Origin of the sequence: Pedobacter psychrodurus, from assembly GCF_004331735.1 — a bacterium.
Classification (GTDB): Bacteria; Bacteroidota; Bacteroidia; order Sphingobacteriales; family Sphingobacteriaceae; genus Pedobacter; species Pedobacter psychrodurus.
The window spans coordinates 1-57,671 of record NZ_SJSO01000023.1; the positions used below are offsets into that span (position 1 = coordinate 1).

Annotated in this window: 49 protein-coding genes and 1 tRNA gene (1 of these 50 running past the window's edge); 24 read left to right on the top strand and 26 right to left on the bottom strand. The window is 38.3% G+C overall.

The window, feature by feature from the left end; all coding sequences use genetic code 11:
* Window positions 1-213 (top strand): IS3 family transposase (locus tag EZ456_RS20790; protein WP_165501389.1); only part of this gene is annotated, 213 nt, incomplete at its 5' end.
* Between the two features lie 118 nt (window positions 214-331).
* Here EZ456_RS20790 and EZ456_RS20795 read toward each other — a convergent pair.
* Window positions 332-1,585 carry a sensor histidine kinase gene (locus tag EZ456_RS20795; protein WP_131533476.1) on the bottom strand — a complete coding sequence of 418 codons (1,254 nt, stop codon included), beginning with the start codon at window positions 1,583-1,585 and terminating at the stop codon, window positions 332-334.
* On the bottom strand, window positions 1,582-2,259 hold the full coding sequence (locus EZ456_RS20800; RefSeq protein ID WP_131533478.1) for a response regulator transcription factor: 678 nt from the start codon (window positions 2,257-2,259) through the stop codon (window positions 1,582-1,584). Before EZ456_RS20800 ends, EZ456_RS20795 begins: the two co-directional genes overlap by 4 nt.
* A gap of 401 nt (window positions 2,260-2,660) precedes the next feature.
* Between EZ456_RS20800 and EZ456_RS20805 the strand changes: the two genes are divergently transcribed.
* Both EZ456_RS20805 and EZ456_RS20810 read left to right on the top strand, forming a co-directional pair.
* Window positions 2,661-4,601 (top strand): LTA synthase family protein, encoded by a 1,941-nt coding sequence (locus EZ456_RS20805; RefSeq protein ID WP_131533480.1) that lies wholly within the window; start codon window positions 2,661-2,663, stop codon window positions 4,599-4,601.
* A gap of 22 nt (window positions 4,602-4,623) precedes the next feature.
* On the top strand, window positions 4,624-4,989 hold the full coding sequence (locus EZ456_RS20810; RefSeq protein WP_131533482.1) for a helix-turn-helix domain-containing protein: 366 nt from the start codon (window positions 4,624-4,626) through the stop codon (window positions 4,987-4,989).
* A 9-nt stretch (window positions 4,990-4,998) separates the two neighbouring features.
* Here the strand turns inward: EZ456_RS20810 and EZ456_RS20815 are convergent, their stop codons facing one another.
* Entirely contained in the window at window positions 4,999-5,493 is a 495-nt protein-coding gene (locus tag EZ456_RS20815) for a DUF416 family protein (RefSeq protein ID WP_131533484.1), read from the bottom strand.
* A gap of 151 nt (window positions 5,494-5,644) precedes the next feature.
* Between EZ456_RS20815 and EZ456_RS20820 the strand changes: the two genes are divergently transcribed.
* Window positions 5,645-6,343 carry an outer membrane beta-barrel protein gene (locus tag EZ456_RS20820; protein ID WP_131533486.1) on the top strand — a complete coding sequence of 233 codons (699 nt, stop codon included), beginning with the start codon at window positions 5,645-5,647 and terminating at the stop codon, window positions 6,341-6,343.
* A gap of 98 nt (window positions 6,344-6,441) precedes the next feature.
* On the opposite strand, the gene EZ456_RS20825 is transcribed toward EZ456_RS20820, so the two are convergent.
* Window positions 6,442-6,933 carry an SRPBCC family protein gene (locus EZ456_RS20825; RefSeq protein WP_131533488.1) on the bottom strand — a complete coding sequence of 164 codons (492 nt, stop codon included), beginning with the start codon at window positions 6,931-6,933 and terminating at the stop codon, window positions 6,442-6,444.
* A 140-nt stretch (window positions 6,934-7,073) separates the two neighbouring features.
* On the opposite strand from EZ456_RS20825, the gene EZ456_RS20830 reads away from it, so the two are divergent.
* The 4 genes from EZ456_RS20830 (at window position 7,074) to EZ456_RS20845 (ending at window position 11,793) form a co-directional block, all read left to right on the top strand.
* Complete coding sequence (locus tag EZ456_RS20830) at window positions 7,074-7,883, top strand: helix-turn-helix transcriptional regulator (RefSeq protein WP_131533490.1); 810 nt, start codon at window positions 7,074-7,076, stop codon at window positions 7,881-7,883.
* Window positions 7,884-7,961: 78 nt separating this feature from the next.
* Entirely contained in the window at window positions 7,962-8,924 is a 963-nt protein-coding gene (locus EZ456_RS20835; RefSeq protein WP_131533492.1) for a nitrilase family protein, read from the top strand.
* A gap of 1,126 nt (window positions 8,925-10,050) precedes the next feature.
* Complete coding sequence (locus EZ456_RS20840) at window positions 10,051-11,574, top strand: hypothetical protein (RefSeq protein ID WP_131533494.1); 1,524 nt, start codon at window positions 10,051-10,053, stop codon at window positions 11,572-11,574.
* 18 nt (window positions 11,575-11,592) lie between these two features.
* The gene (locus tag EZ456_RS20845) at window positions 11,593-11,793 is read left to right on the top strand and encodes a hypothetical protein (RefSeq protein WP_131533496.1); all 201 of its coding nucleotides are present in this window, start codon (window positions 11,593-11,595) and stop codon (window positions 11,791-11,793) included.
* A 173-nt stretch (window positions 11,794-11,966) separates the two neighbouring features.
* On the opposite strand, the gene EZ456_RS20850 is transcribed toward EZ456_RS20845, so the two are convergent.
* The 5 genes from EZ456_RS20850 to EZ456_RS20870 form a co-directional block, all read right to left on the bottom strand.
* A complete protein-coding gene (locus EZ456_RS20850; RefSeq protein ID WP_131533498.1) occupies window positions 11,967-12,554 on the bottom strand; it encodes a hypothetical protein in 588 nt (195 codons plus the stop codon).
* A 4-nt stretch (window positions 12,555-12,558) separates the two neighbouring features.
* Window positions 12,559-13,752 carry a hypothetical protein gene (locus EZ456_RS20855; protein ID WP_131533500.1) on the bottom strand — a complete coding sequence of 398 codons (1,194 nt, stop codon included), beginning with the start codon at window positions 13,750-13,752 and terminating at the stop codon, window positions 12,559-12,561.
* 45 nt (window positions 13,753-13,797) lie between these two features.
* Window positions 13,798-17,706: a hypothetical protein gene (locus EZ456_RS20860; RefSeq protein ID WP_131533502.1), complete on the bottom strand. Its 3,909-nt coding sequence runs from the start codon at window positions 17,704-17,706 to the stop codon at window positions 13,798-13,800.
* 172 nt (window positions 17,707-17,878) lie between these two features.
* Complete coding sequence (locus EZ456_RS20865) at window positions 17,879-18,649, bottom strand: hypothetical protein (RefSeq protein WP_131533504.1); 771 nt, start codon at window positions 18,647-18,649, stop codon at window positions 17,879-17,881.
* Window positions 18,650-18,667: 18 nt separating this feature from the next.
* Window positions 18,668-22,840 (bottom strand): NACHT domain-containing protein, encoded by a 4,173-nt coding sequence (locus EZ456_RS20870; RefSeq protein WP_131533506.1) that lies wholly within the window; start codon window positions 22,838-22,840, stop codon window positions 18,668-18,670.
* Between the two features lie 346 nt (window positions 22,841-23,186).
* Between EZ456_RS20870 and EZ456_RS20875 the strand changes: the two genes are divergently transcribed.
* From EZ456_RS20875 to EZ456_RS20925, 11 genes are all read left to right on the top strand, one after another.
* On the top strand, window positions 23,187-23,975 hold the full coding sequence (locus tag EZ456_RS20875; RefSeq protein ID WP_131533508.1) for a serine protease family protein: 789 nt from the start codon (window positions 23,187-23,189) through the stop codon (window positions 23,973-23,975).
* A 97-nt stretch (window positions 23,976-24,072) separates the two neighbouring features.
* The gene (locus EZ456_RS20880; protein WP_131533510.1) at window positions 24,073-24,540 is read left to right on the top strand and encodes a DUF4263 domain-containing protein; all 468 of its coding nucleotides are present in this window, start codon (window positions 24,073-24,075) and stop codon (window positions 24,538-24,540) included.
* 241 nt (window positions 24,541-24,781) lie between these two features.
* Complete coding sequence (locus tag EZ456_RS20885; RefSeq protein ID WP_131533512.1) at window positions 24,782-25,660, top strand: hypothetical protein; 879 nt, start codon at window positions 24,782-24,784, stop codon at window positions 25,658-25,660.
* A 532-nt stretch (window positions 25,661-26,192) separates the two neighbouring features.
* Window positions 26,193-27,206, top strand: coding sequence for a hypothetical protein (locus EZ456_RS20890; RefSeq protein WP_131533514.1), 1,014 nt, complete (start codon window positions 26,193-26,195; stop codon window positions 27,204-27,206).
* Window positions 27,207-27,295: 89 nt separating this feature from the next.
* Window positions 27,296-27,625, top strand: coding sequence for a helix-turn-helix domain-containing protein (locus EZ456_RS20895; protein ID WP_131533516.1), 330 nt, complete (start codon window positions 27,296-27,298; stop codon window positions 27,623-27,625).
* A 440-nt stretch (window positions 27,626-28,065) separates the two neighbouring features.
* Window positions 28,066-28,323, top strand: a complete 258-nt coding sequence (locus EZ456_RS20900; RefSeq protein WP_317130010.1) for a helix-turn-helix domain-containing protein — start codon at window positions 28,066-28,068, stop codon at window positions 28,321-28,323.
* 1 nt (window position 28,324) lies between these two features.
* Window positions 28,325-28,642 carry a MarR family transcriptional regulator gene (locus tag EZ456_RS20905; protein WP_131533518.1) on the top strand — a complete coding sequence of 106 codons (318 nt, stop codon included), beginning with the start codon at window positions 28,325-28,327 and terminating at the stop codon, window positions 28,640-28,642.
* Window positions 28,643-28,653: 11 nt separating this feature from the next.
* Complete coding sequence (locus EZ456_RS20910; RefSeq protein WP_131533520.1) at window positions 28,654-29,202, top strand: BfmA/BtgA family mobilization protein; 549 nt, start codon at window positions 28,654-28,656, stop codon at window positions 29,200-29,202.
* 3 nt (window positions 29,203-29,205) lie between these two features.
* Window positions 29,206-30,192, top strand: coding sequence for a DUF5712 family protein (locus EZ456_RS20915; RefSeq protein ID WP_131533522.1), 987 nt, complete (start codon window positions 29,206-29,208; stop codon window positions 30,190-30,192).
* An 85-nt stretch (window positions 30,193-30,277) separates the two neighbouring features.
* A complete protein-coding gene (locus tag EZ456_RS20920; RefSeq protein WP_131533524.1) occupies window positions 30,278-30,766 on the top strand; it encodes a hypothetical protein in 489 nt (162 codons plus the stop codon).
* A gap of 3 nt (window positions 30,767-30,769) precedes the next feature.
* A complete protein-coding gene (locus EZ456_RS20925; RefSeq protein WP_131533526.1) occupies window positions 30,770-31,741 on the top strand; it encodes a DUF3644 domain-containing protein in 972 nt (323 codons plus the stop codon).
* A gap of 89 nt (window positions 31,742-31,830) precedes the next feature.
* Here EZ456_RS20925 and EZ456_RS20930 read toward each other — a convergent pair whose 3' ends face one another.
* Window positions 31,831-32,211, bottom strand: coding sequence for a helix-turn-helix domain-containing protein (locus EZ456_RS20930; RefSeq protein WP_131533528.1), 381 nt, complete (start codon window positions 32,209-32,211; stop codon window positions 31,831-31,833).
* 128 nt (window positions 32,212-32,339) lie between these two features.
* On the opposite strand from EZ456_RS20930, the gene EZ456_RS20935 reads away from it, so the two are divergent.
* The 3 genes from EZ456_RS20935 to EZ456_RS20945 are packed head-to-tail and all read left to right on the top strand — an operon-like array spanning window position 32,340 to window position 34,818.
* Window positions 32,340-33,239 (top strand): HEPN domain-containing protein, encoded by a 900-nt coding sequence (locus EZ456_RS20935; RefSeq protein ID WP_131533530.1) that lies wholly within the window; start codon window positions 32,340-32,342, stop codon window positions 33,237-33,239.
* Between the two features lie 13 nt (window positions 33,240-33,252).
* The gene (locus tag EZ456_RS20940) at window positions 33,253-34,515 is read left to right on the top strand and encodes a hypothetical protein (protein ID WP_131533532.1); all 1,263 of its coding nucleotides are present in this window, start codon (window positions 33,253-33,255) and stop codon (window positions 34,513-34,515) included.
* 6 nt (window positions 34,516-34,521) lie between these two features.
* A complete protein-coding gene (locus EZ456_RS20945) occupies window positions 34,522-34,818 on the top strand; it encodes a hypothetical protein (protein WP_131533534.1) in 297 nt (98 codons plus the stop codon).
* Between the two features lie 329 nt (window positions 34,819-35,147).
* Here EZ456_RS20945 and EZ456_RS20950 read toward each other — a convergent pair whose 3' ends face one another.
* A complete protein-coding gene (locus tag EZ456_RS20950; protein WP_131533537.1) occupies window positions 35,148-36,275 on the bottom strand; it encodes a PIN domain-containing protein in 1,128 nt (375 codons plus the stop codon).
* Window positions 36,276-36,692: 417 nt separating this feature from the next.
* On the opposite strand from EZ456_RS20950, the gene EZ456_RS20955 reads away from it, so the two are divergent.
* Window positions 36,693-37,934 (top strand): hypothetical protein, encoded by a 1,242-nt coding sequence (locus EZ456_RS20955; RefSeq protein WP_131533539.1) that lies wholly within the window; start codon window positions 36,693-36,695, stop codon window positions 37,932-37,934.
* Between the two features lie 359 nt (window positions 37,935-38,293).
* Here the strand turns inward: EZ456_RS20955 and EZ456_RS20960 are convergent, their stop codons facing one another.
* The 9 genes from EZ456_RS20960 to EZ456_RS20990 all read right to left on the bottom strand — a co-directional run bounded on the left by EZ456_RS20960 (window position 38,294) and on the right by EZ456_RS20990 (window position 47,722).
* Window positions 38,294-38,833, bottom strand: coding sequence for an ORF6N domain-containing protein (locus tag EZ456_RS20960; RefSeq protein WP_131533541.1), 540 nt, complete (start codon window positions 38,831-38,833; stop codon window positions 38,294-38,296).
* 54 nt (window positions 38,834-38,887) lie between these two features.
* Window positions 38,888-40,108, bottom strand: coding sequence for a site-specific integrase (locus tag EZ456_RS20965; RefSeq protein WP_131533543.1), 1,221 nt, complete (start codon window positions 40,106-40,108; stop codon window positions 38,888-38,890).
* A 248-nt stretch (window positions 40,109-40,356) separates the two neighbouring features.
* Window positions 40,357-40,429 (bottom strand) — tRNA-Lys (locus EZ456_RS20970).
* A 229-nt stretch (window positions 40,430-40,658) separates the two neighbouring features.
* Entirely contained in the window at window positions 40,659-41,288 is a 630-nt protein-coding gene (locus EZ456_RS20975) for a beta-galactosidase (RefSeq protein ID WP_225876585.1), read from the bottom strand.
* Window positions 41,289-41,420: 132 nt separating this feature from the next.
* Window positions 41,421-42,941, bottom strand: a complete 1,521-nt coding sequence (locus EZ456_RS20980) for a glycoside hydrolase (protein WP_131533545.1) — start codon at window positions 42,939-42,941, stop codon at window positions 41,421-41,423.
* A gap of 21 nt (window positions 42,942-42,962) precedes the next feature.
* Window positions 42,963-43,028: a RagB/SusD family nutrient uptake outer membrane protein gene (locus tag EZ456_RS25690; RefSeq protein ID WP_262712016.1), complete on the bottom strand. Its 66-nt coding sequence runs from the start codon at window positions 43,026-43,028 to the stop codon at window positions 42,963-42,965.
* The gene (locus EZ456_RS20985; RefSeq protein WP_262712017.1) at window positions 43,001-43,543 is read right to left on the bottom strand and encodes a RagB/SusD family nutrient uptake outer membrane protein; all 543 of its coding nucleotides are present in this window, start codon (window positions 43,541-43,543) and stop codon (window positions 43,001-43,003) included. Before EZ456_RS20985 ends, EZ456_RS25690 begins: the two co-directional genes overlap by 28 nt.
* 25 nt (window positions 43,544-43,568) lie before the next feature.
* Window positions 43,569-43,790 (bottom strand): hypothetical protein, encoded by a 222-nt coding sequence (locus EZ456_RS25600; RefSeq protein ID WP_225876586.1) that lies wholly within the window; start codon window positions 43,788-43,790, stop codon window positions 43,569-43,571.
* Window positions 43,791-43,900: 110 nt separating this feature from the next.
* The gene (locus EZ456_RS20990; RefSeq protein ID WP_205945146.1) at window positions 43,901-47,722 is read right to left on the bottom strand and encodes a TIM-barrel domain-containing protein; all 3,822 of its coding nucleotides are present in this window, start codon (window positions 47,720-47,722) and stop codon (window positions 43,901-43,903) included.
* 627 nt (window positions 47,723-48,349) lie between these two features.
* Between EZ456_RS20990 and EZ456_RS20995 the strand changes: the two genes are divergently transcribed.
* Window positions 48,350-48,748: a LytR/AlgR family response regulator transcription factor gene (locus EZ456_RS20995; RefSeq protein ID WP_131533548.1), complete on the top strand. Its 399-nt coding sequence runs from the start codon at window positions 48,350-48,352 to the stop codon at window positions 48,746-48,748.
* 393 nt (window positions 48,749-49,141) lie between these two features.
* Here the strand turns inward: EZ456_RS20995 and EZ456_RS21000 are convergent, their stop codons facing one another.
* The 6 genes from EZ456_RS21000 to EZ456_RS21025 all read right to left on the bottom strand — a co-directional run.
* Window positions 49,142-49,930 (bottom strand): NIPSNAP family protein, encoded by a 789-nt coding sequence (locus tag EZ456_RS21000; protein WP_131533549.1) that lies wholly within the window; start codon window positions 49,928-49,930, stop codon window positions 49,142-49,144.
* A gap of 91 nt (window positions 49,931-50,021) precedes the next feature.
* Window positions 50,022-52,316, bottom strand: coding sequence for a S9 family peptidase (locus tag EZ456_RS21005; protein ID WP_225876587.1), 2,295 nt, complete (start codon window positions 52,314-52,316; stop codon window positions 50,022-50,024).
* A 75-nt stretch (window positions 52,317-52,391) separates the two neighbouring features.
* Window positions 52,392-53,840 carry an APC family permease gene (locus tag EZ456_RS21010; protein ID WP_131533550.1) on the bottom strand — a complete coding sequence of 483 codons (1,449 nt, stop codon included), beginning with the start codon at window positions 53,838-53,840 and terminating at the stop codon, window positions 52,392-52,394.
* Between the two features lie 43 nt (window positions 53,841-53,883).
* The gene (locus tag EZ456_RS21015; RefSeq protein ID WP_131533552.1) at window positions 53,884-55,662 is read right to left on the bottom strand and encodes a DUF885 family protein; all 1,779 of its coding nucleotides are present in this window, start codon (window positions 55,660-55,662) and stop codon (window positions 53,884-53,886) included.
* Window positions 55,663-55,749: 87 nt separating this feature from the next.
* The gene (locus EZ456_RS21020) at window positions 55,750-56,652 is read right to left on the bottom strand and encodes an AraC family transcriptional regulator (RefSeq protein ID WP_131533554.1); all 903 of its coding nucleotides are present in this window, start codon (window positions 56,650-56,652) and stop codon (window positions 55,750-55,752) included.
* Between the two features lie 319 nt (window positions 56,653-56,971).
* A protein-coding gene (locus EZ456_RS21025) for an NAD(P)/FAD-dependent oxidoreductase (RefSeq protein WP_131533556.1) crosses the window boundary here: on the bottom strand, window positions 56,972-57,671 show its 3' portion. Its footprint extends 542 nt past the window's final position; 700 of the gene's 1,242 nt are visible here — the last part of the coding sequence; its start codon lies beyond the right edge, outside the window; its stop codon occupies window positions 56,972-56,974.

Consider the following 57,671-nt stretch of genomic DNA (forward strand, 5'->3'; position numbering starts at 1 on the left):
TGTTGGGATAACGCAGTTGCAGAGAGTTTCTTTAAAACTATAAAAACAGAAATGATATACCAGCAGATATATAAAACAAGATCGAAGGCCAGTTTAGCCATTTTTGAATATATAGAGGTATGGTATAATAGAAAAAGAAGACACTCTTTTTTGGGGTACTTATCGCCATTAGAGTTTGCAAACAGCTCAATAAACCCTAAAATCGCAGCTTAAAAAAGAAAAAAATCTAAAGTAATGCTTCTCAATAAAAATAATAATATGACAACAAAAAATCTCTAGTAGACTATTGCAATTCCACAACCTCATAACGATGCGTAAAAAAATGAGCAGATTAGTCAGTAAAATAAACAGTAAAAACATGTTCACCACTTTCTTCATGATAATCGATACGAAAGCCATAAAGGTTACAGATTTGTTTGGTTATGGCTAAACCCAGACCCAACCCTTCTGAATCTACAGATTTTGAAAAACGATCGAAAATTTTGGTTTGTAAATGACTGGATTTCCCTGAATTGGAAATGGTTAGGGCCTGCTCATCCAGTTTAATATGAATGTGCCCACCACTTACATTATGCCGTACCGCATTGCTAAAAAGATTGTTCAGCAAAATATCAGCAAGGTACCTGCTCATTTTGATCTCTATAGGCACAAGTTTTTCAGTTAACACCAGTCCGTCCTTTTCCAATAACTCCTGAAACTGGCGGCTTTTTGCTTCTATCATTTCTTTGAGTTCGATATGCTGAAAATCGGGGATCAGGTTATTTTCAATTTTGGCCAGCAACAATAAAGATTGATGCAATCTTGATAATCTGCCTGTGGCATAGTAAATATCTTCCAGCAGCGACCCTTGTTGCGCGGTAAATGATTCCGTTTGCAATAAAGAATCTAATTTAGAATTGATTACGGCCAAGGGGGTCATCATTTCATGCGAAGCATTATCGGTAAAACTCTTAAGTTCTTTATAATCTTGCCGTACCCTTTTGGCCATTGCATTTACAGATTTATTTAGCTCGTTAAACTCATCAATTTTAGTTGGTTCGTGCTCAATTGTTTCCATCCGCGTTACCTCGAAAGATTTCATTCCGTTCAAAATAGAATAAAAAGGACGCCAAAGCCTGTTCAGTACAAATCTATTGATCAGCAATAAGGATAAGAGCAAAACAACCGTAATTCCAAGCGTTATTAAAAGGATGATTCTAATGAGGTCTTCTGATTCTACCCTCGATTTGGTTATCGTTACCTCAATGGTTTTACTATCTAAGTGTACAACCGTAATCAGACTTCTACCAGGTTCATTTTCACGTTCTTTCGGGTTAAAATAAATCGTGTTTAGAAATTCTCTTTCAGAAACAGTCCCATTTAGGGCTTTATAAGATATCTGTTGATCGAGATAACTTGCAGGTAAAGGAAGTTTATGAAAAGTATTTACATATTGGTTAATTTCATTCTCTTCGACCGCTAAATCACGATCTAATTTTTCTGTTAAAATAAAATGGATTACAACATAGTAAATAATCCCTGTAATAATTAATACGACGATGGAGGTTAAAATATTTGCCCGGTTATAACGGCAGGAGAGTTTCATATATCGCCAAATTTATAGCCAATTCCATAAACAGAATGAAGATAATCAGCTGATCCGGCTTCGAGTAGTTTTTTACGGAGATTTTTAACGTGGGTATAAATAAAATCGAAATCATCAGACATATCCATTTCATCTCCCCAAAGGTGTTCGGCCATGGCATTTTTAGTTACCACTTTATTGCGGTTAGAAAGAAAATAAACCAATAGATCGAACTCTTTTTTGGTGAGCATTACTTGATTGCCTTTAACGGTAATTTTCATCGCTGAAACATCCACGGTTATCTCGTTGAAAAGAATAATATTGTTGCCATCAAAATTCTTTCTACGCACAATGGCACTTACCCGGGCCTTAAGTTCTGATAAGTGGAATGGTTTAACTAAATAATCATCGGCCCCTAAATCAAGCCCGGCAAGTTTATCATCTAACGAATGGCGGGCAGAAATAATCAATACACCATCTCTTTTTTTTAGTTGTTTAATTTTGGTTAATAATTCCAGTCCTTCGCCACCAGGCAAGCCCAAATCTAAAAGAATACAATCGTAACTATAGAGTGATATTTTTTCATTTGCAGCAGCAAAATCTGAAGCATGCTCGCAAATGTTACCCTCTCCGGTAAAATAGGCAAGGATACTCTCTAATAAAGCCTGTTCATCTTCAATGACTAAAATTTTCATTGCTTGTTAATTTGTGAATTAATTGTACATAAAGTAATCATTTAAACCGGAAAGTTAAAAACGCCTTTCCAAACCTGTTAGGTTAAATCCCTATATCTATCGCCAAATAAACATCGCAATATTATCAGTCAATTCTGAAGAAAAACTGTAGTATAAAGTACTGTTATTGAGTTTAGATTGATCAGTTTCAATTTTATTAAATAAATATTAGAAGCTAATCTTCAAAGCAATAACCTACTACAGCCTACAATGAGCATAATATTAGTAAATTGTTAAGTACAATACTTAAATGATACCTTTAAATCCTAACCAAACCTTCAGAATTCCTTCAGAATTGAAACTTACCTTCGCCAACTATAACGCCTGGCAAGTCAAATTCAAAATTGGATTCATCATTAACTATGAGCATTAAAGAAAAAACAAATAAATTACTCAATCATAGATTTGGACCAGTTTTTTTAGTTACAGTACTATTATGTGCCATATCGCTGATTACGAGGCTCTCTTTATTAATTTATAGTGCATCATCTGTTGATTGGTCGATACTTAACCTACTTAAAATTCTGGTTATTGGTCTATTTTATGACCTTGCTGCTGCATCTTTTGCGGTAATTCCAATTGTAATTTACCTATGGTTGCTCCCATCTAAATCGTACGGCAGCAAATTAAACAAGATATTATTGTTCATCTATTTTTTCTTTGTTGTTTTCACGCTAATCTTCAATGCCATTTCAGAATGGTTCTTTTGGGAGGAATTTTCGGTCCGTTATAACTTTATAGCGGTCGATTACCTGGTGTATACCACGGAGGTTATTGGAAATATCCGCCAATCTTACCCAATTAATAGCATTATGGTTGGTTTGGTGATCATCACAGCGCTAATCGTTTATCTTATAAGAAAACCAATCACAACATCTACCACCACTAAAATCGGTTTTGGCAAGCGGACAAAAATTGCACTGGTACTTTTGTGCCTGCCTGTGCTTACCTATTTTGGGGTGAGCCATAAATTAAAATACCTGAGCAAAAACCAATATGTAAACGAGCTTTCGGGCAACGGCATGTACGATTTCGGATTTGCTTTTTGGAATAATCAGCTCGATTACAATACTTTTTACAAAACGATCCCGATTAAAAGTGCTGAATCTATTCTGAGCAATCTCCTTCAACAAGATCCTATTGCCAAAAACGGAGCATTTAAAAATACGTCAAGAACCATTAATAACGCAGGCATCGAAAACAAAATGAATGTGGTACTAATTAGCGTAGAGAGCTTAAGTGCAGAGTTTTTATCTGCATTTGGCAATACCCAGCACATTACACCTCAACTCGATTCGCTCGCCAAAAAAGGCCTACTTTTCAATAACCTGTACGCCTCAGGAACGCGCACGGTACGTGGCCTTGAAGCACTTTCACTTTGCATCCCGCCTACTCCAGGGCAATCGATCGTAAAACGCCCCGATAATAAAAACCTCTTCACTTTAGGCAGCATATTCCGTTCAAAAGGCTATAACAGCAGATTTATCTATGGTGGTTATGGGTATTTTGATAATATGAACGAATTCTTTTCTAACAATGGTTATGAGGTAACAGATAGAAGTGCATTACAGGATTCAGAAATTCATTATTCGAATATCTGGGGTGTTGCCGACGAAGATTTATTCACGCTATCATTACGAGAACTGGATAAAGATTATAAAGACAAGAAACCCTTTTTCGCACAGATTATGACGGTTTCGAACCACCGTCCCTATACTTACCCAGAAGGAAGGATTGACATCCCATCGCATACAGGTAGAGAAGGTGCAGTTAAATATACCGATTACGCTATTGGTAAATTTATACGCGAAGCAAAACAGAAACCATGGTTTTCGAATACCCTATTCGTAATTGTAGCCGATCATTGTGCTTCGAGTGCAGGTAAAGTAGAGTTACCGGTAGATAAATACCACATCCCAATGATTTTTTACAGTCCAGGGCACATTGCACCGGGCAAATTCGGGAAACTAACCGCACAGATTGATATCGGTCCAAGCATTTTGAGTTACCTGAATTTCAGTTACGACAGTAAGTTTTTCGGTCAGGATGTGTTTAAAATGAAAGACAGCGATGAAAGGGCTTTTATAAGCACCTATCAAAGCTTAGGTTACATTAAAGATAACAAATTGGTTATCCTCAACTCCAATAAAAAAGCATTTACTTATAGGCCAGATTTTATTACTGGAAATGCGGTAACTATACCAACAGATCAGAAATTGATCAACGAAGCGATTTCCAATTATCAAATGGCTTCTTACCTGTATCAAAATGGCCTGTATGGCTTCGAATCTAAAAAGAAATAATATTAGCTTAACTAAATAAACCATGGGCATAAATATTGGCTTGATAATCTGGAAAGAGATGAAAGCAAAATCCATAAGCAGGGAACAACTTGCCCAGGAAATTGGCGTTAGTAAACACCGTGTGGGTACTATACTCAAATCGGCCTCGATAGATACCGATATCTTAACCCGGATTTCTATTGCGCTTGGTATTAATTTTTTCGAATACTATCGTAAAGATGAAGATCTGACAAAGTTTGAAATTGATACCGCTGCACAAAGTGACCAGGAACTTAACGAGCTAAAAATTTTAATCAAAGAAAAAAACAGATTGCTAGAACTTTATGACGAAACCATTAAAAGCCAAAAGAAAATTATTGCCACTTTAGAAAATCTGCGGGAATTATAAATTTAGCACCTATTTACTCAGCTCTAGCTGGTAATTCCTCTCTTTAAGCATTTCTGGGTGATTCAATAATTCTTCATCACTTAAATCGGTTTCCTGCTCGCTCAATTTAAAATCGATCGTATCGGTTATTGCACTACTGATGTTGAGCAAATGGTCAATTTCAGGATCAATTAAGAATTCTAAAAGTTCAAATACAGCACACCCAGCGTTTAGTGCGTAACTACCCAGCGGATCGGTAAACTCTTCTATATCTGGCAAAACTTCTTCCAATTCGGCTAAAAGCAGATTCACTTTTTCTTCGTCTGAGGTATTAGAAACTGAATCTTTACAGTATTGAATGGCTTTTTTTAGTATTTCTGGATCACCCCAGTGAAACTCATTGTAAAAATCGACATAATCAGCTAAAAGCCTTTCGCAGATATTTACGCCAAAATTAATAAGCCGATCCTTAGATAGAAGTGATAATTGATCGCTCAGGCGTTCGTAAAATTGGGTAGAATCCATTATTTGGGTTATGCGATTAATCGAGACAAAATTACATTCTTAAGGATTAAGATTATTACAAATAATAAAAACTTTCAAATCGGTCCCCTGATTTCGTTCTTCACCCCTGATTTTATATTTATATCTTAGTAAGTACAAAAATCTATCTTACATGAAAAACAAAAAATCATCACTCTTACTATTTCTCGCGGTATTAACGTTACAGTTCAATATTGTTAAAGCACAAACAAAAATCGGCATCAAGGCTGGCATGAATCTCAGCAATGTAATCATGAAAGACAACGATGGTCATCAAATGGCAACACAATCTATACCCGGGTTTCATGTAGGGGCTAATGTAGAAATTTTAGTAGCAGATGATTTTTATCTTCAGCCGGGTGTACTCTATTCAACAAAAGGTTTTAAACAACAAAATGGTTTTGCTTACAGCACCAATTTCAGGGCTACGGCATCCTATGTAGAAGTGCCTGTTAATTTACTATATAAACCAAAGCTAGCAGTAGGACATCTCATTTTAGGTGCAGGACCTTATATCGCCTATGGAACCGGTGGAACATGGAGATCAGACACCAATATCCAGATCGGAGATGTAGTGGGCACTAACGTTGGAAAAATTATATTCAGAAAAGATTTATCTGATGGAGAATATGAGGCATATTTATATGGTAAACCGCTCGATTACGGCATCAATTTCTTGGTTGGATACGAGTTTTTCAATCAACTTTCCATTCAGTTTAATGCCCAAACGGGATTAGCAAACTTAGAACCACAATATGGTGGGGTAAAACAGGGCGGTAAATTAAAGAATACCGGTTTTGGCATCTCCATAGGTTATAAACTGGATTATTAGGGCACTCCTATTTCAGCACCAGTTAAATAATGGCAGCAAAGGCAATTAGTTTTCATATTTTGAAGACCGATTGCCACTGCACCTATAAGCGAATAAGATTATCCCAACTTCCACTTTTCAACCAGTTTTGCGTTGAAACTGTCTTCTTCTTTAACATTAGGTTGCCCTTTTCCGGTTGTAATTAAATTATATAAACTATTGGTGATGTAATTCGTCCAAGCCTCCTTACAGATTTCAAAACACTCATCGTGTGGAACCAAACTTTCGTGCACAAATGTAATTTCTGTTTGATTACCTTTTTTCGAAACCGTAAAAGTAGGTTTACTTCCAATCCATTCATTTTTATCGGTAGTGAATTTGAAATAGTTATCCATTACCTCCCAAACTACTTTTTGATCAGGAATTAACTCAATCAATTTCATTTTGCAGTAATGCACATCCTGATAGTGATAGATAAATTCAGCGTTAAGTTCGTTGGTCGCCCCTTCAATACTGGCCGACCACCATGCCCGAAGGTTGGTGATTGCTTTAAATGCTTCCTGAGGGCTTTGATCTACCAAAATGGTAGCTGTGAAATCTTGATTATCCATGGCTCTACTTGTTTTAAAAACTTAAGAAATAACATTATATGCCAAAGTTAACATACTGACAGCTAATTGATAGGATGCGTAGCGGACATTATAGCGGGTAGAACTGGACAAATTGCTACGATTCTGCTACATTTGTGAATATGCAATTACCTCCTCAGCATTTACTTCAGGGATTGGTGAAACACTATTTAATTATAGATCAAAAAACCAGTGCACAGCAGTGTTACCGGATGTTTTCTGATGGTAACCCAGGCATTGTTTTTCATTTAAAAGATCCATTTTTGCAGTGTGATGAAGAAAATCTAACCGCGCAGCTTCAGCCCCAAAGTTTTGTTTATGGTCAACTCACTCATCACAATACCATAGTTGCTAATGGCAATTTGAAGATGATCGTTGTGGTTTTAGAACCTTATGCCCTATTTACCCATTTTCGTACCGCAGCTTATGAATTAAATGATCATACCATACCGCTGGAAGATTTGTTTGGACAGGAAGCCCGCAACTTACAAGAACAAATTCTTACAGCTTTAACAACAGGTGCCGCCATTGGTATTATTGAAAATTTCTTATTAAAACGTGTGACTTCGCGAAGGCACTTGACAGCCGATTTTAGGATGGCAATGAAACTGATCTATCAGCATCAGGGCATAATTAGCATAGAAGATTTACTCAAAATATTGCCCATGACCGAAAGGCAGTTAGAACGTAAATTCCGTGAACATATTGGCACCTCTCCTAAAAGCTTTGCCGATACGATTAAGTTTCAGCACTTCTTAAAATTGCTTCAAAAACAGCCTCATAAAAAGAAAATAGCTGATTTGATTTACGAATCTGGCTATTATGATCATGCCCACCTTAACCATAATTTCAGAAAAATGACCGGGTTTACGCCTACCCTTTATAAAGACACAACCCAAATGCTGGCGATAAATCTCATGCCTGTTCACTAATATCTTTGTCGGTTTTATACAAATTTTTCGGGGTTGCACTAGTTAGCTTTGAACAGTTTAGCATTAAATACCTTTAAAATGAAAAATTTCAAAATAGCCACGACACAGTTCGAAAATAAAAGCGGCGATAAAGCGTATAACCTTTCTGTAATTAAGCAACTAACCAAACAAGCTGCAAACCAAGGTGCGCAGGCAATTGCCTTCCACGAATGCTCAATAACAGGCTACACCTTTGCGAGGCATCTTTCTAAACCACAGATGCTTGAGCTCGCAGAATTTGTACCTCAAGGCCCAAGCGTTACGCAGTTAATCGAATTTGCCAAAGAATTCAATATCGCTATTCTTGCCGGACTATTCGAAAAAGACGAAAACGATAACCTATTTAAGGCTTACGTTTGTGTAGACGGAACAGGTTTAATTGCCAAACACCGTAAGCTGCATCCATTCATAAACCCTCATCTTTCACCAGGCACTGCATTTACGGTATTCAATCTCTATGGCTGGAAATGTGGTATCCTGATTTGTTATGACAACAACATTATCGAAAACGTGAGGGCTACCACACTGCTGGGTGCACAAATTATCTTTATGCCACACGTAACCATGTGCACACCCTCTACCCGACCTGGAGCAGGTTTTGTAGCCGCTAAACTTTGGAAAAACAAGGAGGAAAATAGTGATTTATTACGTACTGAATTTGATGGATTAAAAGGCCGCCAATGGCTAATGAAATGGTTACCGGCCCGAGCCTACGACAATGGAATATATGCCATTTTTGCCAATCCAATTGGAATGGATTACGATCAACTTAAAAATGGATGTTCGATGATTATCGATCCTTTTGGTGATATCATGGCCGAATGCAGGTCTTTAAATAATGAACTTGTGATAGCAGAATTAAGTCCCGCCCCACTTACAGCTGCTGGGGGATACCGATATATCCAAGCCAGAAAACCTGAGCTATATAAAGATATAATAGGCGAGGTACATGAAAGCAATCAACAGGTTTCTTGGCTTAAAAAGGAAAATATCGATCTGTAAAACAAAAATGAAGCTTAGCATTGATGCTTACCTCCGTTACAGCTATCCAAATCAATCAGGCAACATTAAAATGCTGTCTGATTGATTATTAAAATTTTAATTTATTTAAAAAAACAGGCTTCATCAGAAATGTAGCGAAGATTTATTTTTTTCAGGATAATTTTATCGATGAAAAGTTTTGCTTGAACAACCCGTCGATATAGGTCAACATTTGGATATTGTTCCATCATCGGTAACCGTCTAATTTTTCTGTTTTAGAAAATTAGGAATAATTTTAAGCTCCGCTTGATATAAATGATAAAAATACCAGAGGTATTGACGGTAACTAAAGCGCTAATGATAATGGTCTAAACGAAAAAAGCCTCACATTTCTGTGAGGCTTTTCGTGATCCCGCTGGGATTTGCACCTGGTGCAAAAATCAGCGTTTAAATAGTATTTCTGCGGTTTTAGATTTTCACTCACCTAATCTCTCACCATTTTTTTCGATACGTTTTAGCTGCAATTGCTATAGTATAAATATAATCATTATTTTTAAAAATGAAAAGGATTTTAAATTACTAATCAATTTGCGGTTCGACTCCGGCACTGGGTTCAATTGAACAAAACAATTATACCAATCTTCATTTAGTTCTAATGTTTCAACTTTCTCTCTGAATAGTTTCTAAAGGAAAGTAGTAAAGCGTTGTAGAGATTAGTTTCTTGCAAAATTTTTTGCTGTTAGTTTCAATACGCAACTTAACTGGTTTCCATGATTACCTGTAATTTAATTTCCAATTGTATGTTTCATTAATACTTTCTAGTAAGTATATTAAAATTTGTTAATTTTTTTTCAAAACATTTGCAAATAACCATTTCATGACTTAGATTTAGTAATATAAATCTCTCAAAATGAATAAATTAACTCTACTTGTCATTCTGGTGGCGCTTTTTATTTTCTACTTTCAGCCCACAAATGCGCAAAATGCACCAAAATCAACCATTACCAAAACAAGGCAGAAAATTATTGATCGCCATAACGAATTGGTTTTCTTCCTTTCTGATTCTTGCTATTGTAAAGATCTGGGGCAAAAATGTGACTTAAAGAAGCAGTATTACCAGGGTTCTCAATTCATTTCTACCTATTCGATGAACAGACTAATTCGGCAGGATCTTTCGAAAATCACGCTTGACGAACAGGGCTTGCCTGCAATCGGGAATTATGCCTCCCTGAAATATTCAGAGGAAGATACTAAAATAGCTTTAAATGCTTCTTTTGCCAATCCTTTCAAAAAAACGAAAGAAACCGATCCTATTCGCTGGGTGCTTTCTGCAAATATCAAAGCAGGTGTTTCAGATGGTATTTCTTCCCTTTTTGAAAATAAAAATGCCAGCAGCGGGACAGGAATCAAGCTCAAAGCATCTTTCCTGTCCCGAAAAACACAGTATGTGAACGAATCTCAATTCAACTGCACGACCACCAAATTATACCGGAGCTATCTGTATAAAGATTACAATATGGCGATGAAGGATCCTACGGCATCTGTAGCAATCAAGCGAAATGAATTTAACACAAAAATTGAAAAGTTCAGCAGAACTATTGCTGCCCTGGACATGCTGATTATCGACAAAAAAAAGGACATCATTGATAGTTTAGAGCTGGCAAGGCTTGCGTTAATTTCTGATGAGGTCAAATTTCTTAAGGATAAAAACATACCTCTTTTAGATACGAATCTAACTCCAGAACAATTGAAGGCTAAATTATTACACCAGAATGAGAGAACCGCATATGAACTTAACAAGCGTCGTTCAATTCTGGATAAGCAATTTAAAGAATTACCCGACCAGACCATCGCTTCATTAATAAAATCTAGAGAGGATGCCGATAATGCGTTGACATTATTGAGAATAGACTTCCGGAAATTTGAGACGGAGAAAGTTAAATTGGATAGCGCTAATGTAATTGACAACACGTATGCACAGTTGCTGGCAATAGAAACGAAAGATATAAAATGGGACTATTTTAAAGTCAAGTGGTTTGATATAGACGTCAGTTTAAGTGGCGACACATATAAAATGTATACTGCCAATACCTTGGTCACTGAAAAGCTTGATGAAAAAAATTTTAGCACCTGGTCTGTAGGTTTTAGCGGCAATTATTTCCAGTCAGGCCGAGCAGACGGCAATGGTAAGAATGGCTATTTTTTTAAATGGGGGTACTATATCAGCAACGACAATAATTTTGATGGAACAACACCCAAAGAGGTAGTAAATACCATCACAAAAGAAGAAAATGGCGTAAAGCGGGAAATTATTTCTAAAACGAAGGCCTTTGAGGGGCCGCTTGTGGAGACGTTCAGCCATAATGCTGCGGTTCACTGGTCTAAATATTTAAATGTTAAACAGTCGACCTCATTCAATCTTTATTCTACAGCTAAATTTGGTTTCGAAGACAATCCCACAAAAATAGAATACAAACCCGATTGGATGATAGGAACAGGGGTTACGTTTAGCTTGCTCAATAAAGACAAAGCTACTTCATTTCTTAACCTCCAGTTATTCTTGAATTTTTCAGATGTGCTGAATGTTGAAAAAGATGAAAAAACACAGTTTTATGATCGTCATCAGTTAGGGATCAAGATCGGGATTCCGTTTAATAGTATTTTTTTATAAACAAATAATTTATTCATTATGCTCGATTTCAAAGAAAAACTCGCCCAGTTTAAAAAGGATAATAAAGGGGCTGCCTGTTTCTACGCTCCAGCTTCCGATTCTAAATTTTGTGGGGGTCAGCTTACGCAAGCAGAGGCCATCAAATTTGCTTCAGTTCAGGGCTTAACGCTATTGGATTGGCAACAAGGTAAAAGCTGCAGTCAGATGAACTGCAAATAGTTTCTGATGATGACTGCTATTGGCAGATGCTGAACTCAAATGTAATGCTCAACCCCTCAGAATCCGGGGAAGAAGGGAGTCCATTGCAATACTTAGAAGGCCAGTTGCTGTTTTAAGGGATATTTACTCGAAAAAGTTTGAATAATAAACTTGTAGGACTAGCATATTTAAAACTAGATTCTCTCCATTATTGTCTCGCAGCTTAGCAAGGATGATTTTGCGGAATCTAATCGCAAGTTCAAATTGCCATCCGCTACTAATTTTATATCGTTAATTGTCACACAGTCTTTTGCATGAGCAATTAGGTCATCTACAGTCTTACAGCCTTTTTCCTTAAAATGAGCATCACATTGATCAATAAAATTTTGATGGCTTTCGTAAGGCATCGTAGCCTTTAGATAATCTATACAATGATAGATGTCGATAACCTTTTCGTGCAGGTCGAAGTCTTTTGTTAAAAAATATAGCTCGTTAAAGCCAAGTTCTTTGAAAATGTCTGCATTCAACGATGGTAGCATATTAAATTTATGATGGTTGTAGATCGTGTCATGATTGGGATATGTCTGGATATCTGTTTTCAAAGCTAACGTGTCTTTGATATAGGCCTGAAGGCCCGGTTTTATTACATTCTTGATATAGGCCACAAAAATTTCCCTCTTTTTCTTTCTTTCCCAAGCCATTAATCCTAGACGCCACCCTTCGGCTAAAATTAAGGCAATGACTGCACCTAAGAAACCACTTAAAAGATTGTTTATATCCATCAGATTATTGTTCTTGTTTTTTTATTGCAGGAATTAGATCCTTTTCGATAAACTGATTAGGCTTCCAACCTCCAATTAATTTGTCCAGGTAAAAATTATCGACAGCAGATAGCCCTAAGCCAACTGCTGTACCGATTCCGCCAGCACCCAAAACATCCAGTGCGATTCCGATACCTTCGAAAATCACAAATCTTGTTGCTTTTGTTGGCAATTTGTCTGCTATTGTTTTCTCCGAAACGGCCTTATGGTATTCCCAAATTATGTTTTTGTCTTCCGGTATTTTTAACAACCAGTCCCTAAATTTATCGGCCGTTTCCAAGATTTCTAATAGCTCTTTTTTAGAAATCATACCGCTCATAAATGCATCGCCAATTGAATGGCAATTTTCTAGAATATATTCACCAAATAAGTGAAGATTTTCTTCACTTTTTGATCTTCGTCGAATCAAGTCTTCAAGTTGTTGACTAATGAAATCAGAATAGAGCTTGCTTGTTACAAGTTCGCTTTCAAAGTGTGAGGCAATAAAAATGTCGCCCTGGGATTCAGAGAGCGCCAATAGGAATCCGCTGTAATTGAAATCATGATGATCATCACCTTTCATTTCCTTGCTCAATTCATTCAATTTTATAATGTCCATATTGGTATTCAGGGTATAGGCATCAAAAGGACCGAAAGAATTATCTTTTATGATTTCTATTGATAACTCGTCTGGAAGCTGAAACTGTGGAAGCCTTGCATTTATATAAATTGGGAGCAGCTTTTTTAACAGACTCTCATTTTCGAAGTCAGCTTTTATTTGTTCAGTTATGTCTTGAGTATATTGAAAAGGTTGTGTGATTTTAGAAAAATGGTCTGAAAATTTTTGATTGCTAGCACTATTTCTAACAGTTTCTCTATGAGCCTCATAAAGTATAGTTGAATAGCTTTTACCTTTGCCTTCAAACAGACCAATACCATATTTGTCACCTGGGAAAGACATCGAACCTAGTATATTCTCTCTCACCCTTAATTCAATGCGTCCAGAAGTAATTAATTCAGTTAAAAAATCTTCTCCAAAGTATCTTAATAAAGTAATGAGTTCTTCTTTGTGCACTAATACTATGACTTTACCATAGAACAACATACTGTCGAGCAAGAAAGAAATATCAACTTTCTGAGTATCTTTTTCTTTGGATTTTATACAAATTTTTTGGAACATTTTTTATAATTTAAGTAGTTCTTGGAATTGACTCGCGTACATGTTTCATTCAACAGCTATTTCCAGGAGTTTTTCGTTTATTTCAAAGGAGGTGTAATCAGGGGCATCAACTAATCCATCTTCTATCCAGCTGATCCACCCAAGATAATCGGATTTTTTGCAGGCTATTGTTTTTAAGTGCGATTTAATTTTTGACCTGTAATCTGATACCACTTTATTTAGCCAGTTCTTTTCAGTTTCAGACGATTGGTCAATTCTATGTCTATATTGGATTATTTTCCATAAATCAAACAGGCATAATACCAGTGTTTCTTTATCTCGGTTGACGTTCACTTGTGGGAGGGATATTCCTGGTATGTCCATAATCATTTCCTGATCAGGAATCTGAAGAAGCGGGGTAAGGTCAGCAAGGTCTGCATCATATCCGTCCAGAATGCGTTGAATTTGTATGAAAAATTCTTTTTGTACCCTAAATGCACCAATGGTAACACCTTGTTGCACACGAACAATCGTAAAGAAATCCGCAGTCAAATCTGCTAAGGGTGCCAACAGTATCAGAAGGGACTGCATTGTTTCAGAACCACTTAAATCACTTCCTTCAACAGCAAAAGTTGCATATGTTAACGTGTAGGTTTCTTTCAACCTCACTGGTGGGTAAAATTTAAAATCACTGGTTGCAGTCAGATTTTTCAATATTTCTCTCAAAGCGGAAACGCCCTTATTTTCCTGGGTTTTCCACCATTCTGAAACCGCAAGCTTTCCAACGCGAACTGCTTTTCTTGTCTCCAGGGGTATATGTGCAATATAGTACGTCATGCTGTGATACAATTGGTAATGCTGCTCTATCTCGCTTTTAACTAGCTCGTCCGTTCGGAAATATGAAAAAGATCCGTTTTCAATATCTTTAAATGCCTGTTGCATATCATTCAGGCCAAAAAGAGCATCTTTGAAATTTATCAGGACGAGATTTTGCTTCTGTTGATCTTCTGCTGTAAATAAATTCACAAGCTGTGCTCTCACATTGGACAGAGCAGATAGCCAGCTTTTCACAGCTTTTTCTTGTTCGGAGAATTTTCCAATCCTAAAAGATTTTCTTTCGAAGTTTGGATATTTTTTTGAGGAAGCGTATTGTAAATTTAAAGTTTTGCTAATAGAGTCAATTTGAATGGCATGTGTTTTTGCTTTTTCTCTTCTCCCTTCTAAAAGTGATTCAATGTATCTGGAAACATTTTTAACATATTGCAGGTTTACCTTTCTGAACTCAACAAGGTGTGATTGCCATTCATAAGCTGAATCCGCTTTATAGTTGTCGGATATGACAGAAATCCAAATTTGGTTCAAATGCACATCAAAATTATTGGTGATGTTCTCGGGTGGCATCTCTTTATGAGCAGTCTGCAATACCGCAGAGATTAAATCTGCACTAGGAAAAGGCAACATGATGGCATCAGTGCAGTAGCGTTGATATCCGGGTAAAAAGCTATAAACTTCGCTAATACGGTTCACGCTAAGATCATTTGCTTTTTGAACGTCATCACCAGACAGTATATATTCCATGATCAAGTTATCTCCATCCTCATACAGTGTAGGTGTATCAGTTTTGATCTTTAAATAACTTAAAATGTGACTTTTATGACTCTTCAGGAACTTCGCGTATTGAACAGGCTCTTTAATCCTTAAAGTACTGAAAATTTCTCTGGCCTGCTGAAAATCCATATCTTGTAAAAAACGGATCATTTGTTCTGGTTCAATTTTCAGATCGATATTGAACTCTATCTCTAGCTTTTTAAACCATAAGGACAGGAATTCCAATCCGATGAATGATTTATTTTTGCTGTCTTGGCTTTTGATTGCTGTCGCAAGCGCCGTAGCAAATTTGTAAACATCCGTGTCAGTTAATTTAAACGTGCTGAGTTGTTTCTTTTTATCAAGCAGGTGGTTTAGCGCAGCCTGCATATCAGGCGGCAAAGTGTCTGCAAGATTTTCGAAAAGATCAGAATTGAGAAAAGGAATACTGTTCATAATGAACAGGTCGATACCTCCTGATTCAAATGCGGCATCAAAGACTAAACGATTATTAAGCCAATACCGTTGTGGTTCACTATGAATCACTCCATCAAGTGCTGTGACCATTTCTGCATAGTCACCTTTCGACAGGTATTCAGCAAAGTGCTCAAAGAATACTTTCGCTTCTTCGGCCTGAAGTATTAACGGTGCATTGATGAAAAAGTCATACTTAAGTTCACTTTGAATCAGTGGATAAATTTTTATAAGTGTTTCGTCTATGCCCACAAATTGATGAAGTAAGTCTGTGAGATGCTGAGAACGAACAGGATGTAAACCAATTACGTTTTTATGGTTAAAGTTTACAAAATACTCATTCTCCAATGTTTGGAGTACGTGTTGCCTGTCAGAGCTAAAACCGATGTTGTCGTTAATGTATTTTAGCAGTTTCTTCGTCTCAATGGAGAGCTGTAAACAATCTGCTACTGCGATGATGCGCAAAATTTCTATTTTGGCTAATGGCGAATCTTCTTGATTCAGAGTTTTAATCTGGTGAGCCAAGCGTTCGTGAATCATTTGGCCGCGGGTTAGTAAAAAAGTATACTCAATTAATAGACCCTTTTCATGTATAACTTCCCACGCAGGTTCCCAGCTATTGATTTCTGGACTGAGTTTCCCTTTAGATTTTAGCTGCAAGAATATGTCCTTAGCCTCCACGTAGGTCAAAAAAATGTCAATAATCTGAATGCTAAGTTTAGAAAGATCCGCTCCATACCTTTGCCAATCCTCGAAACGGCTGGTTAGTAGATATTTAACCGGTAGGCCGGAAGTTTTGTCTGCGAGCATTCCCCAGTCTTTGATCTGGGCGGACAAGCCATCAATTACAACAACTGGAAGTTGGCCTTGTTGAACTTTGACTGTAAGTAGTTCAATTAGGGAGTTGACCTGTTCCCAATTGTTGCAACTGTTCAATTGGTAAACGTGATGGATTGGATTGAGGCGGTGACTGACCTGCCATGCGATCGTTGATTTACCTTGACCACTGGATGATCTGATGAGGGTGATGTCATTAGTCTCAAGACTTTCGAACACTTCTTTTTCCCATTTCTTGCGTCTGGCAGGTAATCCATTTGTAATGTGAACAGGTTTACATGCTTTACCATCAAAGTAGTCATCTAAATTGGTAGCTGGTTGTTGGGTAAAAGATATTTCGCTAAGCCATTCGTTTTTGAGCGCTTCATTTACTGGAGCTTTAGAAAAAGCGTCTCTCACCTCAGTAAATAAGGTGACCAGATCATTATGAAAAATACATTTGCGTTCAATAGACCAATTGAAAACATGAAAGAACAAGCTTCGCAAAAAGATACTTTCTGTTCCAAGATTAACATTCCATTTGCCCCGTAGATCATCCAGAATCCTCTTCATCAAGGTTTCTATATTAATCTGCTCAAAAGAAATGCTTTTTAGAAAACTTTCTAAGTCCACGCTTTTTGACGCAGTTATAGTATTGAGCCGTTCTGTCCAATAATTAAGATTTGTCCCAGCTATTGTCCCACGAGCAAGGGCCGCTAAACTGTCTTCCTTGATGTTCATGTTGTGCACAAGCTTAAACTGGCTGGTGGAGTCAGCAGCGTAGACCTCCAAGAAATTTTGAAGGACACCCATTGCCCAAAAAGTAGAAGCGTTCAAACTATTTTGCGAGGTCTTCAGCTGGATGTATTGGCACGAATTCAGCTCTAGTTGGGGTATGTTCAAATCAAGATCCTCGATCCCTTCAAGACGAATATGATTTCCTGTTTCATCGTTTTGTAAGTGGTCGAGAATTTTAGAAACAGAATATAAAACCTGAAAATTTATCCCGCGCAAATTGATTGCGCCGCCAGTTCTTTTTTTTGCTAATAGTTGAAGATATTGTAAGGATAACTCGCTTTGCTCATTTTTTATTTTCATCCTAGTTTATCGAAGGGTAGATAGTTAATTAAAATTATTTTCGTTAAAGGACTAAATTACCAAAAATATCACTGGAATTTCCAATTCTCATATTGTTATAACTCCGCAATACCTGGATGACTCGAGCTGTATTAGACCAATTAATAAGGCTATTTTAGGACCTGGAGCATCTTCAATCGCTTGACTTTTCATACGAAAAGACCATCGGATCTCTCGCGGGTTCGCCGGCTATGGTAAACCAGTCCGCTTGCCAGAAGTCAGCAGGCTGGATTCTGGTGCCTCTCAAGCCAAAATTAATTGGGTCATTGGGTAGGACCAACCATTCCAAATCCTTGCTGGTTAATTCGTAGGCTCTGACAAAATCGGGATTATCGGATAATTCTTGAAGCAACATTCTTGGACATATCAGAATTAGGCTGTGATAGGGATGTTTACTCTCGCAGATTCTGCATATCTGCATTTGAAAGAGGTTGTTGAGAACAAAAGCAGTTTCACCAGGTGAATTTGCTCTTTTCAGCGTCGTATTACAGCTGAACCTGAATTCATAAATCCCGGTACTAATCTCTCGAAGCAGGGGGTGTGGAATTTTCATTTCAAACAGGTATCTGGTTTCGGTATAGGCTTCCGTGCAAGGCTGTAAAAGTTCCGGCTGCATTCCCGATGCCCATTCCATTGCTCGGGATTTCGATTCCGAAAAGGCCAGGTAATCAGATATCCTAAAATAAACCTTTTCAAGTTTTTTCTTGTGGTCGATATGCTCTTTAATGGTTCTCAGCAACGTTTTCTTCTCAATGTTTTGTGGATCCGAGCCAGCGCCAAAGGCGCTTGAAGTCAGCCCCTCGGATCGATAACTGCCCGGTTTGGTCTTGGTGTTATAAATGCTGTCGCCACGGAATAAAGTTAAAATGCTACCTTCAGGTAACTCTTTCTCAGAATTGTTCATGTAGTAAAAGCCATTATGTTAACGGTTGTACCCTTTGTGATATCGGTTTTGTTTAAAGTCGTTGCCGTCCTTCCAGACTAGCGACAATTCGCAATCCTGATGGTAGGTCTCCTGGTTGCCCTGGCCGGTAAATTTTGCAGTTTTAAAAGTAAATACAGACCATACTATTTTGTAGCCATGTTGTTTCAGTTTTTTATTCAGCAGGGTCTGATCAACCAGTAACATTTGCTGATGGTCATAAAAACTTTCGCCAACTTCACTAAAAACTCCAACAATATCTCCCTTGTTATTCAGTAAAACCTTACCGTTGCCACTGGTAATTGCCAACCATTCCCGCAATTGTTTGGCTGGCATAATATAGGTTTGTTCCGCATGTTTTTCCGTTGTTGTGACCTTCGAAATGGCCGCCATCGCGTCATAGCCACTATATTCCGCTAAGGGGTCATCCTCCTCAATCCATTTCATCCAAATGGCATCAATGGGTGAGATATAAAAGTCCACGTCCGGAGTGGCGTGCAGGTAGTCAATTTTGAAATCAGATTTTTTATAGAAGTCCGGCTGGTTTGTTGTATTAATCAGTGCATCAAACTGGGATTCTTTGATTAGAAAGGCCTTGCTTTTGAAACTTACCCTACCATAACCATTGGGTTCAATAACAGTGGTATCATTGTCCAATACCAGCCATTTTTTGCGAGGGACAACATCTGCCATTAATTTTAAGGTGGAAGAAGTTATTTCATACCATGGTTTGAGTTCAAAGTCAGCAGGTGATTCTACCCATGCTTTCAGCTGTACAACGTGATCGTTTTCCGTTAACAGGAGTTTACTCGCAATCACATTAGGTAATATCCATGCTGATCGAACCTCGGGAAATAGTGTTTTATTTTTAATATCATTAGCCGGATTTTTCAGTGTAAGAAATTTACCGTAGTCGAGGATCTTATCTTTTGAAAAATCCGATTGAAAAGGAAGATAGTCGGCGAGGTAACCCTTAATATGATTAACAGCCAGCCAGGTATATTTTTCTGGGTAGGTCGAAATTTCGCTTAAAGATCCGTGGGATTCCCCTGTGAAACTGCTTAGGCCTGTATCTTCCCATCCGAGCGATTTGATGTAAGCGATGGCAGCGGATATCGCAAATTCCAGTGGGCCAAGATTAAGCTTTAAGCGGGAATTGTAAAGCGTTAGAAACTTTTTTGTTGGAGAATTCTGGGATTCCGAGCCATAGTTAAGTAATTTCTCATAGCTGTACTTAATGACATACCATGCTAAATCCCCAACAATTGGCTTTCGCTGATCTTCAGATCCTGTTGCTTTTCCTATGTCAAGGGGTAGGTATTCAAAAGTTTTTACATATGGGGGCCTTGCATTTTTAAGGTCTGCATTATTCAGCTGGCCCAGCATTAGTGCCCGTTCCAAAAATGAGCGGCAGCCATGTCTAATTGTAGCATTTTTGATTTTAATGATAGCTTCGGGCGCAAATACATGTTCTAAGATCCATTCGGAAAGGTTCTTATATTCAAATGTAGGAACGGATTGTAAGGAGGCTACACCCATTAATATCAGAGCGAGATCTTCGTCTAATTGTGGGTCATATTTATTAAACAAGAGTTCCATTATAGACTGGAAGCCGGCAAGGTTCACATAAGCCCAATTGGTTAGTTGGGTTTTGGCATAATCCCGATACAAGTTGTCTACGGAAGTTAGGCTCCAGGCAAAAATCAGCGGCAGGTCATCAAATTTTTGCGTAAGCTCAAGTTCAATATGAATTAAGTGATCCGCAATGCGGATCCCATCTGCATCTTGGGCATAATCGGGCCCTGACCAGAGAAGGTCACGTTGGAAGGTTGAGGAATAACCAGCCAAAATCCCGTGCAGGTACATCGTATCGAAAGGGGCATTGGGGACACCCAGTGACTGCATGATCCAATCCTCAAAAATCTGATCGCGGCCCTGGAATGACTGTTTAAATTCGAGCTTACCTTCCTCTATATAGGTTTCCGCAATTTCAGGTACCTCAGGAATATTCTTTAGGGTGATTTCCCTTAATTTCGGCTGTCCAAGATTGCCCCAGAGGGCATCTGTACCTGGGGTAATCCCATGGTCACGCATGAGGATCTCCGCAGCCATGTCAATGATTTCATTGCGCTGCTTCAGTTCTTCAGGATATTGTTTAACCTGCTGATTTACAAAATCATTAACAATCTGGTTGGCCAGGATAAATTCAAGAATGGACTCATAGGTCGGCTTATAAAAATATTCATCGACTATAGTACCGGGTTGTTGGACCTTATCCAGCAGCAGGATACCATGTTCGCACAGGGCATTCAGAATGTTCCTGACCTCCTTTTTTTTGATTCCAGAGATACGCTTGGCGATATATTCGACGGTAAATTCCTGCTCCATTTGATGTTGGTCGAAAATCAATAGGGCGATTAGGGTCATGGTCTTATCCAGCACCTGGTCCTGCTCCCGCCATGTGGAACCATAAGCCTCATTGATTTCTTTTTGAATGCCCAGCAGCTGTAACTTGATTAGTTTGGTTAGTGAAGTTGTCAGCGGTATATCCTGGCCGCGCTGATCTTTGTATTCGGTACAAAATAGCTTAACGGCAAGTATATTTTTAAGTTTTAATTTTATCCATTGGTCATCCGGGGCATTGTAGGCATCTACATATTTCTTGAATAATACGCGATGGTCTACATCCCCGATCGGTGGCAATTTGTAAAATTTAGCTGGAAAATCTCTGCTCAGCTCTGCGTTATCCCCAAAGCTATTGCGGCAGCTGATGACAAACTGCAACCTCGGAAATTTCCCGATCTGGGCCGGCAGTGAATTGATGATGGGTACCCATCTCTCCCAGTCAATGCGTTTGACTTCATCGATACCGTCCAAGCAGATCACTGTTTTAATGGGCTCAAAAAGGGCAGATGTTTTATTTTTTTCTGCCCGGTCTACTTCACAGGCATGTGCCAAGGCTTCCAGAGCGGAGAGTATTTCTTCCTCTTCCCAACCTGAAAAGCTCGAGAAGCCATCTTTGAGTATGCTGCCAAGACTTTTACTGACGGCATCTTTGGCCTGAATGATCACTGCAGGGTATTGGTGCTTTAGGAGTTGTTCGGTCGCATTGCAGAGTGCATGTGTTTTACCTGTTCCCGCATTTCCTGAAAAGATAAGATAACGCAGTTTGGAGGCCTGGATATCTTCTTTCACTTCCCTAAAATCAACATTGGCGAACAAAGACTGCAAACTCTGGAGCTCGTTTTTCAAGGTTTCCGGCAGGCCAATATTATTCAAATCCTGATAAAACTCGTCAGTCGAGAGCCGATCCGGAAGCTGTAGGGACAAATCGATTTTGCCCTTGTTTACTGCTGAAATACCTTTATCAATAATTCTGATGGAATTGTTCAGGCTCTGCTTCAGCGCCGCACCTAGACCCTGATTAAGCTCTTTCTCGATGACAGATATATGAGTCTGGATTTCTTGTAGGCTACTGTTGACCTTTTTGAGTTTGGTCTCCAGCTGAGTTCTGAAATTAGCACTGTAAAGATGTTTTTCAATTCTTTCTTGGATAAATCCAGACACGTGTAAATCTGGAACATATCTGGATAAAAGCCAGCCTTTCATGGACAAATCGAGACGGTGAACGAGCTTTTCAAAATCTATAACGGATTTATCAAACCAAAGTTTACGCGTCCCTATATTTTCAAATCGTTCAAGTTCCTTATTCAACTCATGCTCGCCCCAAAATACAATTTTCAAGCCCTTGTAAAGCGCTTTGGATCTGGTGATAATTCCTTGGGTTTTGCTATAATCCGTTGCTTTAGCTGTTGCGTTAGTTTTTTTATTGATGATTTTGATATTAGTCAAACTACGGGGTATGCAAACAATATAAAGCTTCAATGTTTTGCGCACATTTCGTGCTGTTGCAATCGATCCTTCAATTTCTGTCACCTGTGTCGTTGACAGCTTTTCTGTAAAATACTTTGCCTGTAAACCGATAAATTTCCCATCTTTCATCTCACCATAGGCTTCCACACCACCATCGCCTCCATCCCCGTTAACCACTACAAAATCGATTAAATCTGCCCCATGTTCTCGGCGCAGCCAACGCTCGAACAGTTGATTACATAAGGCTTCAAAAGCTTGGTCCGGAGCGGAATGATGAGTGTTAATTGCTTTATAGTTCATTTTATGAATGGTCTAATGGACAATGATCAGATTAAAATAACCTAGTCTGCAAGCTAATGTATTTATTCTAAGATTAGAAAAACAATAGTCTATTTAAAAATTTTTATGTTCATAAAAATGGATCTATTAAATCGAATCTTAAACAACTCCCAAATTTACTCCCTATAGACAAGTAAGGCTACTAAACCTGATTTGCCTTGACTGAAGAATAAGCGCGAAGGTTTCAATCGTCTTATAGTGATAGATTATATCAACAAAGATTGAAATTTTCCCAACGTAATCCTATAAACTACGATCATGCACTTTAATCAATTTACTACATTTGTAATTTATTTATAGTTAACATATGAGTTCATCAACTACCCCATATTTTCCAATAGTAGGCTACGATGCAGAATTGAATACTTATGCTAATATTGGAACTGCATTTTTCATTAACGAAAATGGATATTATGTAACAGCTGCCCATACCATCAGGAAGCCAGGAAGAGTTTTTTTTGCAGTTATTAATAGAGTTTTTATCCCATTACTCAAACCACTGCTGGTTTTAGATAAAGACCTTTTCGATCAGGGGCCACCTGAACACCATGATTTATGTATAGGAAAACTTGAAGTGGAAGATTCAGATTTTTATGCCTTCAAACCATCTGCTGAATTAATAAGCGAAGACGATTTAGTATTTAAAGGTTTTTCGAATCTAGCGTATCAAGATAATGTCAATCCAAATCGAGGAACTCGCCAATGTGTAATAGATGATGCAAAAGCGCATGCCGCTAAGTATGGTTATTCGGAGGATCACGAGCTAAGCAGAATCAAAAAGTCCATACTTACTGGGAAATTTGACTGCCTAAATGCGAATAAAATAACTGCGCTTAGTAAACCAGGGCTGGTAACGAACGTTATAACATTTCTACTTACAACCAACATACCTCATAAAGAAGAGATAAGGCTTAATCCGATTTCGAATAACGGATTCGATCCTTCTGGATATAGTGGAGGACCAATATTTCATAACGGAGCAGTAGTTGCTATGCTGATTACGAAGAATATAGGAATATCGTCTGAATTTATTATGGATAAATTAGACGAGGTAGGTGTAAATTATTATCTATTTAATCAGCAACCTGCCAAATAAACTGGCGAAGAATTTTACTGGCGGATGTGCCAAAAGAATACCAAACACCATCTCAAAGGACAATGAAGCAAAAGAGCTATACCAACTTTAATCCCCCATGTTTTTGATGCTCAAATATACAAAAACTGGTGCAATTGAAGGAGAAAAAGATAACCAAAGGCGGATCTGTGACTATTTGCTCAAAACCGATCTTCCGAATTACCTGCCAACTACATTTTTCGAGGTGAAAAAAGAAAGTGTTCAGCTGATGGCCCATAAGCACCGTAAACATCCAAAACTGAGCGAGGAGGTCAACCGGCATTTGGAACAGCTGGACAACTACCAACTTTATACCGAAGTTGCCGAGAACTGGGGAGAACTGGCTTTGAAGATTGGCTATCAAACTCAGAATTATGATTTTCAGCTACTTGCCGGCCGCTCGGTAGAAAAGGAGGAGTATCTTGATGTGTTCAAATCCAAGTTGCAGAGGCGCTATCATGGTATTGACGAATTTACTTTTGAAGAACTTGAGGAAATCAATTACATCCATCTTGAGCAACTACAAAAGCTGCGAGTTCAGCTCTAATCAATGTTGCGGAAATTTAGCGGAAAGAAATCAATGGTATCCTTGAGGTTCCCAGTGTCCGCCGTTTTGCATTGGTTGCTTTTACGTCTGATACAGATCCGAACTGAAGATAGAGGAAGATGCCATAGCGAAGATTACGAGAATTTTTTAGCGCCACGTCGCTCCCAAGTGAAAGCGCGGGTGTTTGACATCAGCTTTAAAACATTTTTCCCTAAATTCGCTAAACCAAATCGTTTTCCGAATGAAAAATATTGCGCTCTTAGTTGGAAACCATTTCAACGACCTTGGTACAGGTGTTACCTGGACCAACCTTCTAAATAAAATAACGGATTTTTGTGGCGTTTCGCAGCAGATTGTTTTTCATGACAAAAAACCTTTTCCTTTGCTTTACGAAGAAATTTTCTTGAGTGCCCTGCAACGCAATGGCCGTATAGAGGAAAAAGCTCTAAAAATATTTATCGCAGAACAAGTAGCAAAAATAACCCAAAATGAAATCCACGAGGCTATTCGTGCGTTGCAGCCGGCACATGTAATGACCACCAATTATGATTATTCACTGCAGGGAATAGCGCCTGCAAAGAACCTCGGTATTGTCAATGAGACGTTGTATAGCATCTTCAGGAAGAATGAATGTGATCGCACGACCTACTGGCACCTACACGGTGAAAGCAATTATCCACTTTCGATCAATCTTGGTTATGAGCATTACTGCGGACAGTTACAGAACATGCGCAATTATGTCGTTAATGGTACTTCTTACCAGAGCAGACTGGTTAAAAAGGATCCACTTGAAAAAAGGCTCGCAGAGAAGGGTAGTCTGGCAATCCAGTCTTGGATTGACCTTTTCTTTACCCATGATGTCCATATCTTCGGACTGGGACTGGATTTTGTAGAAAATGACCTTTGGTGGCTATTGACCTATAGGGCAAGGAGTAAGTTCTACAAGAATAAGATACAGATCAAAAACAAGATCTATTATTACATCCCCAAAGATTATGTTTCCTCCTCACAGTATAAGCTCGATCTGTTCAAAGCGAACAACGTGGAGATTGTACAGTTACCAATGCCCAGTAAGCTCGAATATTACCGGTCAGTCATACAGTATATCCACGAGATTTGAAAATTCAGGTTATTTTAAGTGTTGACGGTATCTTTTATTGAATTAATTAGTAAAGTTGCAATTAAACACCTGTCTATTAGGAGTTAAACCCTACCATGATCTTACACTCCTTGAGTTCACAATAACCCAGATTAAAAGCGAAATAGTAGATACCTGCTTTGGTTTTGAGCTGGGCTGGTTAAGTCTTTGAAATTGAAATTGGCTTCGATCAGTTTGAATTTGCTGAACGCAATTGCGCGGTTTTCAAACGGATGCTGACGTGGTGGAGAATGGACACTATTATAATTAACCAATAGAAAAAACGATGAACATAACAATTTAGAGCAGTTAGAAGAAACGCTCAAATTGCAAACTTTTAGGAAACACCTCATCAAGAGGATAGAAGTCAAACTTACGTTAGGTTTTTCAGACGAACAAATGGAAGAATATGATATCTGCATTTTAAAAATCGCTTCTTTTCTTTTGATCTAATTAATATAATGGGTTAAATTTTCAATATATTTAAGAATCAGCGCTTAAACATGATTAATTTATGCAAAATTTAGCCAATTTTTTAGTTCGTTTACAGACGTTCGAACTCCGCATCATTACTAAGGCTGAATTGAAAAGTCCAATAAAACAAGATGGAAATAAGCCAGCTTATAGCCTTGTCCATGAAACACATTACTATGATTCTTTTACTTATAAGAGTGAAATCAGGGTATTAAAAGACATGGCATTAATTGATCTGCTATCTCTTAATGACATCAGTTTAAAAAGAGAATTTGAACAGCTCAAAAAATTAAAGGAAAGGTTTAAACTAATATGGACAAATTTCCACGAACATTACGGTGAGCTTAGAGCGGAATATCCCAGCAACTTCATATTTTCGATTCAACTCGATTACTTGTTCATCGTTAACAACCTGCAATCAGACTACAAGGATATTTATATAGGCGATGAGTTTGTGGAAAGTCTGCACGATACATTAAAGATTAGGGACAAATTCTTAAGTGAACTGGTCAGCGAAATTGATGAAATCCTACATCCTCGTGAAACGTTCGAAGAATGGATGGTCAAACAGGAAAATCAACCAGAACAAGTTGAAGATGCTACGGCAGAGCTATCCCCAAAAATCCCATATAATCCCGATGCGGGTCGGCCAAAATTCAATCATCAGTATATCAATGACTTTTTGCAAATCCTAAGGACTTATTTTTCAAAGGAACATTTCAGCCAACTAGCAGCTCTTATAAAAGCGGACGAGCAACCTGCAAGCCAGATGATCTTCAACGGAAACAGTAATATGCTTGCCGATGCTTTTAAGCAGCTCTATGAAGCTAACCTGATTGTGGGATGCAATAAGGCAGAACTTGAAAAATGGATTCTAAAACACTTCTTATATAGCAATGGAGATAAGGTAAACGAATATTCGGAGGGCTGGCTCAGTGCGATAATATCTTCCGATACCAAGGTCTGCAAATCACCAATTTTAGAGGTAAGGATGAAAGACAAAGTTCCTTTTCTGGTTCCAACAGTCCGAAACAAAAAAAACAGTAAATATTAGTAGGGAAACGGTAAGGATGCAGTTTAACGTGTTGTAACCCTACAAAACAAGCGACTATCATTGCGGTATCAAAACAAAAGATACCGCTTATGAAGTACACATTTGAAGAACTACCGCAGGCCATTAGCGTACTGCACGAAAAGGTAGATTATATTAAAGACCTGTTGCTGGAAAACAGGTTGCAAAATTCCCAACGTCCCCGAGACGATTTATTGACCATCAGACAGGCTGCCGAATTTCTTAGCCTGTCCGTACCCACGCTTTACACCAAAGTAAGCCGGAAGGAAATCCCCGTTAACAAGCGGGGCAAAAGACTGTATTTCTCCACAGTGGAACTATCCGAATGGGTAAGATCGGGAAAGAAGAAAACCAGGGAAGAAATCTATTCCCCAACGAACGGTATCCCACCACCAATATAACTACCTATCCCTATAGCCAAGCAGATACATATCCATATAGCAACATAGATATATATCCACATAACCATGGTTTATGTGTAACAATAACCACTGGCACAGCATGATAATTCGGTACAGCCCAAAGGGTTGTGGCGCTTTCATGGGTGTAGTCATTGGCGGTAGAAAGGCGGTTCAGGCAGTCAGTCCCCTTTTCAGGGGCTGAGCAAGCGGAAGTTGGGCAGAGCCCTACTTGCTTGCCCTTACGCTATCGCTACAGGGGTTTCAAGTAGCCTCCGGGGCTACTTTGAGGCTTTGCAAGCCTTTTAAGAACCATAAACGGTATACTTTCAGGTATACCAATTAGCTAAACTAGCAGATAAGCAGTTAGCCAGCTAATTAGATATATGATTAGCCAGCTAATCAGCAAATTAAAACATTAGAGAGGAGTGCAATTTATGAAAATGGACATCATCACAATGGAAGACCTCCGCCAGTTCAAAACCGAACTGTTGCAGGAAATGAAAGACATTATCGGACAAGGGATGGAACACCAGCAAAACGGCGAATGGCTAAGAAGTGCGCAGGTGCGCAAAATGCTGAACATATCACCAGGTACTTTACAGAACCTGCGCATCAACGGAACATTACCGTTCCGCAAAGTTGGAGGTACGATGTATTACAGCCGGGTACAAATAGAAAAAATATTGAAAGGAGAATAACATGAAGAACTATCTGAACATACAACGCCATGCCCTTAGTGGATATTTTGAACGGGTGGCACTGGAAAGCCGATTTTATGCCACACACATCAGCCTGCTGATGGCATTGTTCTACTACAGCGATAGCGATGCGCCTGAAAAAACCTTTCAGGTCAGCAGGCCAAAACTGATGCGGTTCTCCCGCATCAGGTCTATTGCCACCTACCATAAAAACATCAAAGACCTTGTAGAATACGGCTACATAGAATACAATCCTTCATGGCACCCGCAAAGAGGTACTCGAGTAAGATTTATTATCGAAATACCAAACCATCCTTAAACATTCAGGATATGGAGGATATCAATACAAAATCGGTGCGCTACCCAGTAGCCACCGATATAAAACTGGAAAAGATTGCCCTCAAGCTGGGCAGGACAAAAAAAACGACCGTCATACAAATGGTAGAGTATTTCTACCGGAGCAAGAAAGACCCCTTAGACCTGAATGACGAACTGCTGAAAAAAGAGCTGGTCAACGGAAATAACCGAATTATTGGCTTTTTCAAAACGCAGGAAAAAGATTTCCTGTTGCCTATCTTCAGCGATTCGGGTACACTAGTGACAATAGCAAAACAACACACACTGTACATTAAGGACATTGGCAAGTTTATGGCGCAGGATCTTGAAAATACGAAAAAGCTTGCAGAGGGTATGACAGCACTCCAGCGTGGTATTGCCAAAACACAGACCCATATGGAAGACAAAGCGTTGCTGAAATTACGATTTAGCAAGATACTCGAATATTACATCACACAAAGGGAATCGCTGGGCTGGACTACGGCCAATGTTAAAAAAGAGGAACTGCAAGCCCATGTCAGGCAATCGTTGGAAAATCTATAGCTTATGTTCATCAACATCACCACATCAGAAACGGGAGACAATAAGGGCAGCAGCGGTGCGCTGGTCAATTACCTTGAAAAAGAGAACCAGATGCAGATTGAAAAAGGAAAAGGTCTGGAACAGGAAAATTGGTTTAACGGCACAGGTTACGAAATCCGCAGGCAGGAAGTCAGGATGAAGATAGACGGCAACATTGCCAAACTTGGACGCATTGATAGTAAATTTTTTCTAATCAACATCAGTCCGAGCCAAAAGGAACTGGCGCACCTTTACGAGAAATACGGCAAAGAAGGTACAAAGGAAAAGCTAAAGGAATTTGCTGTGAGGGTAATGGACGAATACGCCAAAAACTTTAAGAGGACAGGCGTTAACAGCCATAAAGATTTGCTCTGGTATGGCAAGCACGAAAACTATCGTTATTACAAACACACAGATAAGGAAGTAAAGGATGGAACAAGGCAAAAGGGCGAGCGCAAAGATGGAAGACAGGATCATATTCAGATCATTGTCAGCCGTAAGGACATTACAAATAGAATTAAGCTTAGCCCGCAGAATACCTCCAAGGGAAATAACAAAGTGCATTCCGCCAAGCTTGGCGAATTTAACCGAACAGCTTTCAAACAGTCTGGTGAAAGTCTTTTTGATGCGTTTTTTGGGTTTGACAGAGGGTTAAAAGATACCCTTGCCTATGCTAATACGATGAAAAATGGAACAGCGGAACAAAAAATGCTGATGAGAATTTTGGATGGCATTCAACACCGAAATATTAATTTATCTCAACCGCTCAAAGAACTCACTATCGGAGTAGCAGACGGCTTATTTGAAAATGTTGGCCAAATGGTAAGTTCTATAGGTGAATTTGGTGCTGATTTACTCAGCATTTTGATGGAACCAGTTTATGATTCACCTCAGACAAATCCGGTAGAGGAGGCAGAAAAACGCAGAAGAAAAAAAGCAAGTAGGGATATTTCACACGGACATAGTTTATAATTTGATATAAAATAAAGGCTTTACGGTTTCCCGTTTTGATACGGCTATAATCATATCTACATTAGTAGATATTTAATAACTAATCATGGTCAAAACTAATAAAACATTTTTCGGCTTAATAAGTCGATTCACATTCGTAATTCTGACATGCACAATTATTTTATCCAGCTGCACCACCAATTACTATTTAGTTAGTTCTGGTGAGGAAACACCTGTTTATTCGCAGCCCAACGAAAATAATTCTACAGCTATTATTCCAGCTAATAGGCCTTTTATTTATTGGGGAAAAGGTAAGCGAGCAAAAACAAAATATGGTCAGATTAATGGATATAGCGCATACTTAACAAGCTGGCGTAAGTTGGCAAAGCTTAACAAAAAGCAACTTACGGCACTAACTTTTAATGATGATGCAGGGTATTCTTACAATCAAGTTTCAAATTCAACATATGGAGGTGGTATCAGTAGCAAAAAATCTTCCACTTCTTCGGGTGGAACGGTTCATATAAAAGGATACACTCGCAAAGACGGTACTTACGTCAGACCTCACACTAGATCAGCACCAAGGAGACATTAAATCATGGGTAAGAGAAAAACTTGGTCGATAAAAGAGGAGCTTCTAACTAAATCTCGAGAAGCAATGCTTAGTGCTGTACAAATTTTTAATAATCCGAATATTCACTTTAAATCAGAAACATATATTGTTCTGTCAACCATTTCCTGGACATATCTTTTGCACGCTTATTTTAGAGATAAGGGTATAGAATATAGGTATCATACGGTTAAGAATGGTAGGAAACGGTACGATAGAACTAAGCGTAAAGCGTATAAATTTTATGAGCTGGAAAGATGTCTAAATTGCGATGAATCACCTGTAGAATCGATAGTGGCGGCAAATCTGCGATTCTTAATTGGTTTAAGACATGAAATTGAACATCAGATGACTAATAAAATAGATGAATACCTAAGTGCAAGATTTCAGGCTTGTTGCCTGAATTATAATGATGCTATTAAATCGTTATTTGATACAAAGTATGGTATTGATAAGCATCTTTCATTTTCGCTACAGTTTTCTTCGATCAAAGATGAGCATGCGGCGCAACTTAGGCAATTTACGGATCTCCCTCAAAATATATCAGCTTATATTAATGCATTTGACGATGGTTTAACTGAACAGGAATTTAATGACAGTCGCTTTGCTTACAGGGTTCTTTATGTACCAAAGATCGTTAATAAGAAAGGTCAAGCTGATAAGGTTATTGAATTTCTGAAAGCTGATTCACCTGCTGCACAGCACATTAATAAAGAATATGTTGTGATAAAAGATCGTGAATTGAAAAAACATCTTCCAACGCAAATATGTAAATCAATGCAAGCGAAAGGCTTTACTAAATTTAAAATGTACCAACATACACAACTCTGGCAATCCCTTAATGCTAAAGGCGTAGGAAAAGGATTTGGAGTTCAAGTTGAAAACATGTGGTACTGGTACGAAAAGTGGGTGGAGGTTGTTGAGATGCATTGCAATGAAAACAAAGAAAGATATATTTAATGCACTTATTTTAAATTGTTATAAAATTTCATCCCCACCGTTAGTTGACCACTGATTTACCTAAATATGTTTACATGAATAATATGAATCTATTTTCCCTTTAGAATTTCTATTTTTTCACGTTCGCTGGCAAGTAGTCGCTCATAAAGCTCGACAACTTTATCAAGTGGATTGTAGTGGCATTGATAATTGTACTGATATGCAGATGCATTATCATGCATATTTTGGATATGGAATATTAGAACCTCTTCACTGAAATTCTTTATTGCATCAGCACTCACACCTAGCACACCTGCAATTTTTTCCAACATTACATCTTCAACTTCCTCACTCTGCTCGATTTTAGAAATCGTCTGCTGGCTTACGCCTAGTTCAATAGCAAGAAAATCTTGTTTTATACCACGTATTTCCCTGATGCGGCTGATCTTTCTGCCGATGTGCACTTTGTTAGATTTTGTAGGCGTTTCCATAAAGCAAATATAATAAATTCCTAATATAGTAATGAACCAATGTATTGTAGTAAGATACCAGCTTTAGTGGTAGGTTACGGCACTGCCGTACAGCATTTTTGATCTAATAAATCAAAAATGTCACGATTATGGAAACACAATTCTCGCAATCTGGTCACATCCAGAAAGAAACCTTTTCGGCCTTTATCAAAGAGCTGGTTCAAAAATTCAAGCCCGAGCAAATCTATAGCTTTGGGAAAAACATCTATTTTAAAGTCAATGACGGGTGTTTTATAGAAGACCACCATACAGAAAACTATCATTATTTTTTGTTGATGGTAACCGAAAGCGTTACCAGAATTGAACACGAGGTGCAGGACTTTGCCAATAATCATTATCCGTTCGGCAAGATCACCATATTGGCTCATGGGAAAGAAACTATTACGGATGCAATAAAGGCCAATAACAGGTTTTTCATCACCATTTATAACGAGAGCGAGATTCTTTATAGTCGGGATGGTATGGTGCAGCGCACTCATATCATAAATTTTATACCCACCCAAGGAGCAGTAAAAGCCCAAAAACATTACAATCACCGCTCTACATTGGCAACAGGTTTTTTAAAAAGTGCAAAAGAATGCTTAACGAACCAACATTACAATCTAAGCGCATTCATGGCGCATCAGGTTGCAGAGCAATGCTGTATTGCTTTGATAAGGGTTCATCTGGCATACCGTTCTGATATACACAACCTGTATAGACAGCTTCGGTTGTGCGATAGCTTTTCTCCGGCACCATCAAGCCTCTTCTTAACGGGCAGGGAAGATGATAAACGGCTCTTTGATATTATGGTAAAAAGTTATTCCGCTGCACGTTACAAAGATGATTTTAAGGTTGAACAAGCCGATGCGGAACAAATATTCACCCGTGTTTCCACCTTTTTAAAGCTCACTAAAATTATGTGCGGTGACAAGATAAATTCCCTTGCAACTGTGGCGGAATCCTACACACAATTAAAAAAAGAAAGAGAGGTGGTTTATGGAGGATAAAACTATTCCATCGATGAACTTTTTTCATTTGCCCTTTCCGCCAAATACAAGGATACTTACAGAAAATACACTGAACCAATATTCCGAGATCAGAAAACCCAAAAGGGGTTATTTTCCCATTAAAATCAGAAAGATATCTTTCAGCAATGAACTGCTTGTAATCGGTGTAATTCTGGATAAAGAGCCTGAAGAACTAGTTTATATTAAGGTCACCACATCCGAACTACTGGTAAGTTGCAGCGTTGATACCCATGAAAACTATTTGAGCCGATATGCTTATTTTTCGCTTAACCAACTGATGTACTATTACACTGAGTATAATTTCGAGGACTATTATTGGCCGGGATTTTTTGATCAGGAAACAGGGGGATCTAAGTATCTGATGATCCATAAGTCAAAGGACAGTTTACATGTATCATCGAAAGTGAGATATAAAGGCTTATATAAACCTGGAAAACAACTCCCTGTAGTATCTGCAAAGAGAGCGGAGCTACGGAAAGCAGTTCATTCAATTCAAGAACAGCCACCTAGAGAAACCCATACGGTGTTGGGTTTCTGTTTGGCAGATAACAACAATGAAAGGTTCCGAACAAATCATTATCCCTTTCTAATTCCTTATATAGGGATTTTGAACAAGGCTAAAACCGAGGTAAGAAGCTTTACAACATACGTGCTTAATGAAATGCAACTTTCTGAAATCGATCTTTCGGACGAACAACAAAACCTCCTTGAGATTTGCTTCGAAATGAAGAAAATAGCCTTGGTTGCCAGCCCGGAATATAAAGAAGACGCTTATAAGCTTTCTGAAAAAAGGAAACAGAACCAAAATAATTTCAATCAGCTTTTTGAGCTCTGGCAAAAGGCGCTTCCTTTACTTTCAGGAAGGTTGTACACACACTACAGTTATACATATGGAATGCGTAATGTAAAGGGCAAGCCAAGAAGATCGTATATGACGCCATGCGGCTTTAATAATGAAACACCAGAAATCTGTTTTCTATGGAAAGACATGGGGGATTATTATAAACTGGAACTTCGATTAATGCTTCAAGGAAGAATACATCCGCTACAATATTACTTCAATACCGCTTTCTTTGCTATGCTGAGCTACAGCCCGAGAAAATATGTGCTATTGAACTCTGTTGAAGATAGCAAACTGGTCAGTTATTTTCAGCAAAGCCAATTTCAGCTCTTAGTACTAAAGAAACACTATGACGGTGATTTTAAAGATTTTGTAGATCAATTAAGAAGGGTATATAGTTTCATCAATAAATAAAATGTTATGGAAGAAATTTTAAAGGCTTTAAATTATCAACCTGTTGATATTTCCGATGAAGATCTTGATAATCCTGTGCCGTCAATTACTTATTTTTTCGTGAACCATCCGATTCACGAATCCCGTACTAAGCTTTGGAAGCTATACGAGGGGTGGATTCATTTCGCTGCTGAATCTCCTGAAGGCGAGGAACTAACAGATATGTTATTTTTTTATAATCAATTGGTGGAACTGCTGAACCTATGTTATGTATTTACCAAAAAAATGGAATTAAATAGCGATATTATCAATCAAAAACCATAAATAGGATTTACCCAAATAATGCCTGCAAACTGGCCGTCCCGCATTTTCGGCCTGCGGAACGGCCTCCGCACTGGGCTGTTGCTGTTCCCGCTTTTGGCATATACGGAGAAGACAGTAACAGAAAACTACCGATCAGCATGAATACTTTGAACATTTAAATCGCCTTTTATTGCTTATTGAGCCTATAATAGAGGATTTGGAGAGAAAAAAAATTCATTTAATCTGGTGTCAAAAATCAAGGTGATTTTAAATTAGATCACCTTCACCGGATTTTAATAGAACAAAAAATCTGGCCGATATGAAAATTATACGTATTGCTACAATATTCTCTAATCAAATTCCATTTCATCGTTTAGTTCTTCTGATGCTTCGATCTCAAAGCTCGAAATTTCTTGGAAGTTGTTTGAGGTGATGAGGTTAACCTCAAACCATACCTGCTTTTCAAGTTGCGCAGCAACATAATGATTATTCCAATCATGATCATAGATACTTAAAGTACCTTCTTCAAGGTGATACGCTTCCGATTTATCAACGAAGACATCCAATTGGCAAGTGAGGGAAACTTTTAGCGAGATCGAAATCTCTTCTTCGGAAAGTATTTCAGCCTCGATGGCTGAATAATCGAAATCCTCGTGCATCATATCGATAGTGGGATCTTCAAAAATATCGCCAAGTCCGACTTCCGAACTATTAAAAGCTTTGAAAGAAAGCTTGTCTAGTATCAGCTTTTCAACTTCTCTCCTGAATGTGGATGATGCATATATCGGATCTTTGAAGAACGCCAGGGTTTCATCGGAAATGATCTTATCTGTATGTGTGGTAAGTTCGGAAGAGGCATCATCCAAGGTTTTTACGATCTTCACGGCAATATCCGGAACGCCGATTTCCTCCAGCTCCGCGGCCAGGTCATCATGCAGGTCGAACTTGTCACTATTACAGAAATCGGTATGGTTACTTGAGACTAGGATCACCTTTGGCTTTACAATTCCCTCATGCTCGGAAAATTTAAGCATGATATCCATTATGTTCGCCCAGATCGTAGCATCTTGGTAGCCGACACCCGCACTGTTGAACGGTTTTATCCGCTTGACAGCTTTTTTCAAGATTTCATGTTGTTGGTCCCTTGAAGGAAGTTTCAATATTTCTGCACCAAGTTCCTTTATCCGTTTCCTAAGCTTGGGCAAATAATCTGCAACTATCTCTTCTGCGGTTTCAACTTCTGTTTCATTCAGAACTAATGTCTCCGTTTCGTCGTCAAGAATCTTAGCTGCGCGTTTAAGATCCTTGAGGGCCTTCGCGGTATTTTCCGAATAGTGCTTGGCCATTTCTTCAATGACCACCCTCGGAAAGCATACCCTGTAACCTTGGTCTTTAGCCTTGCTGGTCAGCTTTACGATCCCCGCATTTTTAAGCTTAAGGTCAGCATTGACCGAGCTGGTATCGATGATGATATACATGTTCTTCCCTATTTGTTAAGCTTTTCACTAAGCTATAAAATAAAGCCAATATGTAGAACCAAGCTTTATAAATTTCGGGTCATAATGATATTTACGTGTTATCACAGGATTAGCGATTTAACAGCGTCTCTTTATCCAGCACTCGTTTTCCTTAATTTGAGAAATGTGTAATTCAATGGTGCGTCTTGATTATCCTCGTATTTGCGGAATTCAGAACTGTTTATGTCTTCAAATGGGGATAGTTTGAAGATGTTGTACAAGTTCATTATTTTTGAAATGCAGGCTGGAAACTTATGCTCATCTTCAAGCGGATGTTTATCTTTGTTCATGCCACTCTCTGAAATTTTCAATACAAGAGAACATGCCTATATCATATTGGGCATCGTTTTTCTAATTTTTATTTGCTTAAACAGTGGCATGCGTAAGGATCTTAAGCCCGTTCTTAGTGCATTAATTATAAGACACTTTTTAATTATTTATGCAATAACAATAATATATACCGGAATATGTGCTGCACTACTCTCTAAAGTGGAGATGTGGGATTTTAGCATGTTAAAAGACACAGCAATCTGGATGATTTTTGCTGCATTGCCCGCGATGTACAAGGCTGGAAGAACACCTGATATAAAACAATATTTTAAGACCATACTAGTCGAGCTAGCCCAGATTACGGTCTTGTTGGAATTCATCATGGGGCTGCATACTTATGATCTATGGAAGGAATTGTTATTAGCTGTACTTGTCTTGTTCCTAAAAGGTCTGATCTCCTATAGCCAAAAGCCGGAAGATGTGCAGGTTCATAAGATCTTCAAAAAAGTCGACACAGCAATCTCTTTAGGAATAATTCTATTGGTTTGCATATATCTATACAAGCATTTCTTGGAGTACTGGACACTCGCTTATTTGGAACAATTCGTCTTACCAGTGGAATTAACTCTGATGCTGACTCCATTTTTATACCTGCTAATAGTTTACATGAGGTTTGAAGAAACCTTCACCACAATCAATAGCCGAATCAAGCCCCACAAACTCTTAATTTTTACAAAGTGGATGCTTATGCTTCATTTCTTTAATAACCTTGCAGGCATAAAAAGGTGGGAGCAGCAGTTTTTTATGCGTCGGCCAGTAACTAAGCAGGATGTTCTAAATTCAATAAAGGATGTTAAAGAACTTCAAGCAGCTGAGGCGAATCCACCAGAAGTGCTCTTAACTAATGGCTGGTCACCGTATCTTTCAAGGGACTTTATGAGGGTGCATTTGCTTAGCGCAGGTCAATACGTAAATCATTACGACGATTCCTGGGGTGCCATATCATCAACCTTACATCTTTCAGATGATTATTTGGCCAATGACCTTATATACGAGGTAACTGGAACAAAGACAGTTGTTACGCAAATTGAACTGATTTTAAAAGTTTTTGACCGCAGTAAAAAAGGAAACGCCCATGAGGTATTTGCTAAATATCTTAAACACCTGTTTGAAGAAGTTTTCCCCGGGAAAACTGTGCCAGTCGAGTTAATCAATAGAATTCTCAAGGGAAAGGCTTATCAAATGTCATACAATACTTATCTACTAGTATGTGATTTAGACCAATATGACAATCACTTAAATTCTTATAACCTTAAGTTTGCGATCCGGCACCCAAACCATGTAGCTTAGTGCTATTTCTCTTTTTTAAATCTTGGACTTTTGATTTTCTGATGCTGTTTGAATCTATTCCGTTGGTATAAAAGGAAGAAGTATTACGAAATGAATTATCGCATTGCCCCTGTATTGACAATTCATGAACAGCTCTCGAACTTTTTCGATAATTTATAAGTTCTTGATAGAAATATGCCTAAAGTATACTTGGTAATGTGCCAATTGATATATTGGATTTACAAGAATTTGGTTCAAATAATACTCGCTAATAATGTTCAAAAAAAATGAGGTTCATCGGTAATACTTTGAACACAGTTAAACCGCATTTAATCGCAAAAAGTGCTTAAAAAAATCGAGATCAAAGTGTTCGATACCGATTAGTACAGTTCGTCGGGTTTGAACCCAATGCGTGTCCTTTTCGGCACTGGCAGTTCCTGTTTCTCCAGCAGTTCGTCTAGGTAGCGGAAAACTATTCCCATGTTTTTGTCTTGGTTATCCAGTTTCCCTTTAATCTTTTCAATTTCCAGCCTGATCTCTGTATTGTCCGACAGCACATGGCGCATTTTAGTGAAAATGCGAATGATCTGGATGTTTACCTCAATAGCCCTTATACTGTTTAATACACTGGAAAGCATTGCCACGCCCTGTTCGGTAAAGGCCATGATGTTATATTTGGAGTGCGCGCCGTGTCTTAAGGTGCCAAATTGGCTCCTTAAGATTTTCTGTTCCTCCGTATTCAACTCAAACATGAAATCTTCGGGAAAACGTTCCGCATTCCTTTTTACCTGCCGCTTTAGCTGTTTGGTTTCCACTCCGTATAACTTCGCCAGATCGGAATCCAGCATCACTTTATGTTCTCTTATCATGTAAATCTGGTTCATAACCAGTTCATCAGAAATTTTGATCTTTGTTTCCATCTTATTTATCAAGTATTTAAAACGGTCGGTAGATGAGCTGCCGACCGGATCGGATTAAATTGAAGCGAATATTTGTCTTAAAGGTGCCATGTCGCTGCTTACCTTTTCATCCAGCATTTTTGCATAAAGTTGGGTGGTGCGTATATTGGTATGCCCCATCATTTTAGATACGCTTTCAATAGGTACACCGTTCAGAAGGGTAACAGTAGTGGCAAAAGTGCGCTTGGCAATCCGGTTGCCCAACGTTTTGACGATGCCCGACAGGGCGGCAATCTCCACCAAATACTCGTTCATTTTTTGATTGCTGGAAATTGGCAGCGCCCTGTTCTGATTGACACAGAAAGGGTGATCTTTATACCTTTCCAGAATATCAGCAGCTATTGGGATAAGCGGAACGGCTACAGGCGTACCAGTTTTTTTGCGATAGCTGAACAGCCACTTTTCCCCGTCGATACCTATACGTATGTCGGTTTGTTTGAGTTTTTGCACATCGGCGTAGGACAGCCCCGTATAACAGCTAAACAGGAAGAAGTCCCGAACTTGCGTAAGTCTTGCTGTACTGTATTTTTTGCCCGCAATGTTTTGCAGTTCATCCGCAGTAAGGTACTCCCTTTGTACAAGTTTTGATTTCAACTTATAACCAAAGAAGGGGTCAGTGATGATCCATTTATTTCTAAGACATATACGGACAATTTTCCCCAGATTCTTAAGGTGCTTACTGGCAGTATTGGTATCATTATCCTTTGAAGTGTGCAGGTAGAAATCAAAACCATCAATAAACTCATGGTCTATATGTCGGATGTTGAGGTCACCTGTTTGATATTTGAATAAAAGATATTCTTTAACGTGCTTTTCAAGTACCTTAAATCGCCTCAAAGTGCCTTCCGCATAATCTTCCTTTTCTACAAGTGCGGCCATGTTTGTATTATGGATTTTAATAGCTTCCATAATGGTGTGTGTTTTTTCTGCCTTGCCCAGATACTTGCATTTAACGCCTTCAGCGGATATCTCTGCGTCTTCTACGCATAAAGCGGTATGGGCAGCAGTAACGCCCGCTTTCATTTTGTCAAGATAGGAATTGAAGGTTTTGGCATCTTCCTTTGTGCCGGTCATATGGCCTGCTTTGGTGTTCCACAATTCCGGTTCACATTTTCTGCTGGCGGACATTTCCACAGGTTTTCCGTCAACGGTAATCCTTAGATAAACAGGAACAGCACCTTTAAGATAGTTTTTTGGTTTCTTCAGGTAGAAGAGCAGACTGAAATTAGTTTTCATAATCGACTGATTTAAAGTTAACAAAGTTAGCCTTGCAGTCTAATCGTATCAAGTCGTTCAATGATTGAACTTTCTGTAAGTCAATAACTTACGTTGTTTTCAGTGAGTATACCACTCTGTAAAACTACTCACCGAATCACTCACTTTTTTTATGCGATTTATTGCATATTTTGGTGTTTCCGGTAAACGAAAAAAGCTTGCAATCCTTTGATTTGCAAGCTTTTACGTAGTTTTGATACTATCTTCTGTGATCCCGCTGGGATTCGAACCCAGGACCACTACATTAAAAGTGTAATGCTCTACCAGCTGAGCTACGGAATCATTTTGTCCCTTTCGAGGCTGCGAAGTTAGAAATTAAATTCATTCCTGCAAAGGACAAAGTCAATCTATTTAATAAAAACTTAACATTTACTAAACAACAAACAGTTAAATATTTATTATTCATATGGTTAAGCATAATTAAAAAAATATCTTTTTTCTTTCTTTTCATCTGCTTTGTTGCAAAAACCGACAAATAAGTTAAGTAGTCTTCTTAATAAGAATCCAATTATTATTTCAGACTGTTATAAATGGCACATGCAAAAAAGGTTTGCATAACAATTTGGGACAAAAACCTACCGAAAAAATTATTTTTATCGTAGATTCTAGCCATATTACCTCCGTGGTTAATCTGTAGCGGAGCTAAACGTTTACCAATCTCTGTAAGGTATTCTTTGTATTCTTTTAAATATTGTGCTTCTTTACTCCTAACCTGTAAACCTTTAATGTTCTGTAACCAAAATGGATAACCGCCAAATTCCCATTCGGCACACACATATGGACTAGGGCGAAGTAATACTCGTAATCCTTCTTCTTTTGCGATACGTACAAATTCGGCAATATCATTATTGCCAGAAAAATCAAACTGATCTTTCTGTGGTTCGTGTACATTCCAAAAAACATAAGTACCAATGGTATTTAAACCCATCGCTTTAGCCATTTTCATTCTATCCCGCCAGGCTTCTCTGGGTATACGGGGGTAATGCATTTCTCCAGAAATGATCTGAAAGGGTTTATTATCAAGCAGAAAAATAGAATCTGCGAGTTTAAAAGTGTGCTGAACCTGTGCAAAGGCACCAAAGCTGGCAGAACAAGTAATTAAAATTACTTTAATCATCACGTGTTTGAGGGTAGGTTTCATTTAAGATGTATTAAGTATTTAAAAAATTTAAAGCATAGTTTTCCCATATCGATTTATAAAGTGCTTTTCAGCTCAAAACAAAATGATTGGGATAAAAAAAATAAGGAGCGCTATAATTCCATACTAAGAAAATTAATTACTTAGTATGGTGGTTACAGATTTAGCAGGAACACGAATATGTTTCGTATCCTTATATTGTTTATAAGGTGATAAATTGTATTCGGCTGAAGTAACATAGGTTTGCACAAAATTTTGCTTATTTTCTTTTACGTCAATATCCAGATCAAGATCGTTTTCTGTTGGATTAACGGCTACCGTTATGAGTTTTTTATTTTGCAAATAAGACGATACATAAACCTGTGGCACTTTTCCTTCAATTGTTTTAACCTGAAGCCTTTTACTACCAGCACCAATAAAACGGCTATAATTGCCTAAAGCCCATAACATTTTACTATCATACACCTGTCCATCTGTTTTATTTTTATCGATATAAACCAGTCCATCTTTATAATCGCCCGCCGATACGGCCAACCACCACTGCCATGAGGTAGCATTCGATAAAACCAGATCGTGATGAATTAGCCTTGCAATAAACAAAGCAGTTACCATACCCAAGTCACGCTTTTCGCCTTTAAGCACATCATCACCAAGCACACAGTATTCAGACATCCAATACCTTAAACCTTTTATTTGGGCTACTGCTTCTGCTGTTTTTTTACGGGTATTTATAAATTTTTGTTCAGGACTTGTTGTAAAATAGCTATGACCAGAAATAGATTGATCTATATTGGACAGGTTGCCTACATAATTCGGAGATGAAGCATTAAAGAATTGATATACCTGATTTCCCTTCGCGGTGTTCCCATTATCGTATAAGTAATCGAGCTGGCCTGCCTCTCCTACCTGTATTTTGGTTTTGATCTGATTTTTAGCGAATGCGTCATTTACACCTTTATAAAGCTGGGCAAGTTCAGCGTTGTTATATGGGCAGCCCTCCTGGTTGTGTTCATTCCATTTCCACTGTGGCTCATTTGCAGGGCTGAGGTAATCCAGTTTTATGCCAGTTGTTTTTTTTATTCCATTAATTGTGGCTACGAGATCGGCAGAAAATTCGGGAAGTTTATCAAAATTCAGGTTGCAGTTACCATCAGTAGAATATGCTTTGCCGTTTTTGGTAAACCGTACATGTGGACTGTTTACAAAGCCGATAAACTGTTTTACGCCACGGGTTTTGGCGGCCTTTAAAAACCAGGTTTGTCCTGGCATTGCATTCCAATCATAACTACCATCCGATTGCAGAAAAGCGTATTGACGACGCCATTCGTCGCCAATATCACTTGCCTTACCTTGCGCGGCACTGCCACCACCAATACTGAAACGCCACATGTTAAGACCAATACCAAGAGGCTGACCCGTATTTGTAGTTTGGGTACTAAAAAGCAAATCGGCCATCTTATCCTTTTTCTCTGCAGGCCATAATCCAGCAAATTGACAAGTCCATGCATCAGAAGCACCAAAGCCTTCTATGGTTTGGAATGTGATGGTTGGATCGATTTCTATTTTTACAACTTCTTGTGCAAGAGCAGTTCCGCCGTAGAAAAACAAGGCCAGACAGATAAAAAAACGGTTAAGGTGTTGATATGACTTTATCATATAAAATTTAATTTCTATTTATTAATAACCAGGGTTTTGCTGCAATTTACCACCTGAAGCTAAAATTTCTGCTCTAGGTATTGGCAACCAATAATGTTTGGTTTCAAACTTACGCCATCTAAAGCAACTTTAGGTGTATAAGTAAATCCAGTACCTGTTTTGGTAATAATCATTCCACCAGCAGGTTTGTTTTCGGTTACATCTGCAATTCTCCATCTTCTTACATCATAAAAACGATGTTCTTCGAAAGCAAGTTCTACCCTACGCTCATAAAGAACCGCATCGCGCATTTGTGCCTGGGTGAGTCCAACTGCCAATGCAGGCATATTCACATCTGGCCTTGCCTTAACCATATTTATGGCTTGTCTTGCCCACATTGTTGATCCGGCAGGAACAGCATCAGGTCCGTAAGCTTCGTTTGCAGCTTCAGCATAATTAAGCAAAATTTCTGCATATCTAAAATATATCCAAGGTTGAAAACCTGCATTACCCCAGGGATTTTGCAATGGATAGGCATTATTCATAAATTTTTTAAGGTAATATCCTGTTTTGGTTGTATTCCAGTTGTCATTTCCATCTTTACTATCTTTCCCGCCAGGAATAAAGGTTTCTACATTACGCTCACGGTTACAGCCCCATTATATAAAATGGTTGCGGCAAAACGCGGATCAAGGTCTTTGTAAGTTTATTGCTATTGTAGACAGAAGTAGGGTCGGTAATCGGTTTTCCATTGGCCATTTCGTAATCATCTACGAGGTTCTGCATAGGCAGATTTCCGCCCCAACCGCCGTAACCATTCGGTCCGTTAGCTATTTCTAAATGAGTGTGGTTTGCATTTTTTGTAAACACCCTCGCAAAAATAATTTCATTACTTTGATCGGTTAAGAATTTTGCAACTTGAATCTAAAAAAAAGAGGCCGATTAAAACCGACCTCTTTACACTAATCACTACTAACTAACTAAAATTTAACTGAATTGAGATTCTTATCTACTAAAATGCCTTCACCAATCTTAAGCCCGAACTGTAGCTTGCGTTTTGCCTTTAATTTCAGGATAAACAGATCAGTTGTTTCATTTAGCGCATCTTTTTCGCCGATGTTTACAAAGGTTGGATACAAAACCTTAGCGCCATTGGTGTGCAGGCGATCGTTGGTCAGGTTATCCATCTGTTTGGTGTTTAAAGGCTGAACGCTTACAAAATCATAATCCTGTGCATTGTATGGTAGGGTAAAACTTAAAGCATTTACTGATTTCAGGTTTATTCCCTTTACTTTAATTTCGACGATTTCGTCTTTATTGTAAGCTTGTTTAGCAGTACTGATTTCCAGTTTACCTCCAATTTTATCAATTTTAGCATTTTTAACACCTCCTTCAAGCTGTGTAGCCACCACCGAAACATCATAAGCATCAATCAGGTTATTTTTGTTAATATCACCATTGCTGATATAACCTTCAAAATCGGCATCACCTTTTCTTAAACCGGTATAATTGATGTAAGAGGTTAAATCGTTCCTATCAATTAAACGGTCGTTATTGATATCGCCTGGAAGATAACTTTCGGTACCAGGAACCTTAAATACATACAGCTCTCTGCCTGAACCAAAACCACCTACTCCATCAGCAACAGCAATTTTGATGTAACGGGCAGCAGGATGTGCTGTGAAATTGAATATTTTAATTTCGTCATTATTGGCCCATTCAAATGCACCAGCCTCTGTCCAGCTTTCTTTATTGTTGCTGTAAAATACTTTACCTTTTAATAAAATTCCATTCCCTCTTCCCGTACGCGGCAGGTAATGGAATTTATCCAGTTGATTGATCGATTTCAGATCGAGAATCATATCAAAAGGAACTGCCTTGGCGCCCCATTTGGTATGCCAGGTATTGCCTTCATCATAATCGAACAATTTATTGATGCCAGAGCCACCTTGATTTTCTACAGTAGTTTCGGCTACAATACCCTGAATAGCAAACTCTAAAGGATTGGTTTTAGTAGTGGCTTTGATTTCGGTCCAATCAGAATAACCATCTTTGTTTACCGCTCGTAGTTTAAATGAATAAGCTGTTTCAGGCAATAACCCATCAAATAACAAAGTAGTATCGCGGATCGTGGTATAATGCATATCATTAAAATCGATTTCATAAAAATCTGCATTGCTTACTTTGATCCAGCTTGGGCTAAGCGTATAAGCTTCTCTGTTTTTATCACTTACCCTTGCATTAGCAGGAGCAGTTAATTTCCCTGTTGACAAACGTTGTTTATCTGCAGGTTCAAATTTAAATCCATCTATGCTAAGTGTTACTGGATTGATGGTAATATCGGTAGATTGAAGTTTAACCAGCAATTGAGGATTTTTAACCATTGCCACTTTTTCAAACTCGCTTCCTTTTGTAGCAAAACGGTTTAAGTTTGGTAAAGCATCGAAGAAATAAACGTTAGACTGTTTTAAAAACTCGTCTTTTGACTTTACTTCTGTCAATTTTATTTTACTGTTCCCAACTTTTGCGGTTAACCTTTTGGATCTTTCGGTAACGTTGATTACAAATTCTGTTGTTTTTTCTTTCACAAAGCCATCAAAATCGCCCTTTGTAGGATGAATGGTAACCAAGGCATTGTTTTTTTGATCCAGTTCTGATTCGATTAAAGTAGAAGCACCCTTTCCTAATTTGTAGGCTTCTGTTGCACCGTCATCATCATATTCAGTAAATGACGTTTTTCCAAAAGGATATAATTCATAGATACGGTTTGCTTTGTTGATTTCAGAAACGTTGTTATTCGGATTCGTCATCGGGATAATAGCACCATTTTTAACAAAAACAGGCAATTTCCATAACGGCGAGTCAAAACTATTGAGAATGCTATTTCCTGTGTATTTTTCTCCGGTGAAATAATCAATCCATATTCCTTCTGGCAAATAAATACCATTGCGGATATCGTTACCTTTCTCGTCTGATTTGGTAGCCTGATAAATTGGCGCTACTAAGAAAGAAGGTCCATATAGATATTGATATTGTGTTGAAGTACCTTTTGTGTAGGCATTTGGATACTCCAGAAACATCGCCCTGATGATTGGCAAGCCGGTAACGGCTTCTCTTGCCACGCTATAAGTATACGGAATCAGCTCTGATTTAAGTTTTAAATAATTGCGGTTGATCGAAGCTACAGGTTCGCCCAATGCGTGTGGATATTTTTCGTTAGCGCCCCAACCGTCCATATTTAATTCCATTGGCGTAAAGGTTTTCCATTGGAAATCGCGGGTGTTGATGGTTAGGTTTTTACCACCAAAAATGCCATCCATATCGGAACTAATATTAGGCTGACCTGATAAACCAGAACCTAAATAAGTAGGGATGTGGAAACGGATATATTCCCAAACGCCGCCAGTTTGATCACCCGACCAAATACCGGCATAACGTTGTGTACCTGCCCAACCATCTAATGAAATGATAAATGGACGGCTGCTATTGCCATAATAAGGCATAATCTGCGCTACATCGGCAACACCATTCAACCCGAACGAGTAACCGGCACCAACCCATGCCACATCGGTTTTTAATACCCGAACACCAGCATCTCTGGCTTCTTTAATAATATCACGCTGTAATAATGGACTCACTTCGGATTTAGGGTGAAGATCGGATTGTGTCCAAAGTCCAATTTCTACACCATTTTTACGGGCATAATCGCCAAAACTCTTTAGGTTCTGAATATTGCCATCTAATGTTTCGGTTTGGCCATAACCTGCGCCATAACCATCATTTGGAAGTACCCAGCCCAAAGGCATATCATGTTTTTTATATCGATCAATCACTGCACGGGCCGAAAATTGGTAGTTATTTTTTTCACCATTAAGCGATTCTTTTATACCACCATTATCTTTCTGACTTTCTTTATAGCGTTTACCATCTTCAAATAAAGTTCCCTTTTCATCTTCTTTCCAAAAATCGCGGTTGTAAGCGTTTAAATGCCCTTGATAGAAACCAAATTTTGGCAACAAAATCGGATTTCCGGTAAGTTGATAAAAATCGTTTAGTAAAGGTACTGCTCCATCGTTAACCATAAAAAAGGCATCCAGGTAATCGGTTTCGTGTGCCAATTTCACCAATCCTTTTTCTTTAGCGCCAAAATTGTAGCTCCCTTTACTGAAGGTATGCCACATCACCGCGTAACCATTGGTAGACCAATAATAAGGTGTTGGCGACGCTACTCCCCCATCTGTCCAGGAGTTTTGGTTCTCGATAGCAATATTTTTTCCCTTGTGCGAGAAACGGCCGTTCTGTACACCACCGCCATAAAAATATTCCTGTGGGTTTTCTTTTAAGCTAAGGGTTACTTTTCCTTTCTCGAATTGGATCGGTGCTAATTCTTCCACAGCAACAGTTTGTGTTGCAAGGTTGATAATTTTGATCAGGGAAGTATTTTTATCGAAAAGAACAGTGATCTTGCCCGTAGATATGAATAGTTGATTATTCTCATCTTTAATATCCAGTTTTGAAACTGGTCTGCGTGGGTTTTCCACTAAAATTTTGGCTTCTGGTTTTGCTTCCGGATCGCGTATAAAACCTCCTGTAGGATCTTCGAAAAGGCGGAAAATATTATCGCCATAAAAATCTAAGGTTAAGCGTTGGTTATCAGAAAGCAATAATTCTATTGTAGTGGTATTAATCTTTGTTGCACTAAGCACTTTGGTAACCTTTTGTGCTACCTGATCGATTTTCTGAGCGGCTGGTTGAGCAGCAATAAAAAACGGAACGGCAATTAAAAAAAACGCAAATGCCAAAACAACGCTTTTAGATTGATTTTTGGAACTGGTTATTTTAAAGTTTTTGAAAAAATAATGCGGGGTCATTAAAAGTTAAATTTGGTTATGTGTTTATATGTTGAACAAGCTAATAGGTTTAGTTGCTATGGGATAAAGTTAACAAACACATTAAAGGAACTAGCGCATTTTTGAGGACAAAAACCGCGCAATCGTTTGCCTATCTAATTTTTTACCAGAGAGGGTGTTCTGTTTTTTTCATTATTAAGAAGTTTAGGACATTAAGGCTTTAGAATAAGCAAAGGATCAACGACCAAGATCCAATTACCGATGAATCATGATCAGAAAAATTATTCGGTTAGCGAAATTACGGGTACTGCAGTCATCTCTTTACAAGTATGAGCGGCTTATCAAATAACTGTCTTGCCGTATAGGCTACAATATTTACAGAACTTCACTAAACTACCTACACATAAAAACCAATATTATCAAAAAAAACACAAAGCGCGTAATCGTCTGTTTTTAGTACGATTTAGCCGTAAAACATTGATTACTTAGATTTTAAATGAATGTATCTTTATATTACAAACTTAATAAAGGATCGAATGGCAAGCATTTTGCAAGTGTTTGGAAAATTGCTTATAATAAATGAATTTCCAAATACCACAATCCTACAGCTGTGTAATTATAGATAACAGCCAAATAGATGTAAAAATACTGGAGCACTTTGTTTCCAAAATAGATAAACTCCAACTTAAAGGAAGTTTTACGGATGCAATAGATGCCATGGCCGCCTTTTGGACTTACGGAAAAATTGATTTCCTATTGCTGGATATCCAAATGGATATCTCAGGAATTGATGTAGCCAGAATGCTTCGAAACAGCGTAAAATTTGTCGTATTTGTAAGTGCCGAAGGTAATAAGGCTATTGATGCTTTTGATAAGGGCAACTGTTTTTTACTTAAACCCCTCAATTTTAAAAAATTTGAAGATACCGTGAATCAGTTGATTCTGGCTGAACATAATAACAAAGAAATGCTTTTGTGAATAGCTCGCTGATGATACCCGCTTTCTTTTTACCATTAAGGAATTAAGACCATTAAGTTTTTAAGCACAAGTAAAAGAAGGTACATCATTTTTGCTTTGAGCGTTAGTTTTCAACCCCTATCTTTCTTACCATTAAGGAATTAAGACGATTAAGTTTTTAAGCACAAGTGAAAGTAGGTACTTCATTCTGATCCAATAGCCATCGGATTTATTTTATTAGCAGTTTTATTGTTTTAAAGGCCTAATAGCTACTTCGTGGTCAGAATCTTTCAGGCTGAGATATTTTTTAGCCACGCAAGCACGGATGTACACGGAAGTTAATTTACCTATTTGCTTTGGTCTTTCAGCTTTTTGCTTTAGTCTTTTATCTTTAGTCTTTCAGCCCTATCTTTCTTAAATATCCGAATAGTCTGTTGGGTAAACAAATTTAGTATCGTTTTTAGAAACATTGTGCTGATACTCTGGCATTGCAGAAAGTTTCTTCCAATAATCATCTGCAGAGAATGCCTTCCAGTGCGCATCTCTATCTGTTTTATTTTCGAAAGTGGTTAAATACATTAAATTAGGCATACGGCTGCCGGCAATTACTTCTCCATAAAATACGGCATTAAAATTTAACCTTTTAAATAAACCGATTTCATCGCCTTTATTAAACATTTGAACTTTATTCTGAAAATATTTCTCCGTAGGGGCTTCGTAACTTCTTAATTCGTACACCCGTTCTTTCATTGGAGATTTTAGATTAGGCAGCATAAAATGAGGGGCATCTTCAAAAGCTTTTAAAACAATAGATTCTAACCGTTCGAAAGGAGCTTCGGTAAAGACTGCATCCAGATAGGTTTTACCATCAGCGGCGTATTTTTTGTCTTTTGCCAGCTTTTTATCCAGCTCTAAAATTCCATTCAATGATTGTAAAGGGATAAATACATAAATAAGTTTTTCTGTAACTAAAGCCTGATCACCTACAATTGGTTTAAACACGCCTACTTTTGCAATTCCACAGCGGTGCAATGCGGGTAAATATGCTTTTTGCAAATAATCATCTACCGTTTTTTCTTGAGCATCGGTTTTCAAATGGTAAATTTTGATCTGATAGAAATCTATCTTTGATGCATTAACAGCAAATACGTTAGATAATAGCACGAGTAAAAACAGACAGGAAATTTTAATTCTTTGCGACATGGTTAAAGGATATTTAGATACAATGCGTCAAAGTAACAATTTATTTTTTAATGATTGAATAACAGAATGAGTGAATTTTGAATGAACTAATCTACTTTGAAAGATTCGGATTTGGTGGTTCGGCATTAAGTAAATGTTTCACAAAGAAATCGCGTTTACGCCTGCGTCCGTAAATACCACCATCACTGTGCCCCATGCCCGGAATACTTAAAATATCGAAATCTTTATTTGCTTTGATCAATGCATCAGCAAGTCGGTAGGTCGATTCTGGTGGTACATTTTCATCGGCTTCGCCAACAATTAAAAATAGATTACCCAGTAATTTACCTGCATTTGTAATGTTAGATTGTTCTCCATAGTGCGGCCCTACGGGATAGCCCATCCATTGTTCGTTCCACCATTGTTTATCGATACGGTTATCGTGACAGCCACAAGCAGAAACCGCAGCTTTGTAAAACTCGGGATGAAATAACAGCGCACCTGTTGAGCTTTGTCCACCCGCCGAAGTACCATAAATCCCTACTTTTGAAATATCAGCATTTGGATACTTAACCGCCATGGCTTTCAACCATAATATCCTGTCGGGGAAACCTGCATCGGCTATATTTTTCCAACATACATCATGAAAAGCTTTTGATCGGTTGGCGGTACCCATTCCATCAATCTGTACCACAATAAAGCCTAACTCAGCAATGCTCTGCATTTCGCTGGCTGGCAAGAAACTTTTAGGCACAAAACTATCATGAGGACCTGCATAAATATTTTCGATAACAGGATAAGTCTTACTCGCATCCATTTTTGAGGGAAAACAAACTATGCCCCAAATATCAGTTATGCCATCTCTTCCTTTGGCCACAAACACTTCAGGCAGTTTAACACCGGTAGCCAAATAAGCAGCTGCTTGCCCATGCTCTATTTCGTTTATTTTTCTGGTACTTGCAGTCAACCTTAACTCACTAATGGGTGGTACATTTACCTGAGAATAGGTATCAATATAATATTTACGATCAGGAGAAAAGCTGAGGTTATGGTTACCTTTTTCGGGCGTGAGGTTTACCAGGCCCTTTCCATCAAACCCGATTCTGTAGTAATGAATAAAATAAGGATCTTCGCCCGCATTCATTCCATTTGCCCTAAACCAAACCTGGCGTTTTACGATATCTACACTATCAATATCTTTAACTACGTAATTCCCTTTGGTAATTAAGTCTTGCTTTCCGGTTAAGGCATTTACCAAATAAAGATGTTGCCATCCATCTTGCTCACTCGTCCATAATATTTCATTTGTTTTGGGCAGGTATCTTGTATAGATACGATTTTCATAAATGAAGGTTTTGGTTTTCTCGTCGATAATGTTTTTAGTTTTTCCCGTTAAAACATCTACTTCAATTACCCTGAAACGCTGATGGCCGCGGTCTACTTTTTCATAAGTATAATAGCGGCTGTTATTACCTCGCCAATGCAATTCTGGTGCGCCAAAGAAATCTATCGGATCAGCATCTACTTTAATCGCCGTTTTAGCTACTATGTTAAAAACATAGGGTTGATAAGCAGTAAAATCATCGCCAGGCTGCGCATATTCTCTCGATTTTAATTCACCACGCGTGGTACCGGGAACAGAACTTAATACATAATGTACTTTTTTAATCTCTTTCGGATCAATTTTGTAGGCAACTATATTTTTTCCATCGGGCGACCATGCAAATTCGCCATAAGGTTTATCGGCATTACCATCGGTACTCAATTGGGTTTCTGCTTTTGTTGCCAGATCAATCACGAACAGGTTGCCACCACGGATCAGGATTTCGCTTTTGCCATCTGGCGATTTCCTTGATTCGCGGTTTCGTTGCCAGCGTGATCTCCGTTGCTGTAAAGGCCTTTTGGCATTGTAGCGATAAATACTGGTATCGTTTGTATGGGTTAAACTATAATCGTTCAGATTTAATTGATACCAGTTATTTTGTATTTTTAATTTTGCGGTATTGCCCTCATCGGCGAAATAAAGCTCTGTAAACTGAAGCTTTAATGGATTTTGTTTTTTACCAGTAATCTTTTCGATGTTCTGCGCAAGTTTATCATGATCAAATGCAGCTTTGCGTTTACCTGTTGCAGCATCTACATCATAATATTCCCATGTTCTGTTTGGAAGATTCTTTTTATACCAAAATGCGCTTCCATCTTTTTTCCAGAAAGGAATAAGATCATTATTGGTTGGAATATTACGTAATGCGGTATCCAGTTTAGTGGATAATTGGTAAGCATTTGCCATTTCAGCAGCACTTGGCGTATAAGGCTGTAAACCAGCTTGCTGTGCCAGCACCTGAAAAGAAACAAAACTTAATAGGATGAAGGCTATTGATTTTTTAGCGGTCGCGTAAATGGTCATTACAGATTTTTTATGGTAAAGTAGGGCTACGATTTTACAGATTCCTTTTAGATTTTGATGAATAACATCAATATTTTAACTGCTCACATCAACTGTATCTTTTGTTTTTAAATCCTGCCGGGCGATACTCCCTTTAATCAGGTAATAAATCGGTATACCAATTAAAGTGATGATTAATCCAGGCCAGGTAAATTTGGGTTTAAAAATAATTAGTAATATGCAAAAGGCCAGTCCCATTACCATATAGATGATTGGTAGTACAGGATAACCAAAGGCTTTGTAAGGCCGTTCGGCATCTGGTCGTTTTTTACGAAGGATAAAAATCCCAAAAATGGTGAGCATATAAAACATCACCACCACAAAAGAAATCATATCCAACAGGTCTCCATATTTTCCGCTAATACACCATAAACAAGCAAAAATACATTGAATCCATAGTCCAAATCCAGGAACCGCATTTTTGTTGAGCGTACCAACTTTTTTAAAGAAAAGGCCGTCTTTGGCCATTGAGTAATACACCCTGGCACCAGCCATAATTAAACCGTTGTTACAACCGAAAGTCGAAACCATAATCATTAATGCGATAATGATGGTACCAGCTGTACCGAAAATATGGTTGGCAGCAGAAACTGCCACCCGATCTTTATCAGCATAGGCAATATCGTGTAATGAAAGTACACCTGTATACATCACATTTGTAAGGATGTAGAGCACTGTTACGATAATGGTTCCTAAGGCTAAACTCAAACCAATATTGCGTGCAGGGTTTTTAATTTCGCCGGCAATAAAGGTTACGTTGTGCCAGGAATCGCTACTAAATATCGAACCTACCATCGCAGCGGCAATGGCACCGAAAGCAGCCAAAGTAGTATAAGAACCAATATTTCCATCGGCAGATAGTGGTCCTAAAACCCACATATTTTCCCAGTTGGTTTTCCAGATTCCTTTATCCAAAAAGAAAAGCCCAAATGCAATGAGGCCAAACAAACTTAACAATTTGGCCACTGTAAAGGTCGTTTGAATCATTTTACCGCCGTTTACCCCTCTATTATTAATATAGGTAAGTAATATAATTATCCCAATGGCCAATAGTTGTGCCGGTGAGATGGTAAAGAAACCCAAATCGATGGCTACTAAATCTTCACTTAGTTCGGGCACGAGATAAGCCGTAAACTTGGCAAATGCCACACCCACGGCGGCAATAGTTGCGGTTTGGATTACCGTAAAAAAACTCCAGCCATATAAAAAACTGATCAGTGGGTTGTATGCTTCTTTTAAATAAATATACTGTCCGCCCGCCTTTGGAAACATGGCACTTAATTCACCATAACTCAATGCTGCAGTAAGCGTCATAAAGCCTGTAATTAACCAAACCACTAACAGCCAGCCAGAACTGCCTACATTTCGGGTAATATCTGCACTTACAATAAAAATACCCGACCCGATCATACTTCCGGCTACAAGCATTGTTGCATCCATCAATTTAAGTGAGGGTTTAAACTGTGTGGTTTCTTTTTCAATCATGTGTTCTGTTGCTTGGTGGTTCAAATGGTTTTGTGATTTTGATTTATTTAAGCTGATCGTAAAAATGCCATGAGGTTTTAAAATCGCGTGTTAATGGCTGATTGGTTAAAGTAGCCCTAATCATCTCTACAGGGATTAAATTTTCTTTAATCACAGCATCGTGAAAAGCTTTAAAGCTCATCTTACCACTATCAACCAGTTCTTTTTTAAGGGCAAAAAGCTGGAGACCACCAGTAAGGTAAGCTACCTGGTACAGAGGACTATAATCGCCTTTGAAAGATCTGCGCACTTCACCTTCTGCATTGGCACGTTCGTGCCCTACCCGATCAACCAAGAAATCGACACACTGCTGAGGGGTCCATTTGCCAAGATGAAAGTTTAGCGAAAAAAGAATCCTGGCGCAACGGTGCATGCGCCAGAAAAGCATCCCCATTTTTTCTTCAGGCGTTTTGGCGAAACCTTTATCATAAAGTAAAAGTTCCCAGTATAATGGCCAGCCTTCTATACTAAAAGGTGTTTGAAAAGGATCGCGATAGCTTTTGTAACGGTTATTGATAAAATATTGATAATGGTGACCAGGTAAGAGTTCGTGCTGTACTGTTCCTCTTGAAAAATAAGGATTATTACCACGCATACTCATTAACTTATCACCTTCCTCCATCGTATTGGTTGGATAGGAAATACTGATTTCGCGCCCACCGGTAAAAAATGGATTCACCAATTGGCGTTCGGCCGACATCATTACCATACCCCAGGTTTCTTCTGCCAGTGGCGGAATATTGATCAGATCATTAGCTTTTATAAAGCTTAAGGCATCATCCTGTAGTTTTACAATCAACTCTGGTTGTTTACCTAAGGGCACGTAACTATTCTTGATTTTTTCCTGCGCTTTTTTCCAGTCATTTCCGAAGCCCATTGCTGCTGATGCTTTCAAAAGCTCATCATCGCAAAACTTAAATTCTTTTTCGGCAAGCTTGATCAGTTCTTCCGGTGTATATGGAATAAGCTCTGCATTTAATTGCCTGATCAGCTCTTCCCTTCCAATAGGGTTTCCCTTAATTTCTGGTTTATCTAATTTTGCAACAGGAACAGCATCTCCGCTATCGTTAAAAAGTTTAGCGTAATTAGTTAAGGCAAAGTCTAATCTTTGGTAAGGTTTAGGTACCCACCAGGTAAAACCAGGCTCATAATCCATATAGAACTGGTAAAAACCCTTTAAACGGTGCTTTAAACTCAAGGTTATGGCCGCTGCCATTTTAAGCTGATCGGGTTTGAGTATTCCTTTCTTAAAATTTAGATTTAGGATATCAACCTGCTTCGCAATTTCGTCCATCTGGGCCGCCAATAAAGAGCCTTCCTTATAAGTACCTCTTCTTCTTAATTTTTCGAGCGCATAAATCGCATCGGCAAAGGTAAAATACTTCGACAGGGCATTATAGTCTGTTTCCTCTTTACCTAAGAGCCAAACTGAAGATTCTATCTGTTTTTTAAGGAGAATGTAATCTACTTTGCCATAAACACTAAATCCTTCAAATTTGGCCGATTTTAACTTACTGAAATAATCGTTATTGATATCCTGCAGGCGTTTTCTTTGTTCAGGACTTTTAAAGGTAGTCATCGGAAAAGAATAAGTACCTCCTGCAGAATAAGGATAGTAGAAATCGTTAATGGCATCTACATCCTTTTGGTAACCCACTATCAGCGTACCCATTTCGCTGGTTTGCTCATACAAGCTTTCATTTGATGTTTGAGCTAATACAAAAGTGCCTGATAACAGGCTTACCATGAATAAAAGGGCGAAAAACTTTAATTTGTTTTGCATTTGGTTTGGTTAAATTTGGCAAATAGCATTTGCCTCCACTTGAAAAAATGGCTAGCTTTTTTTTTAAAAAATAAGATGTTTTTTTGCTTAGGCGCCTACATAGCTCACCCTGCTTACATTATTATAAGTATCGATATATGCTCTTGGCGATTGACCAATAATGCTTTTAAATACCCGGTTGAAATTGGTAATGCTATTGAAACCAGCTTTATAGGCCACGCCTGAAATGCAATCGGCTTTTTCTCCCGAAATGAGGCTTTTACAGGCATCGTTGATTCTAACTTCATTTAAAAAAGATACAAAGGTATGTCCTGTATGTTTCTTAAAATACCTGCAGAAGGCCTGCGGAGTCATAAACGCAGCATTGGCTACATCTTCTAACGAAATTTGATTATTGTAGTTTTCGGTGATGAAGTTAATGATCTTACTTAATCGCATACCTTCATTTTCGGTTACGTTAGAAGAATACATATCTGAGCATAACGATTCTACATTCTCATTTAAATCCTGAAGGCTGTTAACCAATTTCAGAAAGTTAAATAACACATCAACTCCTGATGCCTGGTGAACATTGAACATTTTGGTTACCATGTTTTTAGTAAAAGCAGCAGGAATTTTAAAACCGTGTTTGTTTTTAGCTAAAAAACCACTGGCCATCTTCATTTCGGGAAGATTGAACAAAGCGGCTAAAATACCGTTAGGATTAAAGTAAATAGAACATGCTTTGATCGTTTTATTGTTATCAGCAGAGAAATATTCGGGGTTACTTTTAAAAAGATGTGGCAGTTTTGCCCCAATTACAAAAACATCGCCCGATCGGAAAGCATGCATATCATTCCCCGCAATTAATGTCCCCTCTCCTTTTTCTATGTAAGTAATCTGCCATTCATCATGTCGGTGCAGATATTGATAAAAATATGGAAGTTCAATATGTTCCGATATCACACTCTTGTCATCAGGAACAAGCATTGTAAATGGTAATACTTTCATAATTTTGGTTTAGTTAGTTGAGTTTGATTACGAATTGAATGTATAAATATTAACTCAAATAAACCAATAAAACTCAAATAAGGTTAAAATCCTGCTATAACTTGATAATATATGACGGATTTTGTGATGAATTCGGTAGCTAATAAATCACTACATATTTAGTTAACCAACTGTAAAGCAATAGCTAAAGCAGTTAATTTAAACCAGTAAAGCCCGCTATTTTTGGATTAACAGGTTATTTTAGCATTTTTTGAAGGAAATTATGAAGAAACTCGGTTACCTCAAGGAAGTCAAGTTTTTAAAACTGACTTCCTTTATATTATCTAGCTACTGCAAATGGCTCTGTTTTTAGATCGGTAGCCATGCCTGAAGCAATCTGGCTCACCAATAAACCCGTTGCCGGACCTAAACTTAAACCCATCATACCGTGGCCAGTAGCGATGATTAGATTTTCTCTTTTTTCGCTTCTGCCAATATATGGCAAACCATCAGGTGATGACGGACGGAAACCATACCAGATATCTTTTTCTGCTGGAAGTGCAGGTTTTAAATCTGGAAAATAAGCTGGAACCGATTCTACAATTCCTTTAACCCTTTGCATATTAATGCGGGAATTAATTTTATCTAACTCCATTGTGCCGCCATACCTAATCTGTCCGTTCATTGGTGTAATGGCCACTCTGGCTTCACATAGCAATGCCGGAATAGTTAAACGTTGCTGAGGTTCTGGCTCCATAAAAGAATAACCTTTACCTGGCATTATAGATATTTTAACATCGGCCATTTTAGCCACAGCAGGCGACCACGAACCTGTTGCCAAAACGTACTGATCGGCTTCCCAGGCGGTATTGCCAGTAAAAACCTTAATAACGCGATTGCCAACCGCTTCAATTTTATCAACCTCTTTGCCACGTTCTATCTTAACACCATTATTTAATAAATACTTAATCAAAGCATTCATCAACTTTGTTGGATAAAGATGTGCATCGCAACGATAATGTACCGCTCCTAAAACATCT

Bases quoted from the DNA above. Each gene is read 5' to 3' on its own strand.
- EZ456_RS20900 (WP_317130010.1), top strand. From the start codon at position 28,066: ATGGACATCATCACAATGGAAGACCTCCGCCAGTTCAAAACCGAACTG.
- EZ456_RS20980 (WP_131533545.1), bottom strand. From the start codon at position 42,941: ATGATAAAGTCATATCAACACCTTAACCGTTTTTTTATCTGTCTGGCC.
- EZ456_RS20925 (WP_131533526.1), top strand. From the start codon at position 30,770: ATGGGTAAGAGAAAAACTTGGTCGATAAAAGAGGAGCTTCTAACTAAA.
- EZ456_RS20920 (WP_131533524.1), top strand. From the start codon at position 30,278: ATGGTCAAAACTAATAAAACATTTTTCGGCTTAATAAGTCGATTCACA.
- EZ456_RS20825 (WP_131533488.1), bottom strand. From the start codon at position 6,933: ATGGATAATCAAGATTTCACAGCTACCATTTTGGTAGATCAAAGCCCT.
- EZ456_RS20815 (WP_131533484.1), bottom strand. From the start codon at position 5,493: ATGGATTCTACCCAATTTTACGAACGCCTGAGCGATCAATTATCACTT.
- EZ456_RS20890 (WP_131533514.1), top strand. From the start codon at position 26,193: ATGCAAAATTTAGCCAATTTTTTAGTTCGTTTACAGACGTTCGAACTC.
- EZ456_RS21005 (WP_225876587.1), bottom strand. From the start codon at position 52,316: ATGACCATTTACGCGACCGCTAAAAAATCAATAGCCTTCATCCTATTA.
- EZ456_RS20965 (WP_131533543.1), bottom strand. From the start codon at position 40,108: ATGAAAACTAATTTCAGTCTGCTCTTCTACCTGAAGAAACCAAAAAAC.
- EZ456_RS20845 (WP_131533496.1), top strand. From the start codon at position 11,593: ATGCTCGATTTCAAAGAAAAACTCGCCCAGTTTAAAAAGGATAATAAA.
- EZ456_RS20875 (WP_131533508.1), top strand. From the start codon at position 23,187: ATGAGTTCATCAACTACCCCATATTTTCCAATAGTAGGCTACGATGCA.
- EZ456_RS21010 (WP_131533550.1), bottom strand. From the start codon at position 53,840: ATGATTGAAAAAGAAACCACACAGTTTAAACCCTCACTTAAATTGATG.
- EZ456_RS20935 (WP_131533530.1), top strand. From the start codon at position 32,340: ATGGAAACACAATTCTCGCAATCTGGTCACATCCAGAAAGAAACCTTT.
- EZ456_RS20820 (WP_131533486.1), top strand. From the start codon at position 5,645: ATGAAAAACAAAAAATCATCACTCTTACTATTTCTCGCGGTATTAACG.
- EZ456_RS20835 (WP_131533492.1), top strand. From the start codon at position 7,962: ATGAAAAATTTCAAAATAGCCACGACACAGTTCGAAAATAAAAGCGGC.
- EZ456_RS20860 (WP_131533502.1), bottom strand. From the start codon at position 17,706: ATGAAAATAAAAAATGAGCAAAGCGAGTTATCCTTACAATATCTTCAA.
- EZ456_RS20945 (WP_131533534.1), top strand. From the start codon at position 34,522: ATGGAAGAAATTTTAAAGGCTTTAAATTATCAACCTGTTGATATTTCC.
- EZ456_RS20805 (WP_131533480.1), top strand. From the start codon at position 2,661: ATGAGCATTAAAGAAAAAACAAATAAATTACTCAATCATAGATTTGGA.
- EZ456_RS21015 (WP_131533552.1), bottom strand. From the start codon at position 55,662: ATGCAAAACAAATTAAAGTTTTTCGCCCTTTTATTCATGGTAAGCCTG.
- EZ456_RS20810 (WP_131533482.1), top strand. From the start codon at position 4,624: ATGGGCATAAATATTGGCTTGATAATCTGGAAAGAGATGAAAGCAAAA.
- EZ456_RS20840 (WP_131533494.1), top strand. From the start codon at position 10,051: ATGAACAGACTAATTCGGCAGGATCTTTCGAAAATCACGCTTGACGAA.
- EZ456_RS20865 (WP_131533504.1), bottom strand. From the start codon at position 18,649: ATGAACAATTCTGAGAAAGAGTTACCTGAAGGTAGCATTTTAACTTTA.
- EZ456_RS20850 (WP_131533498.1), bottom strand. From the start codon at position 12,554: ATGGATATAAACAATCTTTTAAGTGGTTTCTTAGGTGCAGTCATTGCC.
- EZ456_RS20940 (WP_131533532.1), top strand. From the start codon at position 33,253: ATGAACTTTTTTCATTTGCCCTTTCCGCCAAATACAAGGATACTTACA.
- EZ456_RS20930 (WP_131533528.1), bottom strand. From the start codon at position 32,211: ATGGAAACGCCTACAAAATCTAACAAAGTGCACATCGGCAGAAAGATC.
- EZ456_RS20910 (WP_131533520.1), top strand. From the start codon at position 28,654: ATGGAGGATATCAATACAAAATCGGTGCGCTACCCAGTAGCCACCGAT.
- EZ456_RS20795 (WP_131533476.1), bottom strand. From the start codon at position 1,585: ATGAAACTCTCCTGCCGTTATAACCGGGCAAATATTTTAACCTCCATC.
- EZ456_RS21000 (WP_131533549.1), bottom strand. From the start codon at position 49,930: ATGTCGCAAAGAATTAAAATTTCCTGTCTGTTTTTACTCGTGCTATTA.
- EZ456_RS20950 (WP_131533537.1), bottom strand. From the start codon at position 36,275: ATGTATATCATCATCGATACCAGCTCGGTCAATGCTGACCTTAAGCTT.
- EZ456_RS20830 (WP_131533490.1), top strand. From the start codon at position 7,074: ATGCAATTACCTCCTCAGCATTTACTTCAGGGATTGGTGAAACACTAT.
- EZ456_RS20800 (WP_131533478.1), bottom strand. From the start codon at position 2,259: ATGAAAATTTTAGTCATTGAAGATGAACAGGCTTTATTAGAGAGTATC.
- EZ456_RS20975 (WP_225876585.1), bottom strand. From the start codon at position 41,288: ATGAAACCTACCCTCAAACACGTGATGATTAAAGTAATTTTAATTACT.
- EZ456_RS20915 (WP_131533522.1), top strand. From the start codon at position 29,206: ATGTTCATCAACATCACCACATCAGAAACGGGAGACAATAAGGGCAGC.
- EZ456_RS20995 (WP_131533548.1), top strand. From the start codon at position 48,350: ATGAATTTCCAAATACCACAATCCTACAGCTGTGTAATTATAGATAAC.
- EZ456_RS20960 (WP_131533541.1), bottom strand. From the start codon at position 38,833: ATGGAAACAAAGATCAAAATTTCTGATGAACTGGTTATGAACCAGATT.
- EZ456_RS20905 (WP_131533518.1), top strand. From the start codon at position 28,325: ATGAAGAACTATCTGAACATACAACGCCATGCCCTTAGTGGATATTTT.
- EZ456_RS20880 (WP_131533510.1), top strand. From the start codon at position 24,073: ATGTTTTTGATGCTCAAATATACAAAAACTGGTGCAATTGAAGGAGAA.
- EZ456_RS20855 (WP_131533500.1), bottom strand. From the start codon at position 13,752: ATGTTCCAAAAAATTTGTATAAAATCCAAAGAAAAAGATACTCAGAAA.
- EZ456_RS21020 (WP_131533554.1), bottom strand. From the start codon at position 56,652: ATGAAAGTATTACCATTTACAATGCTTGTTCCTGATGACAAGAGTGTG.
- EZ456_RS20955 (WP_131533539.1), top strand. From the start codon at position 36,693: ATGCGTAAGGATCTTAAGCCCGTTCTTAGTGCATTAATTATAAGACAC.
- EZ456_RS20885 (WP_131533512.1), top strand. From the start codon at position 24,782: ATGAAAAATATTGCGCTCTTAGTTGGAAACCATTTCAACGACCTTGGT.
- EZ456_RS20895 (WP_131533516.1), top strand. From the start codon at position 27,296: ATGAAGTACACATTTGAAGAACTACCGCAGGCCATTAGCGTACTGCAC.
- EZ456_RS20870 (WP_131533506.1), bottom strand. From the start codon at position 22,840: ATGAACTATAAAGCAATTAACACTCATCATTCCGCTCCGGACCAAGCT.